This is a genomic window from Natronosalvus vescus, assembly GCF_023973145.1.
In the GTDB taxonomy this organism is placed as follows: domain Archaea; phylum Halobacteriota; class Halobacteria; order Halobacteriales; family Natrialbaceae; genus Natronosalvus; species Natronosalvus vescus.
Genome location: NZ_CP099546.1, coordinates 2,220,722 through 2,277,214 on the forward strand (window position 1 = coordinate 2,220,722; position 56,493 = coordinate 2,277,214).

Annotated in this window: 55 protein-coding genes and 1 riboswitch; of the genes, 30 read left to right on the forward strand and 25 right to left on the reverse strand. The window is 63.7% G+C overall.

The window, feature by feature from the left end:
• Nucleotides 1-9 precede the first annotated feature (9 nt).
• Both NGM68_RS10585 and NGM68_RS10590 read left to right on the forward strand, forming a co-directional pair.
• Nucleotides 10-804, forward strand: coding sequence for a YqcI/YcgG family protein (locus tag NGM68_RS10585; protein ID WP_252698095.1), 795 nt, complete (start codon nucleotides 10-12; stop codon nucleotides 802-804).
• Between the two features lie 142 nt (nucleotides 805-946).
• Complete coding sequence (locus NGM68_RS10590; RefSeq protein ID WP_252698096.1) at nucleotides 947-1,240, forward strand: hypothetical protein; 294 nt, start codon at nucleotides 947-949, stop codon at nucleotides 1,238-1,240.
• A 42-nt stretch (nucleotides 1,241-1,282) separates the two neighbouring features.
• Here the strand turns inward: NGM68_RS10590 and NGM68_RS10595 are convergent, their stop codons facing one another.
• From NGM68_RS10595 to NGM68_RS10605, 3 genes are read right to left on the reverse strand one after another with little or no spacing between them, the layout of a single operon-like run.
• A complete protein-coding gene (locus NGM68_RS10595; protein ID WP_252698097.1) occupies nucleotides 1,283-3,745 on the reverse strand; it encodes a heavy metal translocating P-type ATPase in 2,463 nt (820 codons plus the stop codon).
• Between the two features lie 21 nt (nucleotides 3,746-3,766).
• Nucleotides 3,767-4,585, reverse strand: coding sequence for a sulfite exporter TauE/SafE family protein (locus tag NGM68_RS10600; protein ID WP_252698098.1), 819 nt, complete (start codon nucleotides 4,583-4,585; stop codon nucleotides 3,767-3,769).
• A gap of 2 nt (nucleotides 4,586-4,587) precedes the next feature.
• Nucleotides 4,588-4,806: a DUF8131 family protein gene (locus NGM68_RS10605; protein WP_252698099.1), complete on the reverse strand. Its 219-nt coding sequence runs from the start codon at nucleotides 4,804-4,806 to the stop codon at nucleotides 4,588-4,590.
• A 99-nt stretch (nucleotides 4,807-4,905) separates the two neighbouring features.
• Between NGM68_RS10605 and NGM68_RS10610 the strand changes: the two genes are divergently transcribed.
• From NGM68_RS10610 to NGM68_RS10640, 7 genes are all read left to right on the forward strand, one after another.
• The gene (locus tag NGM68_RS10610; protein ID WP_252698100.1) at nucleotides 4,906-5,106 is read left to right on the forward strand and encodes a hypothetical protein; all 201 of its coding nucleotides are present in this window, start codon (nucleotides 4,906-4,908) and stop codon (nucleotides 5,104-5,106) included.
• Complete coding sequence (locus NGM68_RS10615) at nucleotides 5,103-5,987, forward strand: cytochrome c oxidase subunit II (protein ID WP_252698101.1); 885 nt, start codon at nucleotides 5,103-5,105, stop codon at nucleotides 5,985-5,987. The genes NGM68_RS10610 and NGM68_RS10615 overlap by 4 nt, the downstream gene beginning before the upstream one ends.
• Entirely contained in the window at nucleotides 5,984-7,714 is a 1,731-nt protein-coding gene (locus tag NGM68_RS10620; protein ID WP_252698102.1) for a b(o/a)3-type cytochrome-c oxidase subunit 1, read from the forward strand. Before NGM68_RS10615 ends, NGM68_RS10620 begins: the two co-directional genes overlap by 4 nt.
• Nucleotides 7,715-7,921: 207 nt before the next feature.
• Nucleotides 7,922-8,119, forward strand: coding sequence for a CbaC protein (locus tag NGM68_RS10625; protein ID WP_252698103.1), 198 nt, complete (start codon nucleotides 7,922-7,924; stop codon nucleotides 8,117-8,119).
• Between the two features lie 139 nt (nucleotides 8,120-8,258).
• Nucleotides 8,259-8,522, forward strand: coding sequence for a hypothetical protein (locus NGM68_RS10630; protein ID WP_252698104.1), 264 nt, complete (start codon nucleotides 8,259-8,261; stop codon nucleotides 8,520-8,522).
• 112 nt (nucleotides 8,523-8,634) lie between these two features.
• Entirely contained in the window at nucleotides 8,635-11,847 is a 3,213-nt protein-coding gene (gene ileS / locus NGM68_RS10635; protein ID WP_252698105.1) for an isoleucine--tRNA ligase, read from the forward strand.
• A gap of 129 nt (nucleotides 11,848-11,976) precedes the next feature.
• Nucleotides 11,977-12,381, forward strand: a complete 405-nt coding sequence (locus NGM68_RS10640) for a hypothetical protein (RefSeq protein ID WP_252698106.1) — start codon at nucleotides 11,977-11,979, stop codon at nucleotides 12,379-12,381.
• 48 nt (nucleotides 12,382-12,429) lie between these two features.
• On the opposite strand, the gene citZ is transcribed toward NGM68_RS10640, so the two are convergent.
• The 7 genes from citZ to NGM68_RS10675 all read right to left on the reverse strand — a co-directional run bounded on the left by citZ (nucleotide 12,430) and on the right by NGM68_RS10675 (nucleotide 16,577).
• On the reverse strand, nucleotides 12,430-13,578 hold the full coding sequence (gene citZ / locus NGM68_RS10645; protein ID WP_252698107.1) for a citrate synthase: 1,149 nt from the start codon (nucleotides 13,576-13,578) through the stop codon (nucleotides 12,430-12,432).
• 183 nt (nucleotides 13,579-13,761) lie between these two features.
• Nucleotides 13,762-14,046, reverse strand: a complete 285-nt coding sequence (locus NGM68_RS10650; RefSeq protein WP_252698108.1) for a DUF7536 family protein — start codon at nucleotides 14,044-14,046, stop codon at nucleotides 13,762-13,764.
• Between the two features lie 76 nt (nucleotides 14,047-14,122).
• Complete coding sequence (locus NGM68_RS10655) at nucleotides 14,123-14,704, reverse strand: magnesium transporter (RefSeq protein ID WP_252698109.1); 582 nt, start codon at nucleotides 14,702-14,704, stop codon at nucleotides 14,123-14,125.
• Nucleotides 14,704-15,273 carry a magnesium transporter gene (locus NGM68_RS10660; protein WP_252698110.1) on the reverse strand — a complete coding sequence of 190 codons (570 nt, stop codon included), beginning with the start codon at nucleotides 15,271-15,273 and terminating at the stop codon, nucleotides 14,704-14,706. Before NGM68_RS10660 ends, NGM68_RS10655 begins: the two co-directional genes overlap by 1 nt.
• Before the next feature lie 201 nt (nucleotides 15,274-15,474).
• Nucleotides 15,475-15,639, reverse strand: a complete 165-nt coding sequence (locus NGM68_RS10665) for a hypothetical protein (protein WP_252698111.1) — start codon at nucleotides 15,637-15,639, stop codon at nucleotides 15,475-15,477.
• A gap of 159 nt (nucleotides 15,640-15,798) precedes the next feature.
• Complete coding sequence (locus NGM68_RS10670; RefSeq protein ID WP_252701416.1) at nucleotides 15,799-16,188, reverse strand: fluoride efflux transporter FluC; 390 nt, start codon at nucleotides 16,186-16,188, stop codon at nucleotides 15,799-15,801.
• Complete coding sequence (locus tag NGM68_RS10675; protein ID WP_252698112.1) at nucleotides 16,188-16,577, reverse strand: CrcB family protein; 390 nt, start codon at nucleotides 16,575-16,577, stop codon at nucleotides 16,188-16,190. The genes NGM68_RS10670 and NGM68_RS10675 overlap by 1 nt, the downstream gene beginning before the upstream one ends.
• Nucleotides 16,578-16,583: 6 nt before the next feature.
• Nucleotides 16,584-16,663: riboswitch (Fluoride riboswitch) on the reverse strand.
• A gap of 158 nt (nucleotides 16,664-16,821) precedes the next feature.
• Here NGM68_RS10675 and NGM68_RS10680 point away from each other — a divergent pair.
• A complete protein-coding gene (locus NGM68_RS10680) occupies nucleotides 16,822-17,721 on the forward strand; it encodes a cation diffusion facilitator family transporter (protein ID WP_252698113.1) in 900 nt (299 codons plus the stop codon).
• A 4-nt stretch (nucleotides 17,722-17,725) separates the two neighbouring features.
• Here NGM68_RS10680 and NGM68_RS10685 read toward each other — a convergent pair whose 3' ends face one another.
• Nucleotides 17,726-17,869 (reverse strand): rubrerythrin-like domain-containing protein, encoded by a 144-nt coding sequence (locus NGM68_RS10685; protein WP_252698114.1) that lies wholly within the window; start codon nucleotides 17,867-17,869, stop codon nucleotides 17,726-17,728.
• A 167-nt stretch (nucleotides 17,870-18,036) separates the two neighbouring features.
• On the opposite strand from NGM68_RS10685, the gene NGM68_RS10690 reads away from it, so the two are divergent.
• Nucleotides 18,037-18,963: an MBL fold metallo-hydrolase gene (locus tag NGM68_RS10690; protein WP_252698115.1), complete on the forward strand. Its 927-nt coding sequence runs from the start codon at nucleotides 18,037-18,039 to the stop codon at nucleotides 18,961-18,963.
• A gap of 4 nt (nucleotides 18,964-18,967) precedes the next feature.
• Here the strand turns inward: NGM68_RS10690 and minD are convergent, their stop codons facing one another.
• Nucleotides 18,968-19,849, reverse strand: a complete 882-nt coding sequence (gene minD / locus NGM68_RS10695; protein ID WP_252698116.1) for a MinD/ParA family ATP-binding protein — start codon at nucleotides 19,847-19,849, stop codon at nucleotides 18,968-18,970.
• Nucleotides 19,850-20,006: 157 nt separating this feature from the next.
• Nucleotides 20,007-21,269, reverse strand: coding sequence for a helix-turn-helix transcriptional regulator (locus NGM68_RS10700; protein ID WP_252698117.1), 1,263 nt, complete (start codon nucleotides 21,267-21,269; stop codon nucleotides 20,007-20,009).
• 181 nt (nucleotides 21,270-21,450) lie between these two features.
• Here NGM68_RS10700 and NGM68_RS10705 point away from each other — a divergent pair, with 181 nt between their 5' ends.
• Both NGM68_RS10705 and NGM68_RS10710 read left to right on the forward strand, forming a co-directional pair.
• Nucleotides 21,451-22,674: a DUF7096 domain-containing protein gene (locus tag NGM68_RS10705; RefSeq protein ID WP_252698118.1), complete on the forward strand. Its 1,224-nt coding sequence runs from the start codon at nucleotides 21,451-21,453 to the stop codon at nucleotides 22,672-22,674.
• A 91-nt stretch (nucleotides 22,675-22,765) separates the two neighbouring features.
• The gene (locus NGM68_RS10710; protein ID WP_252698119.1) at nucleotides 22,766-23,314 is read left to right on the forward strand and encodes a type IV pilin N-terminal domain-containing protein; all 549 of its coding nucleotides are present in this window, start codon (nucleotides 22,766-22,768) and stop codon (nucleotides 23,312-23,314) included.
• A gap of 39 nt (nucleotides 23,315-23,353) precedes the next feature.
• On the opposite strand, the gene NGM68_RS10715 is transcribed toward NGM68_RS10710, so the two are convergent.
• Complete coding sequence (locus NGM68_RS10715) at nucleotides 23,354-23,989, reverse strand: methyltransferase domain-containing protein (protein WP_252698120.1); 636 nt, start codon at nucleotides 23,987-23,989, stop codon at nucleotides 23,354-23,356.
• A gap of 137 nt (nucleotides 23,990-24,126) precedes the next feature.
• On the opposite strand from NGM68_RS10715, the gene ahaH reads away from it, so the two are divergent.
• From ahaH to NGM68_RS10755, 8 genes are read left to right on the forward strand one after another with little or no spacing between them, the layout of a single operon-like run.
• The gene (gene ahaH / locus NGM68_RS10720; RefSeq protein WP_252698121.1) at nucleotides 24,127-24,459 is read left to right on the forward strand and encodes an ATP synthase archaeal subunit H; all 333 of its coding nucleotides are present in this window, start codon (nucleotides 24,127-24,129) and stop codon (nucleotides 24,457-24,459) included.
• Between the two features lie 4 nt (nucleotides 24,460-24,463).
• On the forward strand, nucleotides 24,464-26,683 hold the full coding sequence (locus NGM68_RS10725) for a V-type ATP synthase subunit I (protein ID WP_252698122.1): 2,220 nt from the start codon (nucleotides 24,464-24,466) through the stop codon (nucleotides 26,681-26,683).
• 5 nt (nucleotides 26,684-26,688) lie between these two features.
• Nucleotides 26,689-26,943, forward strand: a complete 255-nt coding sequence (locus NGM68_RS10730) for a hypothetical protein (protein ID WP_252698123.1) — start codon at nucleotides 26,689-26,691, stop codon at nucleotides 26,941-26,943.
• A 19-nt stretch (nucleotides 26,944-26,962) separates the two neighbouring features.
• Nucleotides 26,963-27,544 carry a V-type ATP synthase subunit E gene (locus tag NGM68_RS10735; RefSeq protein WP_252698124.1) on the forward strand — a complete coding sequence of 194 codons (582 nt, stop codon included), beginning with the start codon at nucleotides 26,963-26,965 and terminating at the stop codon, nucleotides 27,542-27,544.
• Entirely contained in the window at nucleotides 27,541-28,593 is a 1,053-nt protein-coding gene (locus NGM68_RS10740) for a V-type ATP synthase subunit C (RefSeq protein ID WP_252698125.1), read from the forward strand. The genes NGM68_RS10735 and NGM68_RS10740 overlap by 4 nt, the downstream gene beginning before the upstream one ends.
• Entirely contained in the window at nucleotides 28,590-28,934 is a 345-nt protein-coding gene (locus tag NGM68_RS10745; RefSeq protein ID WP_252698126.1) for a V-type ATP synthase subunit F, read from the forward strand. The genes NGM68_RS10740 and NGM68_RS10745 overlap by 4 nt, the downstream gene beginning before the upstream one ends.
• 3 nt (nucleotides 28,935-28,937) lie before the next feature.
• The gene (locus NGM68_RS10750; protein WP_252698127.1) at nucleotides 28,938-30,695 is read left to right on the forward strand and encodes an ATP synthase subunit A; all 1,758 of its coding nucleotides are present in this window, start codon (nucleotides 28,938-28,940) and stop codon (nucleotides 30,693-30,695) included.
• An 11-nt stretch (nucleotides 30,696-30,706) separates the two neighbouring features.
• On the forward strand, nucleotides 30,707-32,125 hold the full coding sequence (locus tag NGM68_RS10755; RefSeq protein WP_252698128.1) for an ATP synthase subunit B: 1,419 nt from the start codon (nucleotides 30,707-30,709) through the stop codon (nucleotides 32,123-32,125).
• Between the two features lie 227 nt (nucleotides 32,126-32,352).
• Here NGM68_RS10755 and NGM68_RS10760 read toward each other — a convergent pair whose 3' ends face one another.
• From NGM68_RS10760 to NGM68_RS10770, 3 genes are all read right to left on the reverse strand, one after another.
• On the reverse strand, nucleotides 32,353-33,150 hold the full coding sequence (locus tag NGM68_RS10760; RefSeq protein ID WP_252698129.1) for a hypothetical protein: 798 nt from the start codon (nucleotides 33,148-33,150) through the stop codon (nucleotides 32,353-32,355).
• 184 nt (nucleotides 33,151-33,334) lie between these two features.
• Nucleotides 33,335-34,246, reverse strand: a complete 912-nt coding sequence (gene pdxS / locus NGM68_RS10765; RefSeq protein ID WP_252698130.1) for a pyridoxal 5'-phosphate synthase lyase subunit PdxS — start codon at nucleotides 34,244-34,246, stop codon at nucleotides 33,335-33,337.
• A gap of 70 nt (nucleotides 34,247-34,316) precedes the next feature.
• A complete protein-coding gene (locus NGM68_RS10770; RefSeq protein ID WP_252698131.1) occupies nucleotides 34,317-35,006 on the reverse strand; it encodes a DUF6517 family protein in 690 nt (229 codons plus the stop codon).
• A gap of 154 nt (nucleotides 35,007-35,160) precedes the next feature.
• Between NGM68_RS10770 and NGM68_RS10775 the strand changes: the two genes are divergently transcribed.
• Nucleotides 35,161-36,690: an outer membrane protein assembly factor BamB family protein gene (locus tag NGM68_RS10775; RefSeq protein ID WP_252698132.1), complete on the forward strand. Its 1,530-nt coding sequence runs from the start codon at nucleotides 35,161-35,163 to the stop codon at nucleotides 36,688-36,690.
• A 206-nt stretch (nucleotides 36,691-36,896) separates the two neighbouring features.
• Here NGM68_RS10775 and NGM68_RS10780 read toward each other — a convergent pair whose 3' ends face one another.
• Nucleotides 36,897-37,475: a cupin domain-containing protein gene (locus NGM68_RS10780; RefSeq protein WP_252698133.1), complete on the reverse strand. Its 579-nt coding sequence runs from the start codon at nucleotides 37,473-37,475 to the stop codon at nucleotides 36,897-36,899.
• Between the two features lie 476 nt (nucleotides 37,476-37,951).
• Here NGM68_RS10780 and NGM68_RS10785 point away from each other — a divergent pair, with 476 nt between their 5' ends.
• Nucleotides 37,952-38,830, forward strand: a complete 879-nt coding sequence (locus tag NGM68_RS10785) for a hypothetical protein (protein WP_252698134.1) — start codon at nucleotides 37,952-37,954, stop codon at nucleotides 38,828-38,830.
• A gap of 37 nt (nucleotides 38,831-38,867) precedes the next feature.
• On the opposite strand, the gene NGM68_RS10790 is transcribed toward NGM68_RS10785, so the two are convergent.
• On the reverse strand, nucleotides 38,868-40,352 hold the full coding sequence (locus tag NGM68_RS10790; protein ID WP_252698135.1) for a sodium:solute symporter family protein: 1,485 nt from the start codon (nucleotides 40,350-40,352) through the stop codon (nucleotides 38,868-38,870).
• Entirely contained in the window at nucleotides 40,349-40,633 is a 285-nt protein-coding gene (locus NGM68_RS10795; RefSeq protein ID WP_252698136.1) for a DUF3311 domain-containing protein, read from the reverse strand. Before NGM68_RS10795 ends, NGM68_RS10790 begins: the two co-directional genes overlap by 4 nt.
• Before the next feature lie 174 nt (nucleotides 40,634-40,807).
• Here NGM68_RS10795 and NGM68_RS10800 point away from each other — a divergent pair, with 174 nt between their 5' ends.
• A complete protein-coding gene (locus NGM68_RS10800) occupies nucleotides 40,808-41,788 on the forward strand; it encodes a helix-turn-helix domain-containing protein (protein WP_252698137.1) in 981 nt (326 codons plus the stop codon).
• A 179-nt stretch (nucleotides 41,789-41,967) separates the two neighbouring features.
• Here NGM68_RS10800 and NGM68_RS10805 read toward each other — a convergent pair whose 3' ends face one another.
• Together NGM68_RS10805 and NGM68_RS10810 are read right to left on the reverse strand one after the other, a co-directional pair.
• Nucleotides 41,968-43,077, reverse strand: coding sequence for a CPBP family intramembrane glutamic endopeptidase (locus NGM68_RS10805; RefSeq protein WP_252698138.1), 1,110 nt, complete (start codon nucleotides 43,075-43,077; stop codon nucleotides 41,968-41,970).
• Between the two features lie 79 nt (nucleotides 43,078-43,156).
• Nucleotides 43,157-44,458 carry a glucose-6-phosphate isomerase gene (locus tag NGM68_RS10810; protein WP_252698139.1) on the reverse strand — a complete coding sequence of 434 codons (1,302 nt, stop codon included), beginning with the start codon at nucleotides 44,456-44,458 and terminating at the stop codon, nucleotides 43,157-43,159.
• Between the two features lie 204 nt (nucleotides 44,459-44,662).
• Here NGM68_RS10810 and NGM68_RS10815 point away from each other — a divergent pair, with 204 nt between their 5' ends.
• From NGM68_RS10815 to NGM68_RS10825, 3 genes are all read left to right on the forward strand, one after another.
• The gene (locus tag NGM68_RS10815; protein WP_252698140.1) at nucleotides 44,663-45,238 is read left to right on the forward strand and encodes a DUF8056 family protein; all 576 of its coding nucleotides are present in this window, start codon (nucleotides 44,663-44,665) and stop codon (nucleotides 45,236-45,238) included.
• Nucleotides 45,239-45,352: 114 nt separating this feature from the next.
• Nucleotides 45,353-45,832, forward strand: a complete 480-nt coding sequence (locus tag NGM68_RS10820; protein WP_252698141.1) for a DUF5812 family protein — start codon at nucleotides 45,353-45,355, stop codon at nucleotides 45,830-45,832.
• Nucleotides 45,833-45,968: 136 nt separating this feature from the next.
• Nucleotides 45,969-46,940: an HFX_2341 family transcriptional regulator gene (locus NGM68_RS10825; protein WP_252698142.1), complete on the forward strand. Its 972-nt coding sequence runs from the start codon at nucleotides 45,969-45,971 to the stop codon at nucleotides 46,938-46,940.
• Between the two features lie 36 nt (nucleotides 46,941-46,976).
• Here NGM68_RS10825 and NGM68_RS10830 read toward each other — a convergent pair whose 3' ends face one another.
• A complete protein-coding gene (locus NGM68_RS10830; RefSeq protein ID WP_252698143.1) occupies nucleotides 46,977-47,558 on the reverse strand; it encodes a hypothetical protein in 582 nt (193 codons plus the stop codon).
• Between the two features lie 188 nt (nucleotides 47,559-47,746).
• Nucleotides 47,747-50,368 (reverse strand): efflux RND transporter permease subunit, encoded by a 2,622-nt coding sequence (locus NGM68_RS10835; RefSeq protein WP_252698144.1) that lies wholly within the window; start codon nucleotides 50,366-50,368, stop codon nucleotides 47,747-47,749.
• 155 nt (nucleotides 50,369-50,523) lie between these two features.
• On the opposite strand from NGM68_RS10835, the gene NGM68_RS10840 reads away from it, so the two are divergent.
• Both NGM68_RS10840 and NGM68_RS10845 read left to right on the forward strand, forming a co-directional pair.
• A complete protein-coding gene (locus tag NGM68_RS10840; protein WP_252698145.1) occupies nucleotides 50,524-51,207 on the forward strand; it encodes a DUF8102 family protein in 684 nt (227 codons plus the stop codon).
• Nucleotides 51,208-51,387: 180 nt separating this feature from the next.
• Complete coding sequence (locus NGM68_RS10845; RefSeq protein ID WP_252698146.1) at nucleotides 51,388-54,213, forward strand: valine--tRNA ligase; 2,826 nt, start codon at nucleotides 51,388-51,390, stop codon at nucleotides 54,211-54,213.
• 171 nt (nucleotides 54,214-54,384) lie between these two features.
• Here NGM68_RS10845 and NGM68_RS10850 read toward each other — a convergent pair whose 3' ends face one another.
• Complete coding sequence (locus tag NGM68_RS10850) at nucleotides 54,385-55,218, reverse strand: hypothetical protein (RefSeq protein ID WP_252698147.1); 834 nt, start codon at nucleotides 55,216-55,218, stop codon at nucleotides 54,385-54,387.
• Between the two features lie 388 nt (nucleotides 55,219-55,606).
• Between NGM68_RS10850 and NGM68_RS10855 the strand changes: the two genes are divergently transcribed.
• On the forward strand, nucleotides 55,607-56,389 hold the full coding sequence (locus NGM68_RS10855; RefSeq protein ID WP_252698148.1) for a hypothetical protein: 783 nt from the start codon (nucleotides 55,607-55,609) through the stop codon (nucleotides 56,387-56,389).
• The last annotated feature ends 104 nt before the right edge of the window (nucleotides 56,390-56,493 follow it).

Sequence of the window (56,493 nt, forward strand, 5' to 3'; positions counted from 1 at the left end):
CTCTCGCGTATGAACGAGCCAGGCGTGCAGGTGCTCATGGATCAGTCGACGCTCGAGGCTCGCGTCGAGGCGAGCGAGGTACCCGACTGGGTTCGGGCGCACTACGAAAGCTTCACCGAGGGGTTGCTCGGGACGCGAAACGACAGTCCATTTCCCTGTCACTTTGGCGTCGAGTCAGTTCGAAAGGGGTGGCCGCTGTACACCGCCGTCGAGTCGATGACCGACAAGGATGCGTTGTTCGCCCTCGGTGAAACCTTACTCGAGTACCTCGAGGTGTACGACGACCACAGCGAGCAGGCCTCCCTCGTCACCTTTTTCAAACCGCCCGAGCGCGAGCTTCGCGAGCGCGAGTATCACGAGGCGCTGTGGCACATTCTCCAGGTGCTCCACGCTCACGACCCCGAACCCTGGCCAGATGACATCCCGACCGATCCAGACACCAGTACGTGGGAGTTCTGTTTCGGCGGTGAAGCGCTCTTTCCCACCTGCCGGGCACCATTTTACGACACGCGGAAGAGTCGATACTGCCCGATCGGTCTCGAGATCACCTTCCAGCCGCGGACGCTGTTCGACGGGATCACCGCCGACACCGACGCCGGGCAACGCGCCCGCGAGATTATCCAGGGACGCCTCGAGGAGTACGACGGCGTCTGTCCTCACGCTGACCTCGGGGACTGGGGCGTCGAGGGCGACCGCGAGTGGCCGCAGTACATGCTCTCTTCGGACGAGTCACAGGCACCTTCGGAGTGCCCGATGCGAGTGACTCGTACGCACCCGAAGGGATCGGTCGTCATCGGCGACTGATCTCGCTCGACGGTTCGGGGCATCGCCACGGCAGGTGTATTCTGGACTCATGGTGGGTGTCTATCGGCCTCGAGACGGGCAGCATATCAGCGTTGAAGCTGTACAGGACGAGCTATTCATCCCCTTACTCGAGAGTGGGGATATGCCCTTCACGACATCTACGTCGGCTTCGCTCCCAACGCAAACGATCCACGAACCAAACGTGGGGCGATTCCTCGTCGTCGTCGACACCCTCCCGGCGACCCTCGATGACGTGTCCGTCGCCGTCGGCTCGCGAACGGTTCGCGTCGAGGTCGGCGGTTCGATAGGATGCGTACACGAAGTCGAACCGCCCTCACCCAAGATGATTTTCGGGGACGAGCGTCGGGCCTGGTATCATAACGGCGTCCTCACGGTAGCCGTCGAAACGGTGCACTGCGGACGAGCGCTCGAGTAGCGCGAAAGGCGAGCATCGGTCACCCGCTGACGTTCAACTCCGTTACAGCGACCGCGAAGAGTTGAGCACCACGAGCGTGCTGCTCGTCGCCATAGCAACCGCCGCGAGTAACGGGTTGAGGAACCCGGCGACGGCCAGCGGGATGGCGATCGCGTTGTAGACGAACGCCCAGGCGAGGTTCTGTCTGATCCGCCGGTGAGTGGCGCTCGCGACGGCGAACGTCTCGGCAACCGACTCGAGGTCGTCGGAGACGATCACCGCGTCGGCGGCGTCGGTGGCCAGTTGCGTCCCGCTCCCCATGGCGATCCCGACGTCGGCAGCCGCCAGGGCGGGGGCGTCGTTGCTGCCGTCGCCGACCATCGCCACCGTCCCGCGCGAGCGAAGTCGTCGGACGGTTTCGGCTTTGGCTTCCGGCGGGACGCCAGCAAACACCCGGTCGACGCCATCGACAGCCCTGAACCGATCGGCAGCGGCGCCCTCGTCGCCCGTGATGACGATGACCTCCCGGCCCGCCGACAGCGTTTCGACGGCCGACTCCCACTCCGCTCGCGGTGCGTCTCCGACGACGATCACGCCGCGAGCAGCCCCCTCCCAGCCGACGACGACCGGGACGTCGCCGTCAGCTCTGGCCCGTTCTATCGTCTTCTCGAAGTCCTCCGGGATCTCCCACTCGTTCTCGTCGAAGTGGTCGGGATGGCCGACGAGTACGCGGGTTCCATCGGGGAACTCGTCGTCGACGACCATGCCAGCGACGCTTCGGGCCGTCCGCTCGAAGGTCTCGGTCGCCGCTGCCGTTGTGCCCGGCATCGTGTCGCTGTGCGTGTCTCCTTCGAGCCCCTGTTTGCTCGCCTTGGCGATTGCCGCCGCGATCGGGTGCTCGGAGAGCCGTTCGACCGCGGCCGCGCGCTCGAGCACGGCGTCGGGATCGTCGCCGACGACCGCCTCGACCGACATCGAGCCTTCCGTGAGCGTGCCGGTTTTGTCGAAGGCGACGACATCGACGCCGGGGGCGTCTTCGAAGATGCTCTCGGCAGCGACGACGATGTTGCGCGCGGCCGCCGACTGCACACCTGACGCGATTGCCAGCGGCGTCGCCAGACCCAGTGCGCAGGGACAGGAGACGATCAACACGGTGAGGCCGACGAGGAGGGCTGCCGTCGGGCTCGAGCCGGTCGCGAGCATGACCGCCGTGGCGATGGCGGCGACCGCGATCACCAGCGGGACGAAGATCGTCGCGAGTTTGTCGGCGAGTCGCTGCACACCGGGGCGAGCACTCTGAATCCGCCAGAGCAGGTCGACGAGACGATCGAGGGTGCTCTCGGCGTCCGGCCCGACCTCGATTACGAGCGGGGCGTCCGTGACGACGGTTCCGCCGCGAACGGCGTCGTCGACGGCTTTCTCGACGGGGAGCGATTCTCCAGTCATCAGCGACTCGTCGACGGCGGCTTCCCCCTCGAGGACGGTGCCATCGAGCGGGACGCGCTCGCCGGGTTTGACGAGGAGCGACTCGCCAGATTCGACGTCGGAGACCGGGACGCGCTCGCCGGTGTCGTGGCGGCGCGCCTCCGCGACCTGTTGTTCGGTTAGGTCGGCGAGCAGGCCCGCTGCTCGGCGTTTGACCACGCCTTCGTAGTAGGTGCCGCCGGTGACGACGAGGATGATCGCCACGGAGACGTCGAAGTAGAGATCCGTCCGCCCCTCGAGCATCGCCAGGGTACTGTAGGCGTAGGCGGCCAGCGCAGCCAGGGAGACGAGCAGATCCATGTTCGGCATCCCCGCCCGCAGGCTCACGTACGCCCCCCGGAGTATCGGGAACCCGGTGTAAAACAGGACGAACGACGTCATCAGCCAGATGTTCGCGAAGATGTAGAGCTGGTCGAACCGACCGAACTCGACGACGGGATCGTAGCCGAAGTAGGTGGGGTACAGAAAGAGCACGTACCACATCATCACCATCATGCCGAACAGGCCGCCGCCGGCGAGGAACTTCGCGAGCGCCTGCTCCTCGCCGTCGCTGCCCCGCCCGACGCCGCGTTCGCGGGCGTTGTAGCCGGCACCGGTCAGCGTCTCACGGAGGTCGTCCTCCTCCAGCCGGTCGGGGTCGTAGACGAGCCTGACGGTGTCGCTCGCGTAGCTGGCCTCGGCGGCGTGGACACCCTCGACGCTGATCGCTCGCCCCTCGAGAAACGCCTCGCAGGTGGCGCAGTGCATCCCGTCGACGGTGAAGAAAGCGTCCTCGCCGTCAACAGTCTCGAGGTCGTCGCCCTCGGTCTCGCCGTCGATCGTCGCTCGGACGTCGCGCGCCGTCGACTCCTCGAGGTCGCCGAGTGCGTGATGTACCTGCAGGCAGCCCTGACAGCAAAATTGCCCGCTAACGTCGTCGCCGGTGACCGGGTCGGCCGGAAGCGGGAGGCCACAGAGGGAACAACCGTCCTCGTTCGTACTCGTGGAGTCGCCGCTGGAGGTCACGCTCGAACCGGCGTCCGCGGATGGTGGCGACGTCATGGGTCGATTACGGGGAGGCGGTTACAGCGGTTGATAGAACGGAATGTGCGGGTGGGGAAGATGGATCCCCAGAAGCATCAGTCCGTGCTGGAGCGGGACGTACCCGAGAACGAGAAAGCCGGCACCGAGTGCGCGATGAAGTCGAACGCGGGTCGTCATCGACAGCGAGCCCAGCAGTGTCCCGTAGGCGAACAACGTCGGAATCGTGCCGAGGCCGAGGGCCCCGAGCGAGAACGCTCCCCGGATCGGATCGCCGAGCGCGAAGGCGTACAGGTAGGCGGGATAGATGATGGGGCACGGGAGCAGGCCGTGAATCGCCCCAAGTCCGACGATTCCGGGGGAGTTCGCCAGCCGGTCGACGCGACTCACGAGGACGCTCGAGAGCCGGGCGAACAGCGGGCCGACGAGGGGGAGTCCGTGCGGGATTCCGGGTTGTCCGCGGAGGTAGTAGGCGCCGCTGGCGATAATCGCGATGCCGACGAGGATCCCGGCCACGCCCCGGATCGGGTCGCCGACGGTCGAGACGGCATCGGCAGAGGTGTACGCGAGCGCTCCGACGAGGCCGAACAGGCCACCGATCGCGGTGTAACTCGCCGCACGCCCCACGTTGAACAGCGCGTGCTGGCGCACCTCGGTCAGCGAGAGGGTGTCGGGTCTCGAGGTACTCGATTTGGTGATTCGGTCGGCGTAGGTAGTCACGAGCGGGCCACACATCCCCAGACAGTGTGCCCCGGCGAGAATGCCGACCAGGAAGAAGACCAGCAGGTCGACGTGGCCGCTCGCCACGGTGGTTCCATGATCGTGTGCTAGAACGACTGGTGGGAGCCAGAGACCACCCATCCCTACCGGGCACCGGAACCGTCATCGGTTGTCTGGTGACCGTGCTCATCACCTGCAATCGGTCCAGTTGCGACGTACAGCGCAGCGACGATAATAACGACGTTGATGACCGTCACGACACCGGCCAGACTCGCACCACCGAACCCGTACCAGAGGGCGGGAGCGATCGCCAGCAGTCCGAGTGCAGCTACCCAGCGAACCGGCAGTCCGTCGATACTCATGGCACAGTGTCGGTGCCTCGAGTGCATAAAGGTCGATCCAGTTCCCAGGTCGTGGGAACGGGTAGAATGTTGAGTAGGCAACCGTCGCTAGCACCAGGTATGTCATCGGACGCTGTGGAACTAGAGCCCCAGATTAGTCACGACGACGAACTGGAACGCCAGATTGGTCACGACGAGTTCGATCCCGTCGGAACGCTCGCGTTAATCGGACTGTACTTTCTGATTCTGGTCTTAATGTGGTTGTTCATGTACTTCGTCGAATTCCTCGGTAACGATCCGACAGTGGTGGGGATGGTATGAACATTCACGCCTACGAGAAACTCTGGTTGATCGCGGCGTTGCTCTTGATCGTGGGCTTCGTCGCGACGATCACGTACGGGGCCGTCGGGTTGGGCATCGCGATGGTGGACGACTCCGAAGAGACGCTCGATCCGAACGCGCTCGACGAACACGAACGCTTCGGTGACCTCGGCGTCCACCAGACGGGTGAAAACCAGTACGACGTCAACGTTCGAGCCTACCAGTTCAACTACGACCCCGGGACGACGGCCGTCCACGACCCGATCGTCCTTCCCGAAAATAGCGAAGTGACCTTCTACGTCACCAGCTCCGACGTCATTCACAGCTTCAGCCTCGTCGGAACGAACGTGAACTCGATGGTCATCCCCGGTGAGGTATCCGCGATGACCGTCGAGTTCGGTGACCCCGACGAGTACGGGATCCTCTGTAACGAGTACTGTGGCTCCGGCCACCACGCCATGGAGGGAATCGTTCAGGTCGTCCCCGAAGAAGACTTCCACCTCTTCTCGATCGAGTCCGTCGACGCTCACGAATCCGTCGAACCCGGAGACGACCTCGAGCTGACGGCCACCGTGGCCAACGATGCGCTCGCGGAAGAGACGGCGGCGGTCGACCTCGAGATCGGCGACGAGACCTACGAGAACGAGGTCACGGTCGACGCCGAGTCGACGGGCACGGTCACGTTCACCGTCGACACGGGCAGCCTCGACACCGACGATCTGGAGGCACTCGACTGGACGGTTACCGTCGAATCGGGTTCGCCGGCAACGTTCGATGACGGCACCGAAAGCGGCAGCGTCGACCTCGAGGGACAGGGCGAGGATGAGACTGGAACGGACGATGATGGAACCGCAACCGAAGACGAGGAGGGAGACGAATGAGTGCCTACATCGATAGATTCCCGGCAGAAGCAAAAGTAATTAGATCGGCGTTTTACGCTTCGTTCATCGCGCTCGCATTGGGGGCGGCGTTCGGGCTGATCCAGACGCTCCACCGGACGGACTTCGTCCGGATCATTCCGTCGGATATGTACTACACCGTGCTGACAGCCCACGGGGTGTTCATGGTCGTGACGTTCACGATCTTCTTCCTCGTCGCCGTGTTCACCTGGGCGGTGACGACCAGCCTCGATCGAGAGGTCGAGGACATTCGATTTACCTGGTCGTGGTACGGCCTGATGTCACTCGGGACGCTGTTCGCCGGCGTCGCGATCCTGGCCGGGTTCACCGACGCCGTCGACATGAGTGCGGACGTTCTGTTTACGTTCTACGCACCCCTGCAGGCCCATCCGCTGTTTTACATCGGACTGGTACTATTCGTCATCGGGACGTGGCTCGCCGGGGCCGACTGGTTCCGCTCGTGGTGGGCCTGGAAACAGGAGAACCCCGACGAACGAATTCCGCTGCCGACGTTCATGGTCTTGACGACGATGATCATGTGGTACCTCGCGACCATCGGCGTCGCGATTTCGATCATCGTCTTCCTGCTGCCGTGGTCGCTCGGCCTCATCGACACGGTCAACCCGACGCTCACGCGGACGCTCTTCTGGTTCTGGGGCCACCCAGTCGTCTACTTCTGGCTGATGCCTGCGTACATGATGTGGTACCTGTTGTTACCGACGGTGTCCGGCGGTCGCCTGTTCAGCGACCCGCTCGCCCGCGTCGTGTTCGTCCTCTTCTTGCTGCTGTCGACGCCCGTCGGCATCCACCACCAGTACCTCGATCCCGGGATCGCTGAAGGGTTCAAGTTCATCGCGATGACGAACACCATGTTCCTGCTCTTGCCAAGCCTGCTGACGGCGTTTACCGTCGTCGCGAGCATGGAACACGGAGCTCGCCAGCGCGGCGGCGAAGGGTATTTCGGCTGGCTCGGCGCACTGCCGTGGCGTGACCCGGTCTTTACGGGCATGGCGCTCGCCGGGCTGATGTTCGCCGCCGGCGGGTTCTCCGGGATGATCAACGCCGGGATGAACATCAACTACCTCGTCCACAACTCGCTGTGGGTGCCCGGCCACTTCCACCTCACCGTCGGCACCGCCGTCGCCCTGACGTTCATGGCCGTCTCCTACTGGTTCATCCCGCAGGTGACCGGCCGGGAACTCGTGAGCAAACCGATCGCACTCGTCCAGGTCGTCCTGTGGTTCGTCGGGATGACCTTCATGTCGAACGCAATGCACCGGGGCGGCCTCCTCGGCATTCCGCGACGGACTGCTGAACCGGAGTACACCGGCTTCGAGTTCGAAACTGCCGTCGGCACCATCGGCGAACTCAACGCTCAGATCGCTCTCGGTGGCGTCTTGCTCACCCTCTCGACCGTGTTGTTCCTCGGGAACATGCTGATCACCGCGTTCAACGACGAGGCGGTCACCCTCGAGGACAACACCATCCCGAAACCGCTCTCGGGGCCGGAGGATGCACCGCTCGTCCTCGACAACATCAAGCTCTGGACGGCGATCGCTGTCGTACTCGTTATCCTCGCGTACACGCTGCCCCTCGCAGCCATCGTCGAACGAGGCGGTCTGTTCGGGCCCGGTGGTGACGCCTTCCCGATGATGATCGACCTCGTTCGAACGGGGCTGCTCGAGAGCCTGTCCGCGGTGACCGGCTGATCGTCTCCTTTCGCGTCTTTCCTGTCGCTTCGCCTCTTTGTCGGCCGGACTCGTCCCTCGAGTGTCGATTTTCCAACCCCGGATTCCCACGGCGTGGGAATCGGCGCGAGCGTACTTGGTCGGCCGCCTCGTCTCTGTCACCATGAACCGACAGTCGTCATCCGGCGTTGGCATTTCCACGGCCGCTCGAACGGAGGTGAGCGGCTGATGCGGATCTCGAGGGGAGCCCTGCTCGTGTTGTTGGCGTTCACCGTTCCAGTTCTCGTCGAACTCAGAACAGTACTCGGCTTCTTCGACATCGAGCTCTCGCTTACGGGCGTGCTGATCATCGGTGTCCTCGTCGTCGGTGGCATCCTCTTCTGGGCGACGTTCCCGGAGCGTGACCAGAGCACCGCCACGGCGTAAACTGTCTCGGAGGTGCCTGGTACCTCGAGATTCTGTGTCTTCATCAGGTAACAGTCGTTTTTCGCGTCCTCGTTCCCACCGACTGGGAACCGGGTTCCGTCCTTTTTGAGACCAACTGCGTACGAATATTCGAGACACCATGCCAGAGAACACACACGACATCGGGAACACCCGCTGGTTCCGTGCGATAACGGGGACGCTCTGGGCGCTGGTCGTCGCGCTCACCGCAGTCGGACTCTACACGGTTGCCCCGGAGCAAATTGCGATGCTGTACACCTCCGAATACGTCATCAGTACGGCGCTGTTCGGAACCTTCATGCTCGGTGTCGCCTTCTTCGTCTTCAGGCACTACCCAATTCGAACGCCGAGCGGGCGACGCGACCGACGGGTACACTCGCGGTAGTGCGGTTCTCGTCTGCTGATGACCGTTCGCCATAGCTCACTGCACCGCCCGGTCTGACAGCTGCGTTTGCGCAACCGATTCCTCTTTACAGCCGGAGTGATTCACCACGGGTATGAGCAGGTTCGACGAGGTCGACGACCAGTACGATCCACACGCCCTTGAGGAGCGCGTGTTCGCCTACTGGGACGAGGTCGACGCCTACGAACGGACGAAGCAGCATCGCGCCGACGGCGAGTCGTTTTTCTTCGTCGACGGCCCGCCGTACACCTCCGGGGCGGCCCACATGGGGACGACCTGGAACAAGAGCCTGAAGGATCTTTACATTCGCTACAAGCGAATGTGCGGTTACGACGTCACCGATCGACCCGGCTACGACATGCACGGCCTGCCGATCGAGACCAAAGTCGAGGAACAACTCGGCTTCGAGAACAAGAAGGACATCGAGGAGTTCGGCGAGGAGAACTTCATCGAGGCCTGCAAGGAGTACGCCGACGAGCAACTCGAGGGCCTCCAGTCGGACTTCAAGTCCTTCGGCGTCTGGATGGACTGGGACGACCCCTACAAGACGGTGAATCCGGAGTACATGGAAGCCGCCTGGTGGGGCTTCTCGAAGGCCGCCGAACGCGGCCTCGTCGAGCAGGGACAGCGCTCGATCAGCCAGTGTCCCCGGTGTGAGACCGGCCTGGCGAACAACGAAGTGGAGTACGAGGACGTCGAGGATCCCTCAATCTACGTAAAATTCGACCTCGCCGATCGGGACGGGAGCCTCGTCATCTGGACGACGACCCCCTGGACGATCCCCGCGAATACCTTTACGGCGGTCGACGAGGACGGCGACTACGTCGGCGTTCGCGCCGAGAAAGACGGCACCGAAGAACTGCTCTACGTCGCCGAGGCGAAACACGAAGACGTCCTGAAAGCCGGCCGCTACGAGGAGTACGAGGTCGTCGAAGAACTCACCGGGGCCGGTCTGATCGGCTGGCGGTACGAACACCCACTGGCCGAGGAGGTGCCCGACCACGCGAGCCACGACGGTGCCCTCGAGGTGTACGCGGCGGACTACGTCGAGACGGATGGCGACGGGACGGGCCTGGTTCACTCCGCGCCCGGCCACGGTGAGGAGGACTTCCTCCGCGGCCGCGAACTCGGCTTCCCCATCTTCTGTCCCGTCGGCGGCGACGGCGTCTACACCGAGGCCGGCGGCAAGTACGAGGGCCAGTTCGTCAAGGAAGCCGACGCGGAGATCACCGCCGACCTCGAGGAACGCGGCGCGCTCCTCGCGTCGGAAACCATCACCCACAGCTACGGTCATTGCTGGCGGTGTGACACGGGGGTCATCCAGATCGTCACCGACCAGTGGTTCATCACGATCACGGACGTCAAAGACGAACTGCTCGCGAACATCGAGGACAGCGAGTGGTACCCCGGCTGGGCCCGGGACAGCCGCTTCCGGGATTTCGTCGAGGACGCCCCCGACTGGAACGTCTCCCGCCAGCGCTACTGGGGCATCCCGATCCCGATCTGGACGCCCGAGGATCGCGACGACAACGAGCAGATGATCGTCATCAGCACTCGCGAGGAACTCGCCAAGCGAGTCGATCAGGACGTCGATCCCGAGACGGTCGACATCCACAAGGACGTCGTCGACGACCTCACGATCACCGAAGACGGGACGACCTACACCCGCGTCCCGGACGTCTTCGACGTCTGGCTCGACTCCTCGGTGGCGTCGTGGGGAACCCTCAACTTCCCCGCCGAGAACGACCAGTTCGACGAACGCTGGCCCGCGGACTTCATCCTTGAGGCCCACGACCAGACCCGCGGCTGGTTCTGGTCGCAACTGGGTATGGGAACGGCCGCGATGGGCGAAGTGCCCTACGACACGGTGCTGATGCACGGGCACGCACTGGACGAGGACGGTCGTAAGATGTCGAAGTCGGTCGGCAACGTCGTCGAACCCCACGAGGCCATCGAGCGCCACGGGTCGGACGCCATGCGAATGTTCCTGCTCTCGGCGAACCCCCAGGGCGACGACATGCGCTTCTCGTGGGACGGGATGCGGACGATGGAGAACCACCTTCGCACCCTCTGGAACGTGTTCCGGTTCCCGCTGCCGTACATGCGTCTCGACGGGTTCGATCCGAGCGAGACGACTCTTAAGGACGTCGACGACGACCTCGAGTTGGTCGACGAGTGGGTACTCGCCCGTCTCCAGTCGACGAAAGCCGAGATGACCGAGCACCTCGAGGAATTCCGCCAGGATCGCGCGCTCGAGGCGCTCGTCGAGTTCCTCGTCGAGGACGTCTCGCGGTTTTACGTTCAGGCGGTTCGCGAGCGGATGTGGGACGAATCCGACAGCCCCTCGAAGTCGGCCGCGTACGCGACGATCTACCACGTCCTCCACGAGACCGTGGTACTGCTCGCACCCTACGCACCGTTCGTCACCGAGGAGATCTACGGTACGCTCACCGACGAGGACGGCCACCCGACGGTGCACATGCACGACTGGCCCGAACCCGACGAGTACTGGGCCGATCCCGAACTCGAGATCGACGTCGCCTACGTTCGCGCCATCGAGGAGGCCGGGGCGAACGCCCGCCAGCAGGCCGGTCGGAAGCTCCGCTGGCCCGTCCAGCGGGTCGTCGTCGCCGCTGACGACGACCGCGTCGTCGAGGCGGTTTCCCGTCACGAGTCGCTGGTCGCCGACCGACTGAACGCTCGCGAGATCGAACTGATCGCGCCCGACCAGCAGTGGGGCGAACTCGCCTACAGCGCCGAGGCCGACATGAGCGAACTCGGCCCCGCCTTCGGCGGCCGCGCTGGCGAGGTCATGAACGCGCTCAACGAGGCCCGCATCGAGGAGCCGACCCTCGAGTCGCTCGAGGCCGCCGTTGTGGACGTGCTCGAGGACGACGACGAACTCACCACTGAGATGGTCTCCTTCGTCACCCAGACGCCGGACACCATCGCGGGGACGGCCTTCGGCCTCGACGGCAACGACAAAGGCGTCGTCTACGTCGACGCCTCGCTCACCGACGACATCGAGAGCGAGGGCTACGCTCGGGAGGTCATCCGCCGCGTCCAGGAGATGCGCAAGGAACTCGACCTGAACGTCGAGGAGCGCATCGCCCTCGAACTCGAGATCGAGGACGATCGCGTCACTGACCTCGTCGCCCAGCGAGAGGACTTGATCCGCGAGGAGGTTCGCGCCGACGAACTTCGATCGGTCGACGTCGAGCACGGCCAGCGGAAAGCGTGGGACGTCGAAGGCGTAACGATGGAACTGGCGCTCGAGCCCCTGGCTGCTGCGGAAGCGTCGGATTGACGGCGACGTCGGTGCCACAACGGCTCGTGGAGGGCGGATTTCTCGAGTGATCGGCAGCCGACCGTCTCACTCGAGCCAGCACGCCGATCACACGAACCCTTTTCATTTTGACCGTCCAACAGGTCGGCTATGGTCTCTCGCGATACGGTCGTTCACGTGTTCGTCGCCAGCCTCGCAATCGTCCTCCTGGTGCTCGCCGACGTAGCGGGACTCGGTCTCCTCGAGGGGGCGACGGCAGCCGTCGTCTTCATCGCCTTCTACGGCGTGATCCTTGGCGGGGCCCACCTCGTGCTCGCCATCCTCGGCGAGGACGGCATGATCCCCGTCGAGGCGCGCTGGCGCTACGTCGCCGCACTCGCCGTCGTCCTCGTCGGCACGGCGATGGTCGCCTACGGCGGCTCGTCCTCGATCGGCCCGCTCGAGATCAGCACGCTCGGTTACGCGCTCGTGGGGATCACGGCTGTCGCGTACGTCGTCGTCGAAGGCCTCGCGGGCTATCGTGATACGCGTCCGCAGGCTGAAAACAGGTCGTAGTCGTCGTAGTCGGTGTCGTTGGAATCGTCGGAGCCGTCGTTATCGTCGTTATCGCTCCTCGAGCGGAACGAACTCCTGATCCTCAGGGCCGGTGTAGCGGGCTCGCGGACGGATCAGGCGGTTGTCGCGCTGGTACTCGAGGACGTGCGCGATCCAGCCGCCGGCGCGGCTCATCGCGAAGATAGGGGTGTAGGTGTCGATCGGGATGCCGAGCTGGTAGTACACCGAGCCGGAGTAGAAGTCGACGTTGGGGGCGATTCCCTTCTCGGGGAGTTTCTTCTCGTCGGTGAGATAGGCCTCGAGGGTGGTGGTGATGTCGTACCACTTGCTGTCGCCGGTTTCGGCGAGTTCGGCGCTGCGCTGTTGTAGGATCTTCGCGCGCGGATCCTTGACGTTGTAGACGCGGTGGCCGAAGCCGGGGATGCGTCGCCCTTCGTCGGTCGCTTGCTCGACCCAGTCACGCGGGTCGAGGTCGCTATCGTCGATTTCGAACAGGACTTCCATGACGTCCTGGTTGGCGCCACCGTGCAGCGAACCCGAGAGCGCACCGATGCCGCCGGTGAGCGCGCTGTAGACGTCCGCCATCGTCGATCCGATTACCATCGACGTGAACGTCGAGGCGTTCAGACCGTGATCGGCGTGGAGGATGAGCGCCTGATCGAACGTCTCGGCGGCCACCTCGTCGGGCTCCTCGCCCGTGAACATGTAGAGGAAATTGGCGGCGAGCCCGAGCTCTGGATTCGGGTCGAGTGGCTCTTCGCCCTGGCGGAATCGCTCGAATGCGGCGAGGACGGTCGGCATTTTGGCGGTGATCCGTCGACCCTTGCGGAGGGATGCCTCGAAGTCGGCGGGATCGGAGTCACCCTCTGGCTCGGTCGCCGACAACATCGAGGTCGCGGTTCGAAGCGCGGCCATCGGCTTCTCGCCGGCGTCGGCCAGGCTGCGAACGGTCTCGAGGATAGCGTCGTCGACTTCGCGTTCGGCGGCCATCGCGTCGGTGAACTCGTCGTACTCCGCCTCGGTAGGGAGGTGGCCGTACCAGAGCAAGTAGAGTACCTCCTCGAACTGGGCCCGTTCGGCGAGATCTTCGATCGAGTAGCCGCGGTAGATGAGTCGACCAGCGTCTCCATCGATGGAACTGAGTTCGGATTCGGCGACCAACACACCCTCTAGCCCTTTCTTCAGATCGTCAGCCATAGCTAGGACTTTTGTGGGGGATTGGAAAAGTATTGCCGTTTGGCTGTTGCCAGCACGGCTCTTCCGGCCGATTTTCTGTTTCGACTCACGGGGCTGGATTGTACGATGAACGATAATGAATATATCCGCCGCGAGAGGCGTACACAGACTGTATTCGCCGCATTGACGGAACCGACTCGACGATCACATTTCCTCGCCGTCCTCGAGGGTTCGCGAGAGTACGATCGTCTGGTACACCGTGAGCACGATCAGGACGGTGCCAGCGGTCGTCGTCGCGAGGACGAATCCGAGTGCGATCAGGTACGTCAGCTGTTGATCCACCCCCGGAATAACGACGAAGAAGAGGAAGACGGCGACGGTAAACGCGATCCCAACGACGAGCGAGATGACCGCGTTCCGTTTGACCTCGAGCGCCTCGAGGAGTCGGGTGACGGGCGGCCGTCCTGGTCGATCCGATGACGATGACACGGGTGACATTTCCGACCGAGGGATCAAAATCGCGTCGGTCGCAGTTTCACGCGGGAAACCGCGCGGTCGTGGACGGTTAGAACAGCACCAGCCACGAGACGCCGATGAAGATGATCATCCCGAAGACGTCGACGACGTTCGTGACGATCGGGATCGTCGCGTCGTCGGGATCGATCCCCAGCCGATAGGAGGCGATTGTGGCGGCGAAACTGAACACGACGGCGATGATGGTGACCGCCATCCCGCTGACGAGCGAGATGGTGAGCAACGTCGTCAACGGCAGCCCGATGCCGAGGACGACTCCCAGGGCGTACGCGCCGACCGCCAGCGAGGCGAAGATCGTCGCCCCCAGCGCGAAGATGGCGAGGACGTTCGCAATCAGCCCCGTATCTCGAACGTAGAACGACGTCGTCCCCAGGTGGAGTCGACTCGAGAGGCGCGAACTCAGGATGGCGCCGAGGTTGCCGCCCATATCGACCATCGTCGGCACCATGATTGCGAGGAGCGCGTACTGCTCGATCATCTCCTCGGCGCTCTCTAAGGTGATCCCGGCGGCCAGGACGATGACACAGAGCACGACGAGCAGGGGAAACATCGTGGTGACGATGGCTTTCGCGTCCCACGTTCCCAGGGATCCGCCAGGCGTCGAGACGACCATCAGGCGATCACCTCGACGATGCCGACGGCGAAGAGCAAGAACAGCATGCCGAAGATGTCACCGAGCGTCGTCACGATGGGGCCGACGAGGTTGTCCGGGTCGTAGCCGTACGTGTAGCCCGCGAAGATCACGGCGAGCAGGCCGAAGATCAGGACGATCGAGGTGAGGACGCCGGCGATGAGCATGATGCCGATGAACTCGTAGAGTGCGGCGGCTTCCCAGCCGATGATGCCGAGGGCACCCCACGTGATGATCCCGATGACGATCGAGATGCCGATACCGTTGACGAAGGAGGCGACGACCGCGTTGACCAGTCGCTCGTCCCACTGAAATTTCGGCTCGATCAACCCCTGGTGGAGTCCGCTGGCGATCCGTCCGCCGAGGGCCCCGTAGACGTTGCCGCGAGTGGCGAGAAAGACCGGTACCATCACGAGCAGGCCAGGAAATCGCTCGACGCTCTCGACGAGACCCTCGAGGACGATGCCCGCGAAGAGGCCGCCCCCGAGAGCGATTAGCAGGACGGGGAGCGCCTGGCGGTAGATCGACCAGAACTCCTGTCGGACGGTCATGTCGATCTCTCCAGGGTACCCGTTGGCCGTTCCTGGTAGTGGATCAGTTGTCGTCCGAACGATCCTCGACGCTCGAGCGTCGGGCCCGTGCTGACGGAGGCCGTCGAGACTGTGCTGACGGAGGCCGTCGAGACTGTGCTGACGGAGGCCGTCGAGACTGTGCTGACGGAGGCCGCCGAGCGAGTGACGGCTACCGACCGTTTAGCGTCCTCCATAGACCTCACCACGGACGTGCGAGCGGATGATGCCGGCGAACTCCCCCTGTAGTAGATCGAGGATCAGTTCCTCGAGCGAGCGGCCGTGCTCGCGTGCCGTGGTGGCGCGCGTTTCGATTCGATTGCGGGGGTGATGATTCGTATTCAGCATACTACTTGGGTTTTTAGACGAGCCAAATAGTCGTTTTCCTCCGCCACCTACTGTGTCATAAAATAGCACGCATTCTCGTCGACGGATTCCGCATCCGGTATCGGGCGGAGGCGTTACACGAGTGGCAGGAGAACGTCCCCGACTTCGGTCGGGGAGTAGTCACATCGCGAGCAGCAACCACGCCACTCCGATCCCCGCGAGTGCGCCGAGGAGGTTGGCGATGGCGTTCAAAACAGCGACTCCACGCTGGCCGCGTTCCCACCGCTGTACCGTCTCGACGGAGAACGTCGAGAACGTCGTGAACGCACCGCAGGCGCCGATGCCGAGCAGTTGGACGGTCGATTCACCCGCGCCGCCGAACACCAGGAGGGCAAAGAGGGTACTTCCCAGGACGTTCACGAGCAGCGTCGCCAGTGGAAACGAGTCCGTCGAGAGCCGTGTGTACACGATGTGACGAGCGATTGCGCCAATTGCGCCGCCCGTCCCGACGAGGTGGGCCGGCTCGAGAGCCAACCCGGCTGCGATCGAAAGGAAGTCGAGACCCGCGATCACGTTCGATCACCCCTGAGGCGGCGAGCGACGGTTCGACCGACGAGGACGCCACCGAAACCGAGCGCGTAGGTGCCGAGAACGATGGCGCCGAATCCGGCGATACCGCCGGCAGTCGCAGATTGCAGTGCGAACCCGCTGTACGTCGTCAACGAGGAGAGAAAGCCCGTCGTGAACACGACCCGGGATTTTCGGTCGACGAGGCCGGTGTACTGGGCTTCGTAGACGAGAAAGCCGAGGACGGCACTCCCGAGGACGTTGACGACGAGCAGGGCGAGTTCGTCCGGGAGCAACCCGAGCGTGAAAAAGCGCAGGTTCGCCCCGGCGAACCCGCCGATTCCGATCAGGGCGAGCGTCTCGAGTCGGGGAACGATGGCTGTGTCGGACATGGCTGACTGGTGGCAGGGACCGTCAGCCGGATCGAACCTCGACACACCGGCGGTTGGGTCAGGCGGGCCCCATCGCCCGAATACACCCAGCTTTCGACTCGAGACCTATGAGAATTCCGACTGCGCCGTTTCACGTGGCAATGGATTACTACCGTGATGGACGTGCATGCGTACTGCTGGCCGAGGGCAGGCATGCGCCGCCTCGAGTAACAAGACTGAAGTTTAGACTCTATCTAAATCAGGTATGGCAAACGGCGAGCACCGGGGCGGGTTTCGGCGAGCCACCTGGGTCAACTTGCTCGGAAACGCCGCCAAAATCGTCGTCGAGGGAACCGCCGGAATCGTATTCGGCAGTTTTTCACTCCTGGCGGACGCCGCTCACTCCGTCGCAGATCTGGTCGCCAGCATCGTCGTGCTCGTCTGGGGAACCAGCAGTTACGAGGAACCCGACGACACCCACCCACACGGCCACGATCGAATCGAGCCGTTGACGGCACTGTTCGTTGGTGCAGTCATCGCGTTGCTCGGCCTCATGCTCCTGTACGAATCCACCCAGGGGATCGTCCGCGGTACTGACGTCACGTTCAGCCCACTCTTGCTCGGGGCGCTCGCCTTCGCGATCGTCGATATGTATCTCGTCTACCGCTACACCACCGCCGTCAACAGCGACATCGGCTCGACGGCGCTCGAGGCGCTGGCGATCGACTGTCTGAACGACATCTACACCTCCCTCGCTGCCGTCGTCGGGATCGTCGGCGTCTTCTTCGGTATCTCCGTGCTCGACGCCGTCGCTGGTGGTCTCGTCAGTCTCCTCGTCGTTTCGCAAGGGGTCTCGATCGGTCGTGAGAACGTCGGCTATCTCGTTGGTGCTGCACCACCGGCCGAGAAACGCGAGGCGATTGCCCGAACGCTGCGAAGCCACCCTGGCGTCGAAGGGATCCACGACCTCACCGTCTACTACGACGGGACGGTTCTCGAGGTCGAGGTACACGTCGAAGTCGATGGCGACATGCCGCTTCGGGACGCCCACGACCTCGAGACGTCACTCATGAATGTACTTCGGGAGGAAGACGACGTCGGCGACGCACACGTTCACCTCGATCCCTCGGGAATCGGGGAGTGGAAAGATCACGTCGAGGGGTGACCGACTACTCGATTGGCATCGCCGTGTTCCGGTAGGCGACCTCGCAGTTCGGACAGGTTCCCGGGTTCGACACCGATGTCTCCGTCCGTCCGCACTCGAGGCACTCGTAGGTCGATTCCGATGTCGGATCGTAGGGGGCGTCTTTCATGGGTTCCGGTGGCCAGCCGTGTGAGTGGTGGCTATATGTCGCAATATTTGCCCAGGCTGATGGCTATTACGGTTCCTGTCAATACCCCTACTGCGACACAAACTACCAACCACCTTTCTCGAGGCCACGAGGACAGGTTTTATCGCCTCGCCGGACGCCCACCCTGTATGGACATCGGAGCCGTTCGCGAAGTGACCGTCGGCGACTGTGCCGACCTCTTCTCCGTCGACACCGGCATGTACGGAACGAGCGAGTACGGTGCAGCCTACATCCTCGACGCCGAGCGCCCCGCCATCGTCGAAACAGGCATCGGCACCAACCACGAGTACATTCTGGATGCGCTCGAGACGGTCGGAATCGACCGACCAGACCTCGAGGCCATCGTCGTCACTCACATCCACCTCGATCACGCTGGCGGGGCTGGCTTCCTCGCGGAGGCCTGTCCGAACGCCGACGTTTACGTCCACCACGTTGGTGCACCCCATCTCGTCGAACCGGAACGGCTCGTCGCCAGCACGAAAGCGGCCGTCGGCGATCAGTGGGAGTTCTACACTGATCCTCTTCCGATTCCCGAGGGGCGCGTCGTCGAACTCGAGGACGGCGACGTAATCGACCTCGGGAACTACACCCTTCGCACACACGAGGCACCGGGACACGCCCCCCACCAGGTCGTCTTCGAGGTGCCCGAGATGGACGCGCTCTTCACCGGCGACGCCGCCGGCATCTGGATCCCCTCGATCGAGCGGATCCGAGAAACCTCGCCGCCCGCCCAGTTCAACCTCGAAGGCTGTCTCGCCGACCTCGGGACGATCCGGGAACTCGATCCTTCGGTGCTCCTCTACACGCACTTCGGCCCTCGAGAAATCGACGACGTCGACACTGCCCTCGAGACCTACGGCGACGTCCTCAGCGAGTGGGTCGACAAGGTCGAAACTGCACGAGCAGAGCGCGATGACGATGTTGCCGTCGTCGAGGCACTTTCACGGGACGTCGACCCGGACATCGTCGAGACGTGGGGCGAGCGTAAGGCCCGAGCGGAGACGGCGATGAACGTTCGTGGCGTCCTCGGGTACCTCGACTGGAAAGAACAGTGAAAACTCAGCTCGAGTCCGATTCGGCTTCCGTGATCGCACTCGACACGTCGTCGTGGGAGGCAACACCGCTCTGGTCGTCGCCGTCCCCGTCCTCGTCGACGTTCGCCGAGTTGTTGGCAGCCGTCTCCTTAGTGGATTCACCAGCGTTCGCTTCGGCAGCGACTGCTGTCGGTGGCTCGACATCGGCCATCTCGGCTGCCAGCCGACAGTACGCGGCCGACGCGGGACTATCCGGTTTGAAAACGACGAGCGGCTTCCCGGCGTAGACGCTCTCGCGAACGGCCGGATCTTCCGGAATCGTCGCGAGCAGCGGCACCTCGAGACGGTCGGCGATTTCCGGGTAGGAGACGTCGCCAGTCGGGCGCGTGCACGTGACGATCAATCCCGCGATCTCGCCACCCGCGCGATCGGTGAGCTCGAGGGTCTTTTTGGCGTCGTGGACGGACGCGGGTTCGGGCGTCGAGATGAGTAAAACCGCGTCGGCAAGCCCGAGCGGTAAGACGGTTTCGTGGCTCACGCCGGCACCGACGTCGAGGAAGACGTAGTCGAATCGCTCTCGAAGCGTTTCGATGACGTCGCGAAGGCCCTCCGGGGAGGTCGCTGCGTAGTCGTCGAGTCCGGTTCCACTGGGGATCGCGACGATATTTTCGGCGAGTCGATACGTGGCGTCGTCGAGGGGAGCGTTGGTGGCCAACACGTCGTGGAGGGTGGTCGAGTCGGGGCTCAGGCTGACGAACCCCGCCAGATTTGCCATTCCGAGATCGACGTCGACGATTGCGACGCGCTTGCCCGCCTGGGCGAGCGCCGTTCCGAGATTCACCGTCGTCGTCGTCTTGCCGACACCGCCCTTTCCACTCGCGATAGCGTACACCGTCTCTTGGGACATACTCGATTACTAGCCGGACAGTGTGGCGGGAAGACCTTAAATCGTGAGCACCTGTACCCCTGTCCTGTCAGCGGAAAATACAGATGTGGCTCGGAGCTACCTGAACAGTGGGTGGGCGGTTCGCAGGTATCTCGAGCGGACGCCGAAGATCGAGAGACTACTCGATCTCCGTCAGATCGACGTGTGGGAGGGTGATGAGGTTCTCCCGACCGATTCGAAGCTTCTCGATCTCGTCGTCTTCGTCCATCTTCGAGAGCAGTTGGGAGACCTTCGCGTTCGACCAGCCGGTCTCTTTGACGATCGACGCCTGTTTCATCCGGCCACCGCTCCCCCGAAGCAGTCGCAACACCCGCTCTTCGTCGCTCAACAGCTCGGGGTCGATGTCGTCGGCGGCTGCCCCGGTCGCGCCCGCGGCCGGTGACGGCTCCATCGGTGGTGGATCTCGGGGCGCGTCGCTCGGGTCGGCTCGTCCACCGACTGGTTGATCGCCCGCCGGTGGTTCGTCAGTCTCGAGGCGCGAGCGAACGCTCGCGGGGAGCCACGCCGGCGGTGACGACCGGGTAAGTACGTAGGCGGCGACGAGCGCGACAGCCACCAGCAACGCGCCGAGCGCGCCGAGCAGCGGAAGCATTGACGTTTCCGGATCGTCGACGCCAGGAGGTGGTGTATCATCGCCGTTTTCGGGTGGGCTGGCTCCGCGAAGCAACTCCAGTTCCCGTTCGCCCTCGCGGAACTCGTGTGGGCCGTCCCAGACGAGCGCCCCGTCGCGGGTCGCGACGGGCGAGGACTGGAACGCGTAGTTCTCCGGCGTATCGATCACGAGCTGTTGGCCGTGGGCCAGTTCAGGGAACCAGGTACCGTCTGTCGACTGGAACGCGTCGCCGACGAAGATCTGATTGTTACCGCTCGTCGTGAAGTTCTCCCAGGTGAACGAGTAAGCGATGACGCCGACGGCGGTACCTTCGTCGACGCCGAACTCGGCCGTCTCGTTGTCGCTTTCTATTCGTTCGATTCGGGGGTCGTCGTAGCCGGCGTCGGCCATCGACATCTCGCGGTCGGTTGCTGCCGACGCTTCCTCGACGAAGTGCGCGTACATCTCGGGGTCGTGACCGGCATCTCGCTCGCCGTTGACGACGGACTCCGCGAAGGCCTCGAACGCTTCCTCGTCGTCCTCGTCCTCGTCCTCGAGGATGAATCGACTCTCGATCGTCCACGTCGCGTTGTCGTCCGCCGAAAGGGTGATGCGTATCACCTGTGCGGGATCGGCGGGCTCCAGATCTGTGGGTTCGGCGGACTGGAGGGTCGATTGCTCGGCCGTCCGATCGGTGATCGCCGACGGAGAGGCCATCGCGGCCGCACCGGCAGTCGCGGCGATGAGGAGGATGATGAGGGCGACGGAGATCGCGCGGGGAAACCGCATACGTCTCAACGGGTATCTCCGAGGGCAAAAAACCCTTTCCATCCGAAAATAAAACGTTACTTCGGCTTGTAAACGGTCTGCGCGCCTCTCAGCGGGTTTGAGGGCGTGGTTTTACCGCTAATGACGTGTTGCCGTGGAGTAACGACCGCTTTTTGTACCATGGGTACAATAGAATTGGCTGATGAACACCGCGGCCCCCGCCCTCCTCGCGTTGGTGCTGCTCTGTTCGCTCCCGGCGATGACGCTCGTCGCCGCCAGTCCGGGCGCGAACGCCGGCACGGAAACGCACTCTTCGACGACCGCCTTCGAGACGACTCCCCACGGAAACGGCTCGTTCCTCGAAGTCGATGGAACGACGAATCGACTGTTGATCAGCGGTGACAACGAGCGAACCCACGTCTCACCCACGCAGGACTTCAGCACGATGGTCGCGTCGGCTGACGACGAACTTCGCGTCGATGCCAACCGTTTTGCCTTCGAACAGGCGTTCGAGGAAACGGCGAACCATCAGGCACGTGGGGAACTGATCGACTCTCAGCTCGAGTGGATTCACGATCGGGTCGAGACGCTCAACGAGCGTGAACAGGCCGCTGTTCGCGCGCACGCGAATGGCGAGATCACCGACGGGGAGTTGACGCGGGCGCTGGTACGAAACTACTACGAAGCCAACGAACTTGTGCGGTTCCATGGCGAACTCTCCACGTACACGGATCGTGTCTCCGGATACAGCATCGGTTTCGAAATGCCGCGTAAAATTGCCACCCACCAGAGCGATGCGCGGGCGGAAATGGTTGTCGCTGCAACGTATGGTCACGACCTCTCCGTGACGGTCGAGACCCACGTTGACGGCTACCGCCTTTCGATGGTTGCGGGTGACACGTACCTGCAGGAAGTAACACGCTTTGACCTCCGTGATCCGGACGGTGAATCGCAGTTCGATTCCTTTGGCGCCGCCGAGGAACACGCGACCGAGCGCTACCCGTGGGCGCTTGGCACAGCAAACTCCTATCGGTTCCACGCCGCGGCCGGTAATCATCTCTTCCTGACGGAGATCACCCACAACCACGGCGAGCTGTACGCCTACATCGACGGCGCTACCGAGGAAGTCACCCGCGAGCACCAGTCGCTGTTCGTCTCGCGACTCCCCACCGAGCCAGCCAACGGTACCTGGAACGACGAATCCCTCCAAATCTCGTTGAACCGGACGCCAGCCCACGGCCCGGCGGAAGTGACCGTCACCGATAGGGAAACCGGCGACCCCGTCCAGGCGACGATCTCGATCGACGGGCACGTCGTCGGCGAAACCGACGAGGACGGCATCCTCTGGATCGCGCCACCGATCGGCAGCTACGAACTCACCGCCGAAACGGACGACCAGCGGGTCGTCGCAACCCCCTCGAGATAGCGATTTCGCGCTTCTCGCTTTTTCTCCACTCGCTGTTGCTCGTCCCTCGAGCTGCTCGAGTTTATATACGAAAGCGTCCCCAGAACGGGTCGTGCCGTCTTCCCGCCTTCACCGATCACGACACCGGGCCGAGCGATGCCGGGCAGCACGTCACCGCCACGAACGGCTTTCGAGCCCGTCCACTCGAGCGATCAGTCCCGCTCTTGGAACGGTTCTTCTGATCGCGATAACGGTCGTCCTCGCCGGGACGATCGCCGTGATGGCCGGCTCGCTGTCGTTCGCGGCTACTGAGCCGTCGGCGGCGCTCGATATCGAGGCCGACGCCGACCGAAACGAACTCGTCTTCGACCATGCGGGCGGTGACGACCTCGATGTTCGCGACCTCGAGGTACGAATCACGGTCGGTGACGAACCGCTCGACCACCAGCCACCGGTGCCGTTCGTGGGTGCGCCGGGCTTTCGTGGATCCCCCTCGGGGCCGTTCAACGCCGAGAGTTCACCAGAATGGCGCACGGGAGAACGAGCGACGCTGCGCCTCGCGGGAACGAACGAGCCACGGCTCGAGGTTGGCGACGTCGTTCGCGTCACGGTCTCGAGCGACGGGCAGACGGTCGCTCGGCTCGTGACGGTGGCGTGTTGAAGGAGCGTTCGTGATTCCTGGCGAAACGGGCGTCAGCAATCACTCGGATTCGAACTCGGGCGCTCGAGCGATCGTCGTAATCGCGACTTCGGGTTCGTAGGTCGGCCCCTGGAACAGGTGTCTGACCTCCTCGAAACCGGCTTCTTTGAACATCCGGTCGGCCTCGTACTCGTCGTAAAACAGCATCATCGCGTCGGCGAGCACCTGGGCGATTCGGTTGTCGGGGTAGTTCGGGCCGACGACCAGCACCTGCCCGCCGGGTTTGAGAACTCGGTTGAACTCCCGGAGTGCGAGCACGGGTTCGGGCCAGTACTCGATCGAGCCGGACGACCAGACGATGTCGAACGTATCGGTCTGAAACGGGAGCCGTTCGGCGTCGCCGCGATGGAAGTGAACCGGGCCGTCGGTCTTGCCGAGCTTCGTGTACGCCTTCTCGAGCTGGTGTTCGCTCTGATCGAGGGCGTAGACGGTGTCGACGTGTTCGAGGAGTCCTTCGGTGGCGAAGCCGGTGCCACAGCCGACGTCGAGTACCATCTCCGCGTCCTCGAAGTCGAGCAGGGAGAGGGCCTCCGTTCGCATCTCCTCGTTCCAGATGAACGGGTTGATCTGGTCGTAGACCTGCGAGAGGTACTTGTAGAACAGCCGTGCCCGAGCCTTGTTCTCGAGGATACCCATTGCCGGAAACTTACCAGTCGTGAGTGATAGGTCTGTCCATCAGCCGTGAAGCGCTGTGTCGGTGTCACACCCGGATTCGCTGAGACACTATCGCAACTACCTTATACGCGCTAGGGCAAACCTCGCTTGCTTAGAGTATGCCGAGGCCACAGGTTCTCAAAGAGATCACGTCGGCGGAAGAAGAGGCCGACAAAATCGTCGCATTGGCGAAGAACGACCGCGACGAGCGAATAGCCGAGGCCCGGGAACGCGCTGAGGAGATTCGCACGGAAGCGGAACAGGAGGCGCGAGACCTCAAAGAGCGTCGTCTCGAGGACGCTCGCGAGGAGATCGACGCCGAGTGTGAACGCGTGCTCCGGGAAGGAAAGCAAGACCGGGAGGCGCTGGCAGACAGCGCCCGGACGAAAGTCGGCGAGGTGACAGACCACGTCGTCGAGCTGTTCCAGGAGGACGTCAATGCTCAGACCTGAGCAGATGAGTAAGGTCTCGGTGACCGGCTCCAAATCCGTCCTGGAGCCGGTCATCGAGGCCGTCCACGACCTGCATCTGCTCCACCTGAGCGACTACGACGGCTCCTGGGAGGGGTTCGACAACGGCAACCCGATCGAGGGTGCCGACGACACCTCCGAGAAGCTCGTCACCGTCCGCTCGCTCGAGAGCATTCTCGACATTAGCGAGGACGACGCCGGCCCCGGCCGGCTCGATGACGACTGGGAGGCGCGTCTCGAGGAGGTGCGGACGAAGGTCAACCGACTCGACGACGAGCGCAGCGAGGTTCGCGAAGAGCTTCGCCAGGTGCAAGAACGAATCGACCGCGTCGCGCCCTTTGCGGAGCTCGGGATCGACCTCGACCTGCTGTCGGGGTACTCCTCGGTCGACGTCCTCGTCGGCGAGGGGAACCACGCAGAGGTCGAAGCGGCACTCGCTGGTTCCGAGGATATCCGCGCCTTCGAGACGTTCACCGGCGGCAACGTCGTGGCGATCGTCGCCGCACCCGCCGAGGACGTCGACGACGGCGCGACCATCATCGACGACGCCCTCGTCGGGCTCGAGTTCTCGCGCTATCCCGTCCCCGAGACGGACGAGAGCCCGCAGGCGTACGTCGACGACCTCGAGCACCGCAAACGCCAGCTCGAGGCCGACATCGAGGAGATCGACTCCCAGCTCGGGCGGATCAAACTCGACGAGGCGGGCTTCCTGCTTCGCCTCGAAGAGGAGCTGACCATCGAAGCACAGAAGGCCGATGCGCCGTTGCAGTTCGCGACGACCAATCGGGCGTTTGTCGCCGAAGGCTGGATTCCCACGGACGAGTACGACGCGCTCGTCGCCCGGCTGAACGACGCCGTCGGCGACAGCGTGGAAGTCGAAGAGCTCGAACGGGCGAGCTACGACCGCCACGGGGCACACAGCCACACCGAGGAGGTAGAGGACGAGGCGTCCGACGACGACGACGGGGACGCGACGGAGTACGAGTCGCCGCCACCGAAACAGCCGGCGACCGACGGTGGCTACGTGACGATGGACGACGAGCCGCCCACTCGACAGAGCAATCCCAAGGCCGCGAACCCGTTCGAGGAACTGGTACAGGTCATCTCCCGGCCAAAGTACAGCGAACTCGATCCGACGCTCATCCTCTGGTTGACGTTCCCGTTCTTTTTCGGGTTCATGATCAGTGACGTTGGCTACGGTGCGCTGTACGTGCTAATCGGATACTATCTGTACAAGAATCTCGACGGAATGCTCGGAAGCCTGGGTGCGGTCGCGATCTGGTGTGGTACCTTTACGATACTCTTCGGGTTCTTCTTCGGGGAGTTCTTCGGGTTCCACTTCCTGGGCGATATGATTCCGGGTGACACTGGCGGCTGGTACAAGGGACTAGACCCGTACTCGTCTGACTTCGCCCTCGCGTGGCTCGTGGTGAGCGTCCTCTTCGGGGTGTTCCACCTCAACATCGGCTACGTGATGGACTTCGTCGACAACCTCAGCCACGGGCTGTGGGACGCGATCACCCACAGCGTCTCCTGGATCCTGTTGCTCAACGGCATCTGGATCTGGGTGTTCACCCACCAGGCGAGTGCCGACAAGCCGGACTTCCTGTTCACCGTCTTCGACGGTCAGCCGTTCAGCCTCGGCTTCAACGGCTTCGGCGACGGGAGCATCTGGATGCTCGGTGCGACGATTCCGGTTCCCGGTGGCGGTGAATTTCTGTTCACTCTGCCGCTGGCGATGATCCTGCTGGGGGCAATCCTGCTGGGCATCGGCGATGCGCTCGAATTGGTCGAGATTCTCATCCCATTTGCCCACGTGCTCTCGTACACCCGGATGACCGCCGTCTTGCTCGCGAAGGGTGGGATGGCGTTCGTCGTCAACCTGCTCACCTTCGGTGCGTGGGAGACCCAGGAAGGGGCTCGGATGTTCGACGCCTCGTGGGAGGCAGCGATTCCCTACGAGAACTCGGAGATGATGTTCGAGGGCCTGTTCCACATGGGCGACGGTGTATCGGCGATCGTCTTCATTCTGCTCGGGATCATCGTGTTGATCTTCGGGCACATCCTGGTCTTGCTACTTGGTATCACAAGTGCCGGATTACAGGGTATCAGGCTCGAATACGTCGAGTTCTTTGGGAAGTTTTATGAAGGCGGTGGAAAGAACTACGAACCGTTCGGATACGATCGAAACCACAGTGAGGACTAAACACAATGTTCGAAATTACACCTGAAATTGCGGCGACGGTACTGCAGGGAGCAACGCTCGAGAACTTCACGGACAGCGGTGCGGCGGCGCTCGCCGTCGGTCTGGCAGCGCTCGCGACCGGGTACGCACAGCGCGGCATCGGCAGCGCAGCAGTCGGCGCGATGGCCGAGGACGACTCGACGTTCGGTAAGGGCCTCATCCTGACGGTGCTTCCCGAGACGCTCGTGATCCTCGCGCTGGTCGTCGTGTTCCTGGTCTAACCACCCCTTTCTCTCACCAATGAGTTTGGACACAGTCGTTGAAGACATTCGGGAGGAGGCCCACGCGCGTGCGGAGGACATCCGCGCCGAGGGCGAAGCCCGCGCCGAGGAGATCGAGTCGGCAGCCGAAGCTGACGCCGAGGATATCCTCGAGGCCGCCGACGAGGAGGTCGAGCGCGAGATCGCCCAACTCCGCGAACAGCGTCTCTCCAGTGCTAAGCTGGAGGCGAAACAGGAGCGCCTGGAGGCTCGACGTGACGTCCTCGAGGACGTCCGCGAGGCGGTCGAGGACGAACTCGTCGACCTTCCGGCCGACACCCGAGAGGAACTGACCCGCACGCTCCTCGACGCCGCGAGCGTCGAGTTCGACGAGGGCGACGACGTGTACGTCTACGGCCGTGCCGAAGACGCCGACCTGTTGTCGTCGATCCTCGAGGACTACGACGGCTACGAGTACGCCGGCGAGTACGATTGCCTCGGTGGCGTCGTCGTCGAGAGCGAGCAGTCCCGGCTCCGCGTCAACAACACGTTCGACTCGGTGCTCGAGGACGTCTGGGAATCGAACCTTCGGGAGATCAGCAATCGACTCTTCGAGCAATGAGTATCGGAGCCTCAAATCCGGAGTACGTGAACGCTCGCGTTCGGGCCCGCCGAGCTGCATTGTTCACTGACGAAGATTACCGCAAGCTGATCCGGATGGGGCCGAGCGGGATCGCACGGTTCATGGAGGAGACGGAGTACGAGCGAGAGATCAACGCGCTCGGGGCGCGCTTTTCGGGTGTCGACCTGATCGAGTACGCCCTCAACCGCAACCTCGCAAAGCACTTCCACGACCTTCTCGACTGGTCTGAGGGTCGACTGTACGACCTGATTGCCCGGTACCTCCGGAAGTTCGACGTCTGGAACGTCAAGACGATCATTCGGGGCGTCTACACCGACACGCCGGGCGAAGAGATCGAGACCGACCTTATCCGGGCCGGTGAAATCGACGATTCGACGATCGACCGCCTGCTCGAGGTCGACACCATCGAGGACGCGATCGAGACGCTGAACCGGACGATGTTTTACGAGCCACTCTCGGACGCCTCCGAGGTGTACGAAGATACCGGTGCGCTCGTTCCCCTCGAGAACGCCCTCGACCGGGCGTTCTACGAGAACCTGCTCGCCGACCTCGGTCGGCCACAGGAAGGCCCCGAAGCGCTGTACGTCGAGTTCCTCGAGGCCGAAATCGACTTCCGGAACGCCCGAAACGCGCTTCGCCTCGCTCGTTCGGGTGCCGACCTCGATCCCGCGTCGTACTACATCGATGGCGGCGTCCTGTTCACTCAGGCGGAGCTGAGTCGACTCGTCACCGATTACGACGAACTCGTGGGTCACATCGCTGACAGCAGCCGGTACGGCGACTCCCTCTCGCAGGCGCTCTCGCGACTGCGCGAGGCCGAGAGCCTCATCCAGTTCGAACACGCCCTCGATGCGGCGTTGCTCGAGTACGCGGACACGCTCTCGAGCAGTTATCCGGTGTCAGTATCGGCCGTGCTGTCGTACATCCTCGCGAAAGAGCGCGAGGTCGAGAATATCCGTGCGATCGCTCGCGGTCGAGAAGTCGGTCTCTCCGAAACCGAGATCGAAGAGGAACTGGTGATCCTATGAGCCAGGAGATAGCCGTCGTCGGCAGTCCGGAGTTCACAACTGGTTTCCGGCTGGCCGGCGTGAGACGGTTCGAGAACGTTCCGGACGACGAAAAGGACGAGTCCCTCGACGAGGCCGCGTTGGCCGTCCTCGAGGACGACGGTGTCGGCATCGTCGTCATGCACGAGGGCGACCTCGAGCACCTCTCGCGGAACGTTCGATCGAACGTGGAAACGAGCGTCGAACCGGTCGTGGTCACCATCGGTAGCGGTGCGAGCAGCGGTGGCGGCCTTCGCGACCAGATCAAACGCGCCATCGGGATCGACCTGATGGACGCTGACGAAGCCGAAGACAGTGAGTAACCTATGAGCCAGGCAGTAGAATCCGTCGACGAAGACGGTGTGATAGAAAGCGTGAGCGGTCCCGTCGTGACCGCCGCGGACCTCGACGCCCGAATGAACGACGTCGTCTACGTCGGCGACGAAGGGCTGATGGGCGAGGTCATCGAAATCGAAGGGAACCTGACCACGATTCAGGTGTACGAGGAGACCTCCGGCGTCGGGCCGGGCGAACCCGTCGAGAACACGGGCGAGCCACTGAGCGTCGACCTCGGACCGGGCCTGCTCGACACCATCTACGACGGTGTCCAGCGTCCGCTCGACGAACTCGAGTCGAAGATGAACTCGGCGTTCCTCGACCGCGGGGTCGACGCGCCGGGGATTGACTTAGAGCGCACGTGGGAGTTCACCCCCACCGTCGAGGACGGTGACGCCGTCGAACCCGGCGACGTCATCGGCGAAGTGCCCGAGACCGAGAGCATCACCCACAAGGTGATGGTGCCGCCGACCTCCGAGGGCGGCGAGATCGACTCGATCGAAGCGGGATCGTTCACGGTCGACGAGACCGTGGCTACCCTCGACTCGGGCGAGGAGATCACGATGCACCAGGAGTGGCCCGTTCGGTCGGCCCGGCCGGCCGCCGAAAAACAGACGCCGACGGTGCCGCTCGTCTCCGGACAGCGCGTCCAGGACGGCCTGTTCCCCATCGCGAAAGGCGGGACGGCCGCGATTCCCGGCCCGTTCGGCTCCGGCAAGACGGTCACCCAGCACCAGCTCGCGAAGTGGTCTGACGCGGACATCGTCGTCTACGTCGGCTGTGGCGAGCGTGGCAACGAGATGACCGAAGTGATCGAGGACTTCCCGGAACTCGAGGATCCCAAGACGGGGAAACCGCTGATGTCCCGGACGTGCCTCATTGCGAACACCTCGAACATGCCCGTCGCCGCCCGTGAATCCTGCATTTACACCGGAATCACCATCGCGGAGTACTTCCGTGACATGGGCTACGACGTCGCGCTGATGGCCGACTCCACCTCGCGGTGGGCAGAGGCCATGCGCGAAATCTCCTCGCGGCTGGAAGAGATGCCGGGCGAGGAAGGCTACCCTGCCTACCTCTCTGCGGCACTGTCGGAGTTCTACGAGCGTGCCGGCCTGTTCGAGAACATCAACGGCACGGAGGGATCGGTGTCGGTCATCGGGGCCGTCTCGCCACCGGGCGGGGACTTCTCCGAGCCGGTCACCCAGAACACGCTGCGTATCGTGAAGACGTTCTGGGCGCTGGACGCTGACCTCGCCGAGCGTCGGCACTTCCCGTCGATCAACTGGAACGAGTCGTACTCGCTGTACCGCCAGCAACTCGACCCCTGGTTCCGCGAGAACGTCGCCGAAGACTATCCGGAGGTTCGCCAGTGGGGCGTCGACGTCCTCGACGAGGAGGACGAACTCCAGGAGATCGTTCAGCTCGTCGGGAAGGACGCGCTGCCGGAAGACCAGCAGTTGACGCTGGAGGTCGCTCGCTACCTGCGTGAGGCGTGGCTCCAGCAGAACGCGTTCCACGACGTGGATACGTTCTGTCCGCCCGAGAAGACCTACCGAATGCTTCAGGCTATCAAGACGTTCAACGACGAAGCGTTCACCGCCCTCGACGCTGGCGTCCCGGTCGACGAGATCCAGGACGTCGACGCTGCCCCACGGCTCAACCGGATGGGAACCGCCGAGGACTGGAACGAGTTCATCGACGAGATCGAAGCGGATCTCGAATCCCAGATCAGGGAGCTCTACTAGCGAGACCAACCATGAAAGAATACCAAACGATTACGGAAATCAGCGGTCCGCTGGTGTTTGCCGAGGTCGACGAACCCGTCGGGTACGACGAGATCGTCGAGATCGAAACCGAAGCCGGCGAGACCCTGCGCGGACAGGTACTAGAATCGAGCGACGGACTCGTCTCGATCCAGGTGTTCGAGGGGACGGGCGGTATCGACCGCAACGCCTCCGTTCGCTTCCTGGGCGAGACCATGAAGATGCCCGTAACCGAGGATCTCCTCGGGCGGGTGCTCGACGGCTCCGGGAACCCGATCGACGGCGGCCCGGAGATCGTTCCCGACGAGCGTCGGGACATCGTCGGTGCGGCGATCAACCCCTACTCGCGTGAGTACCCCGAGGAGTTCATCCAGACGGGTGTCAGCTCCATCGACGGGATGAACACGCTCGTGCGTGGCCAGAAGCTGCCGATCTTCTCCGGATCGGGGCTGCCCCACAACGACCTGGCGCTGCAGATTGCTCGCCAGGCGACCGTGCCGGAAGAGGAAGGAGAAAGCGACGACGAAGAATCGGAGTTCGCCGTCATCTTCGGCGCCATGGGGATCACCCAGGAGGAGGCGAACGAGTTCATGGCTGACTTCGAGCGCACCGGCGCGCTCGAGCGCTCGGTCGTCTTCATGAACCTCGCGGACGACCCCGCCGTCGAGCGGACGGTCACGCCGCGACTCGCGTTGACGACGGCGGAGTACCTCGCCTTCGACAAGGGCTACCACGTGCTGGTCATCCTGACGGACATCACGAACTACTGTGAGGCGCTGCGCGAGATCGGTGCCGCCCGTGAGGAGGTACCCGGCCGGCGTGGCTACCCCGGTTACATGTACACCGACCTGGCTCAGCTCTACGAGCGGGCGGGTCGTATTCAGGGTCGCGACGGGTCGGTCACCCAGATCCCGATCCTGACGATGCCCTCCGACGACATCACCCACCCGATCCCCGACCTGACGGGGTATATCACGGAGGGTCAGATCATCGTCGACCGATCCCTGAACAGCCAGGGTATCGAGCCGCCGATCAACGTCCTCCCATCGCTGTCGCGGCTGATGGACGACGGAATCGGCGAGGGACTCACCCGCGCCGACCACGCCGACGTCTCCGACCAGCTGTACGCCGCGTACGCGGAGGGTGAAGACCTGCGCGACCTCGTGAACATCGTCGGTCGCGAAGCGTTGACCGAGCGGGACAACAAGTTCCTCGACTTCGCCGACCGCTTCGAGAACGAGTTCGTCCAGCAGGGCTACGACACCAACCGATCGATCGAGGACACCCTCGATATCGGCTGGGAACTGCTCTCGATGCTCCCGAAAGAGGAGCTCAACCGGATCGACGAGGACTTCATCGCGGAGTACTACCTCGAGACCGACGAGAGCGCGGAAGCCGTTCAGGCGGACTGAGCGTTTCCTGATCGCTATTTTTCGTTTGTGAACGTCTCGACCTGTATACTCGAGTACCTTCGTCAGGGATCACTCGGAATCTCACGATCTTACGATCTCACGGTCTTGCGATCTCGTGACAGAGAACGCGTCGGTTTGTGAGCGTCACCGAGCGCGTTATCATCTGGTACGAGAGGCGTGTTTGCTAGTACGAGAGGCGTGCCTGGCTCCGCCGTCGTATCCCGGTGTCAGGACGAACCGCGCATTTTGGCCCAGCGACGACCGTACACTCGCGGCAACGGATCGATCTCCGCACCGCGGACGACCGGAGGAACGGACGAGTACCGAGTGGAGGCACTGTCCGGAAGCGGACCGGTCGGGTGCAGCGAGACGGCCGTCGGGTTTCGGGGGAGTCCTCGCCGACTGCCGGCGGTTGGTGACCGGCGGTTCTCGGCATACATCTCCTCGAGGGCTGCGTGCCCCTCGAGAACGCCGCGACGAGCCAACTTCATCCGCTTTTTCGCCTGCTGCTGGAGCGCCACGTTCGGTGCCTCGGCCTGGATCTCGTCGCCGAACGCCTCGAGGTCGGCCGCCGCCTCGGAGTCACTGTCAACGGCTCCGGACAGCCGATCTGTACCGATAACGTCCTCGATTTCGGCCGCGAGTCGACGACTGGCCGTCCGAAACTCGAGGAGATCCACCGCGTTCCACAGTTCCCGTAATTCGACGGCGCGACGAATGTCACGCAGATCGAACGCCGCGTCGGCGTCTCGATCCCGGATCGCCCTCGGGATGCCGTCGATTTTGACCAGATCTGAGAGGGCGTCGGTGTGGACGCTGTCCGCAAGTTGTCCGAGGTTCACCGTCTCCAGTAGATCGTCCGCAGCGTCGGTGATTTCCCACAGTTCTCTCGCCAGATCCGAAACCCGCTCGTCGGGGGCGTCTCGTTCGATCGCCCGAAGCAGGTTGGTGGCTCCGACGAGGGCGCGGTCGGAGAGGTGACCGAGTTCGTCCGCTGTGCGCGCCCTGCTCGTATCAGTGTTCATACAACAGGGGAGGTGCCGAGCGGAGAAAACGGGACGCCTTACCAGAGAAAGGTGGCGTAAATGGAGTCGTCGGTTCTGGTCGAACGCATAGGAAATGTTGTAACAATGTACCACCGACCGCCGACCCTGTGACGGGCAATCGGCGCTGTGACGGGCAATCGGCGGTACGTGATTACATTGATCCCTATTTGACGCCGCGATCCTGCAACCGCTCTTCCTCGGGGAGGTCGACGTTTGCGTCGCCTTTCATGCTCTTGCCGAGGTTCTTCGAAATTTCGGCGAGGGTCTCGGGATCGTCCCAGTGGTTGACGGCCTCGACGATCGCTTCGGCCATCTCCGGCGGGTTTTCCGCACCGAAGATGCCGCTGCCGACGAAGATGCCGTCACACTCGTGGTGCATCATGAGGGCTGCGTCGGCGGGGGTCGCGATGCCACCGGCGGCGAAGTTTACGACTGGGAGTCGGCCCATCTCGGCCGCCTCGTGGACGAGGTCGGCGTTGGCTTCGATCTCGCGGGCGTAGGCCTCGCGCTCGTCGTGGGCCATCCCCTCGAGTTTGCGGATCTCGCCTTTGATCGTCCGCTGGTGGTAGACGGCCTGGTTAACGTCGCCGGTGCCGGCCTCGCCCTTGGTACGGATCATGGCTGCGCCCTCGTCGATTCGGCGCAGGGCCTCCCCGAGGTTGCGTGCGCCACAGACGAACGGCGCGGTGAACTCGCGCTTGTCGATGTGGTAGTCGTTGTCCGCCGGGGTGAGCACCTCGCTCTCGTCGATCATGTCGACGCCGACGGCCTCGAGGATCTGGGCCTCAGTCTGATGACCGATACGCGCTTTCCCCATCACGGGGATCGAGACCGAGTCGACGATCTCTTCGACGTCGGCAGGATCGGCCATTCGGGCGACGCCCCCGCGCTTGCGGATGTCTGCGGGGACTGCCTCGAGGGACATGACGGCGACCGCACCGGCGTCTTCGGCGATTTTGGCCTGTTCGGGATTGACGACGTCCATGATGACGCCACCTTTTTGCATGCGGGCGAAGCCGCGCTTGACGAGGTCGGTACCACGTCGAAGTTCTTCGAGATCGGTTTCCTCGGGCATAGACGTGGGTTCGGAGCCCCAGCACTTACGCGTGTTCATGTTGTCCCCCCGGGACTCCGCTCGAGCGGGCTCACGCTCTGTCGCGAGTGGCCTCGTCCTCGACATCGAGTGTGTCCGCTGCCCGTGCCCGAACGAACGTCGCAATGGTCTCTCGATCCCGTTCGGGATCGACTTCGATGGTCGTGTCGCTCGACGTCCCTTTCTTCGGCGGTCGCTCGAGCGGGAGCGTCCCACCCGCCATGGCGAAACTCGCGTCGGTCGGCCAGACGGCGACGTGGGTTTCGGTGGCGAGGCGTGTGTGATCCTGACCGTCCATCGCCGTCGCTGTCGATTCGTCACCCCTCTTAGCCCCGTCGTCGGGCGACAACGCGATCGGGTGCGCCGTCTCGAAGACGTACCAGTTCCCGGCGGTGCCGTCCCCGCGATCGAATTCGACGGTCTTGCGCTCGCCGAGGACGGCAACCCCGGCGTCCTCGAGGCGTTCGACGAACCGATCGGTAGCGTTGCTGGTCACGAGCGAGCGGAGGCGTTCCGGGCCCGCACCGAGGATCGACAGTGGTGGTGAGAACGCGAGGTCGACCGCGAGCAGTGAGCGAACAGCGAGGTCACTCGTGGTCACCTCGAGAATCTCGGCCGTCTTGCGGTGTTCGAACACCGTCGTTTCGGCGGTGATCGTGACGAAAGCGACGGTGTCTCGGTCGGTTCGCGTCCCGACGACGCGCCACCCCGGTCGAAACGATTCCGGCAACGCTGCTGTCATTGGGTTGACTTCGGCCGGGAGCCATTTGGGCGTGGTGATCTGACTCACATATAGGCCGTTGAACCGCACCCGAAAACGCGTCGAGACAGTTGCTCAGTCCGCAATCGACCTTAACGGATAGATAGCAATGGGTTCGTGTTGAGATGGCTCCTCTATGGAAGGTTGGCATCGCCGAACCGTACTCGCGACTGGTGTTGGTCTCGCGGTTGGCAGTGGGGCCGCGTCGGTCGGGGCTGGGCAGGACGACTCCGAGGGGGAAGACGACACCACGGGAGCCGGGGATCCGGACTTCGAACGACCGACAGAAGTCGCCTGGCGGTACGATGGGTCGTTCATCATCAGTCGTACCGTCGCCACCGACGGCCGGGTCTACACGCAGGCGGCCGGCGGCGTTACCGCAATCGAGGCAGCCGATGGCGAGTTCGCGTGGGAAACCGGGGACATCGGCGCGTTCGGAACGCTCTCGCTCGAGGACGACACGCTCTACGTTGCTGGCGATCCGATCCAGGCGGTCGATGCGGATAAGGGCGACAGGCGCTGGGAGAGCGAGCTCAGCAGTACGGAGCTCGTCGTCGGCCACGAGACGGTATTTACCTCCGTCGACGGAACCGTCTACGCGCTGGACGCTACGGACGGGTCGATTCGCTGGGAACGCGAGTCCGTCACCGTAGATACCGACGACGGACAGGAAACCGTCGACGAACTGGCTATTGGCGACGTCGGTGGGGATGCAGTCTACGTCACTGGCTCGAATCACAGCGGTGGCGGATCGGCCATCATCGCGCTCGAGCCGGAGACGGGTGACGCCTTCGCCTGGGTGACCTACGGAATCGAGTTATCGAACCTCACCGTCGGGGCGGGCCACGTCGCTGGCTACGGCGTCGGTGACGAGACCGCAGTGGTCTTCGACGTCCTCGCTCGAGAGCTGGTCATCCAGACCGGGACGTTCAGTCACTCGATCAGCGGTGGCGCGTTCTTCGCGAACGGACGGAACGAGTTTGTGGTGTACGATCTCTCCGCGGGTGGCGAGCGAGCCTGGGAACGCGAGTCGTACTACGCTCATAGTCAGCCAGTCGTCGTCGGCAACACGGTTATCGCGGCTCATGGGTCTGCGGATGCGGGTTCCGGCGAGCGAATTATTGCCTACGATCTCGAGACCGGGAACGAACAGTGGCAATACGATCTCGACGGCGAGGAGTGGACGAGTGGCGCTATCGATACGTCGATCGTGGTCGACGAGAACACCGTCTACGTCCCACGCGGTGGGGAATTAGTGGCGCTTCGAACGACGAATGGTCAGGACGATACCGACGAGGTCGGTGCCGACGAATCCGACGATTCCGGCGACACTGACGAAACTGACGACACCGACGACGATTCCGGAACCGACGGAACCGACGACGATTCTGGGACCGACGACACTGGAGCTGACGATGACGGGGGAGCCGATGGCTCTGACAACGGTGGTGACGAAGACGGAGCTGACAGCGACACCGAAGATGACGGAACGGGGAACGAATCCGGTGACGATTCCGGGACACCTGCCCCGGCCACCGAGGAGAACGACCTCAGCATCGACACCGACAGCCTTCCGGGGTTCACGACCGTGACGGGGATCGTTGGTGGGGGTCTCGGCCTCGAGTGGCTGCGTCGACGGGCCGAGGCGGACGACCCGGCCGAGTAACGTGAGTTGAGGGATCCGATCGAGTTCAGTGGATCTCGAGCCGATATCTGTCCCGAGCTGGCACAGACTGCTCGTCGGGGGTAGTCTCCCGTTCGAGGCTGGCTGTTGGGCTCTGCGAAGGATTACCCATGACGTACCCCCTCGACGATCCAGTCTCGAGGTGTGTCTGGTTGCTCGTCGAAACGTCACAATTACGAGAGCTCCGCTCAGTGCCCACCGTCCAGTTCATCGAGTGAATACCGCGGCTGATATCCGGCGTACTGACCGATCGGTGCGAGTATCCTCACGAGTGCCTTCTGTACGCTCACGGGAACCGACGTCAGGTAGAGGTGATCGGGATGGGCCGCCTGCGTCACCGCGAACTGTAAGGGGTTCAACCGCCCCCGCTCGTCCATCCTTTCCAGTTGAGCGAGGACGTACAGTGTTTCCGTGAGCGACTGGGCCTCGAGGGCCGGATGAAACGCCAGTGTGACACGACTTGGTTCGTCCGACGGATTCCAGATTCGGTGGGGAACGCCCGCCGGAAGCCGAACGGTGTCGCCATCCTTTAGGACGTCTTCGACCTCGCCATGGGAAACGCCCAGTTCACCGGATAGCACTTGCCAGTGTTCCGCTTGCCGAGGATGGACGTGTTCGATCGGGAAATCGATCAACCACCGCTCGTGCGGGAGGGTATACTCGTCTCCGGTCGCCGACGCTCGTGGATAGAGCGTGAGTTCGAACTCGACGAACGCCCCGTCCGTCTCAGCCGCCGTTTCACGGACGACGATCGGATCCCCCGTCACTTGACCTCGTTCTTGATCTGTCATTTCTTCCTCGAGCCGATGGGGTAGACGATGGTCGAGGTGGACAAATAGCTATCATTCCGCGGGATCGGTGTCGTCGCTTGTACTCTCCCACGCGTCGACTGGTGAGCGAAATTGAACCTCACCACGTGATTTCGCTCACCAGTTCAGGCTTGGAAAAGCACTAGTGGCGTTTCACGCCTGAACTGATGAGTGAAACCCGATTGCGTCCATCCGGTTTCATCCATCAATCGACGGTTGGAAGGGAACTAACCCATTGCCCGACTCGAGCTCGGTTGGAGGTGACGAATCTGTGAATCGGTGCGAATCTGTGAACGGGTACACTTCGGATAGATCGGACGAACTCCCCGGAAATTCGTCCAGGCAATCCGGGCGAACGGCCACGTACTCGAGAGTGGGATCGAATTGGTTGAGCACTGTGATACAACTATTTCCTTGTACTGCCTATGCATTCCATGGGTTCGACCGACCGGTACCATGTTGACGAACGGGTTCCCAGCGAACGGGAGATCCGAGACGACCGAATACGTCGGGTCACTCGGTGGAGCGGATACGTCATCGCACCAGTGCTGTTTCTGGCGTTCGTCTCTCTCTACACGTTTCCGGGTGAGACGGGAACGTACTTCGCATGGGAGATCAGCCCGACCCTCACCCCTCTCCTGATGGGATCGGGATACGGTGCCGGCGCGTACTTTTTTTACCGCGTCGTGACGATCGACGAGTGGCACCGCGTTCACGTCCTGTTTCCGGGTATCGCGGTCTTCACGCTGGCGATGGCTGTCGCGACGTATATCCACTGGGACGCGTTCACTCACGGCCACGGCTCCACCTGGCTGTGGGTGTTCCTGTACGTGGTGACGCCGGTTCTAATTCCAGTGCTCTGGCTGTACAACGGTCGAACCGATCCCCGCGAACCGCCAGCCGACGCGCTGACGGTGCCGCCGATCATCCGTCGGGTGAGCGGCGTCATCGGCGTCGCGATGACGCTCGTCCTCGCCGCGCTCTTCGTCTCGCCGGAACGGATGATCGATACCTGGCCCTGGGCCGTCAGCCCGCTCACGTCTCGAGTCCTGCTGGGGTGGGCGGCCGTGTTCAGCGTCGTCAACGTGTTCTTCGCGTTCGAAACCCGCTGGAGCGCCGCCAGGATACCGATCCAGAGTCTCGTCATCTGGTTCGGATTGATGCTCGCTGGGTTCGCCCGATCGTGGAGCGACGTCGAACCGACGAATCCGATTCTGGGGGTCGTTCTCGGTGGAATCGTGGTTTACCTCGTCGGACTGTCCGCGCTGTACGTCCTCATGGAACGCAGACAACCCGGCTCGAGTGGACGCTGACACGGATCGCGTCCGTTGTCGGCGTAATTGAGACGTCTCAGTCCGCTCGGAGCCCTTCGAAGTAAATCGCTCGCTCCTCGTCTGGCGCGGGTGCTGTCAGCCAGGACACGCCGAGCGTTAGAACGAGACCGAGTCCCATTCCGACCAGCCCGGCCGACCAGCCGCCGTAGATCCCGGGAACGAACGGGAGGAAGACGCTCGAGAGGTAAAACAGCTGGCTCCCGAGGATCGCGGACGTCATTCCCGCTCGCGTCGTTCCCCGCCAGTAGAGCGCGACCATCACTGGCAAGGCGAGCTGGGCGAAGCCGCTGAACGCCGCGTCGCCGAGTTCGAACAGCGTGGCGGGGTTGTAGAGGCTCGCGACGAACGTCGCGACGGCGAAGACGACGACGCCTACGCGGGCGATCAGATCCTCCCGACGCTCGGAGAGTGTCGCGTCGACGAACGGCCGGTAGAGGTCGCGGGTGAAGTACGACGACCCCGAGAGCAACATCGAGTCCGAGGAGGACATCATCGCGGCCATCGCGCCGGCGATAACGAGCGCGGCGAACCACGTCGGAGTGAACTCCGCGAGGATCAGCGGGAGGACGTTCCCGCCGGCTTCGATTTCGGCGACCGAGATGCCGGTCTCGAGCCCGCGTGCCCAGGCACCGAGCAGGAACGCCGGGACGAACAGCAAGAGACAGAGGATCGGCCAGAGGGCGAACGATCGTTTGAGAACCTCTTTCGAGCCGGCGGCGAAGAACCGCTGGTTGACCTGCGGGAACATCGCCACCCCGAACCCGATCGTGATCGCCGTCGAGAGCATGAACTGCGGGGAGTAGTAGGCGCTGCCGAGGGAGAGGTGCTCGCTCGCAGTCGCCTCGAGTCCAGCCGTCGCGACGCCGGGGCCACCGACGACGGCGAGCACCCAGAGCAGGGCGACCCAGGTCGTGACGAGCATGAACGCGCCCTGGAGGGTGTCCGTCCAGGCGATTCCCCGGAACCCCGCGAGGACGACGTACAGAATCATGAAGAGGGTGATCAATCCGGCTCCGGCCGCGTAGGGGACGACCCCGTCGGTCAGTGCCGCCAGCGCAGTGCCTGCGCCGACCTGCTGGAGCATGACGTACGGGAAGAGCCAGATCAGGCTCACTCCGGCAACGAGTCCCCGAAGCCGTTTCGAGCCGAATCGGTCGCCGAGCATCTCGCCGAGGGTGACGTAGCCACGCTGTCGGCCGAGTAACCACTGCTTATACCCGATGACGTACCAGAGCACGGCGAAGATGAGGCCGTCCATCACGCCCATAACGAGGATCCACTCGGGGCCGTACAGGTACGCGAGGTTCGGCCCCGCGAAGAAGGTAAAGGCCGACAGCAGGGTCGCGAACGTCGTAAACAGCAGGACGACGGTTCCGAGCGTTCGGCTGGCGAGATAGAAGTCCTCGGCCGTCCGTTCGGTCAGGCGGTAGGCGACGAGACCGATCGCCAGCGCCAGCAGCAAGTAGCCGACGATGATCCCGAGTTGGATAGTCAGGCTCACCGGCGATCACCTCTGGCTTCGCCACCGGTTCCGCCTTCACCGTCGGCTCGAGGTGAATTTTTGGCCGACATCCCACCGGCAGGTTCGATCCCGACGCCCCAGTAGCGCTGGGCGAACACCCAGAACAGCGCCGACGCCAGCAGGAGCCAGCCGACATGCCACCAGAGCCACAGCGGCAGTCCCAGCACTATCGTCGAGTCCCCCCAGAGGAACCAGGGGATGCCGAGCAGACAGATGATTGTAGCGATGATCCCCCATCCTGCTCGCTCGACCCAGTCCATAGGTGCGCTCGTCACTGCCACTGTGTAACCGTTTCCATCTGTCCCTCCTTTCGAAGAACTTCTCTATTCAAGCGGTTTTATCGGGCTCTCGAGCCGATATTCGCAAGGTAAAATCGCTCTTTCAGGTAGGGAAAGGAGTATAAGTGTTGGTGAGGGAACCTAAACAGAGACCGAATGGCCCGTCTGTTCCCCCTTCGATCTGAGACGCCCACCCGGGAGGGCCAGCCACGAGTCGTCGACCTCGAGGACGAAGACGCCGACGCGGTGTTCAGTGCACTGTCGTCGACGACCGCTCGGCGAATCTACAGTCGGTTGAACGAGGAGCCGGGAACGCCGAGCGATGTCGCCGACGCAATCGACTCCTCGATCCAGAACGTCCGCTATCACCTCGAGAAACTCGAGGAAGCGGGACTCGTCGAGGTCGTCGACACCTGGTACTCCTCGCGAGGCAACGAGATGAGCGTCTACTCGACCGCGGACGGCCCGTTGATCGTCACGAGCGACCGATCGACGGCCGATCAACTCAAGACGGCGCTCTCCCGGTTCATCGGCGGCGTTGCTGCACTGGCCGGTGGAAGTCTGCTCGTCCAGTACGGACTGAGCCAGTACTTCTCGCCGGCAGCGACCGAGTCGACGAGGTCTGGAAACGGTGACGGGGCCGCTGCCGGGAACGGGGCAGCCGCGACTGACGGAAACGGAGACGCACCCCCCGAGACCGAAGACGAAGCCGAAACCGGAGACGACGCCGACGCTGATTCGGCTGACTCCGATGAGCCGACGACAGAAGAAGACGAGGGGGACATCGGTGCCGCCCAGACCGACGACGCCGATAGCGAGGACGAGGAACCTGGCGACGACGCAGAAACCGATGACGAGGACGCCGCTCACGACGAAGCGGACGAACCCGACAGTACCGAAGACAGCGAGTCGGTCGAGAGCGACGATACAGCGGAGTCGTTCGACAGTACCGACGGTGGGAACGAGACCGCCTACACGGACGGGGGAGTCGACGACGGGAACGCGACCGTCGACGGTGCCGTCGAGGGTGCCGAGGCCATTTTCGCGACGGTTCCACCGGGCCTACTCTTTTTCCTCGGTGGCCTGGTCGTGTTGATCGCCGTCACCGTCTACTGGTACTGGTCGGCGACGTACTGATCGCGACTGGATCGTTCCTCGAGGGTGACACTGATTCCCCGTCCAGTCTCGAGTCCCTCCTTCGGTTTGCTCACGTCGCCCGTGCTCGAGATTCGCCCTCAAAGGAAGGACGTGACAACGTACCGTTGACTGTTCGCTCTGGGGTCGCAAACGTCGATACGTGACGACACCGATCCCTCTCAGAGCACTAGGGAAGCGAAAATAATCGCGTTGTAGATGCCGTGGATGATCGCCGGTACGACGAGGTTCTCGGTGAGCAGGTAGACCGTCCCGAGCACCAGCGAGAGACCGAAGACGACGGCGAGCGAAGCCATGATGGCTCCGAAACCAGCCGTCGCGTACGCGGCGACGTGGATCACCGCGAAGATGACGCTCGAGACGAGGAGTGCACCCCACCGCGAGAAGATGTCGTACATCGACTTCTGGATCACGTTCCGGTAGAGCAGTTCCTCGAACGGCCCGACGATCAGGATCGAGGCCGGAATCATCACGTACAGTAGTTCCGGGTTTTGCTGGGCGGCCTGGGTCGCGCTGTGTTCGGCCCCTTCGACGCCGCTCGAGCTGAACAGAATCGAGAGAGCGATGTTCACGAGGAAGATGAGGCCAATACCGCCGGCGATCCAGCCCATCTGTCGAAGGGTTGGCCACCGGAGATCGAAAAACGACCAGTCGCGGTCGGTCGTGTAGACGTAGCCGACGGCGATCGCCGCGGTGCCGATGGCGAAGCCGACCTGACTGATCGCGATGAACTGGTTTTCGGTCAGGCCGCCGAGGGCGGCGGCGAACGGAACGGCGAGTAACTGGCCGGCGAACAGGGCCACCAGCCAGGCAACGAGCGCGAGCAGCGAGAGGTGGACGGTCAGTGCAACGCGCCGTGAGAGGCCGACGATGGAGACTGAGCCGTACTCCGCCAGTGCAATGCCGATCGCAATTGCCGCAGCGAGAAACGCGACGAACACGGCCGGAATCGTCCCACCGACGACCGGAATCGTCGTCGTTCCGTTGATTCCCTGGTTGAGCGCGTAGCCAGCGAGGAGGACGACGCCGAAGCTACATAGGGCGCTGACCGGGCTGTACCGACGTTCGAGGACGTCGTACCGTCTGGCTCCGAACACCAGGAGGGCGCCGACGGCGAGCAGGAGTCCACTCACCACGACGGGGTCGTCGACCCCCTGCTGGACGGGGACGGCCATGCCAGCCATCGCGACGGCGGCGAACCCAAGGCCGAGACCGGTCATTGCACCGGTCTCTGACGACCGCGTGTGATCGTCCCGTGCGGTCTCGTTCATACGTAGGTGTTCGGGTCGACGGGCATAGGCGCTCTGTTCTGTCCTGCGCTGGGCCGTACTCGAGTTCGAGTCCGGCGCACTAGCGTTCGATCCGTAGCGTCGTCTTCTCGGCGACTGCTCGAGCCTCTTCGAAGTCGCCCCCACCGAGCAGGCCGCGGGTGGCCTTCTTCGCCCACTCGACGGCCGGCTGGTTGAACGCGTTCACGCCGTAGAGTTCGCCCGCGAGGACGCAGGCGGCTTCCATTCCGTACAGGAGCCCGCCCAGTTCGTAGGCGTCGACGCGCTCGAGTTCGATGCGGACGTTAGGGCGGCCGGCCGCCGCGAGACTGGCCTCGGTGGCCTCGAACTCGGCGGTGAGCAACTCGCCGAGTGTGGCGTCCCCGAGATAGGCGAGGTCGTCCACGTCGGTGGCCGGAATCCGCCGATACGCGGTTTCCCGCGGGGTGACGAACGTGACCAGCTTGTTCCTGGGGCCAGCCCGGTAGAGCTGGAGCTGTGAGTGCTGGTCGGTGACGCCGAGTGCGCGAACCGGTGTCTGCCCGAGGTCGTCCTTGCCGAGGCTCTCCGCCCAGAGCTGGGCGAACCACTCGGCGTAGGTCTCGAGCGATTCCGCGTAGGGAACCATCGCGTTCATCGACGCGCCGCGGGCGTCGAGCGCGTAGGCCGTCGCGCCGTAGGCGTAGGCGGGGCACTCGAACAGGGAGCCGGTCAGCGTGGCCGCTTCGGCTCGAGCACCGTCGAGCAGCGCCTCGAGGTCGTTGCCGCAGACGGCGGCGGCGACCATCCCTACGGCCGAGAGGGCCGAAAAGCGACCTGGGACGCCGTCAGGTACCGACACCGCGGGCAGGTCGTGTCGATCCGCGAGGTCGCGAAGCGGCCCCGAGTCGCCGGTCGTGACGACCGTTCGCTCCGTCCAGTCGACGCCGGCGGCCTCGAACGCCTCGCGGACGACCAGGAAGTTCGCCAGCGTCTCGGCGGTCGTCCCGGAGCGGGAGACGACGTTGATCGCCGTCTCCTCGAGCGGGAGGCCCTCGAGTCGGCGGCTGACCCACGCGGGGTCGACGTTGTCGAGGAAGACGGTTTCGCAGTCCCCGTCGTCGGCGAGGGCGTCCGTGATGGTCGCCGCGCCCAGCGCGCTCCCGCCGATGCCGACGGTGACGAGCGCCTCGGCGTCGGCGACCGGCTCGACGGCCGCTCGGATCGCCTCCGGATCGGTTCGCTCGGGGAGGTTCAGGGCGGCGTAGCCGTGTTCGTCGTTCGCTCGCCCGGCTTCGATCCGTTCGTGTGCCGTGGCGACCTGCTCGTCCAGTCGCTCGAGGGCGTCCCGAGAGAGGCCCGGCGAGGCGACCGTTGCCAGCGCGTTTCCGAGGTCGACGTCCATATCGGAGAGGTGACAGCGACCCCTAAAGGCGTTGCGTCACGCTGTGGGGTGGCTTCGTAGCTGTCGTCGTCCCGACGTTCGATGCTCGATACCCGATGCCCGATACCCGATGCCCGATATCCGATACCTATGCACGCAGTTGCTCGATGGGCCGCTCCCGCCGGCATCGGTTCCCTTATTCCCTCGCGTTTCCAACCTCGAGCAATGACCGAGTCGGACGACATCGTGGGCTCGAGTCCGGCCGGGGAGCACGACTCGAGCCCGTCAGCGGCCGACGAGAACACCTACGGCGGACTGTTCGGCGCGTTCCCGTACGCGTTCCGACAGAGTTCGTCGCTGCTGTTCAAGAGCTACGTCGTCGCCGGTGGGGTCGTCACGCTCTTCGTCGCCCTGTTGTTCGTGCTGGGCGTGATCGAAATCATCAGCGTAACGGCCGGAACGACGGCGACGCTGGCGCTGTCGCGCTCGTTTGTCGCCCTGCTCGGCCTGTTAATCGTCATCCCACTGGTGGCACCCGTCCTACTCGTCGCCCGCCGCCACCGTCGGCGCATCGGCACCGATACCCGCTACGACCGTCGTCTCGCTGCGGCCGGCTTTCTCTTCGTTGGCTCGCTGTACCTCGGCCTGATCCCGACCGTCCCGCCCGAGCACCAGACGGCAACCGACGGTCTTCTCGCTCCACTCGTCGAGGGGCTGTACGCGCTCCCCGCGGCCGTCGGCCTCTCGTTTCCGGTCGTGGCCGCCGTCACCATTTACCTCGTCCACCGGGCGTCGCGTTGATCGGGTACCCGGATCTCGGGTCGAGAGTTGAGAGCCGAGTGCCGAGCGCCGTGAGCCGAGAATCGAGCGTCGGAAGTCGAAACCCCGAAACCCGTCGCGTTCCTCTCCTCGAGTATGACCGAGAAGACGGGTACCTTCGTCGTCACCCACGCCGAAGACGAGTCGGTCGTCCTTCGGGACGTCGACTCCGCGCAGGTACACACCCTCGCCGCGAACGACGGCCTCGCCGTGCACGACGTGCTCGAGGCCACTATTGCCCCCGAACCACCGCTCGAGGTCGCCTGGACGCTGATCGACGTCGACGAACGCCGGACGGTCGACCTCGTCGACAGCGACCTCGAGCCGACCCAGCACTCGCGGGAACTCGTCGCCGACTGCGAGGTCGGTGATTTACAACAACACGAGCGCGCCGGCCGCGGCGAAATTCACGTCGTTCGCGTCCCCGAAGAGCGCGTCGAGGACGCCGCCCGTGACGTCCTCGAGGACGAGGAGACCATCGCGCGAGCGGCGCGACTCGAGGCGGTGCGCGTGGAAGTCCGCCGCTCGGTCGAGGACGGCGACGGCGTGTTGAGCGTGCGGTATCTCCCTGACTGATCGCCGTTCGAACCATAACTCTACAATTCAAAGCTACTATTGGACTTATATCAATTTACTTTGGATAGTGTAGCATAGGCGTTCGTCACCTGCTCGGATCAACACCATTACGGCTTCCACCTGCGAACCCGTCCGTATGCAAACGCACATCGTCCCGGTCGGCTTCGACTACGACCGGCTGATCGCCCCGCTCGTGCGCGATCAGTACACCGTCGACCGCGTCATCCTGCTCGAGGGGGCCGTCGGCAGCGAGGCTAACGTCGAGTACTCCCGGCACCTCTCGACGAAGCTCGAGACCGACTTCCAGAACCTGCTAGGGGCGACCACCGAGCGTTTCGTCCTCGAGGACGTCTACGACTACGACGAGGCGTTCGAGCAGGCGTACGACCTGATCAACGACGAACTCGACCGGGGCAACGAGGTCTGGGTCAACATCGCCGCGATGCCGCGAACGGTGAGTTTCGCGTTCGCGACGGCAGCCCACTCGCTGATGGTCGAGCGCCAGGACGACCGCGAGCACATCCACACCTACTACACCGCCCCGGAGAAGTACCTCGAGACCGAACTCGCCGAGGAACTGCGCGAACAGTCGGCGTTGCTCGAGGAACTGCTCGAGGCTGGTGCCAATGATCCTGCACCCAGTGAGTCTGGCGCGGCCGGGAACAGCGCCACGCAGCCGCTCCAGGCGGGCGAGGACGTCGACGCCGACCGCATCACGGCTCGCCTCGAGAGCGCCCGGCAACTCCTCGCGGAGTTCGACGAGCGGGGGACGACCATCGGGGCGAAGGAGATCGACGGCGAGCACATCGTCGAACTCCCCGTGGCGTCGTTTTCGAACGTCAAACCGTTCGAGGAGCTCATTTTGTACAAACTGGGCGAGGACGGCGAGTTCGAGTCGGTTTCGGAGCTGGCCGAGGCGCTCGCTCGAGAGCTCAACGAGGAGTACACCGACAGCTTCCGCTCGAAGGTTATTTACAACGTCGACCGCCTCGGCCCCGGCGGCAAGGGCTACATCGAGCGGGAGGAACACGGGAAGTCCTATCGGACGCGCCTCTCGCGGATCGGCGAACTGTGGGTTCGGGCGCATTCGGAGCCCGCGTCGCAGTAACGGTTTTTCGACCTCCGTCGCTGGTGTGACGCAGCATCAGTCGCCGGTGCCGTCGCCGCCGTCCGTTCCACCAGCGTTCGACGGGCCGGCGTGATCCGGCGGCCCTGCGTCGTCGGGCGCTCCCGCGTGGTCGGGTGGCCCGGCGTGATCCGGTGGGCCGCGCTCGTCTCGAGCCTCGTCGGCCCCGTCAGCCTGGTCGCTCGAGGACGGGCCACCCGCCTCACCGCGTTCGCCACCTCGGTCGTCGCCACCCTCGTCGACGGTGGCGGGGTCGCTCGCATCACTCACGCTAGCGTCGTCGGTCGCCAACGACCCGTCGTCGAGAACGGCTCCGTTCGGCAGGCCGATGGCCGCCGAGTCGTTCGACGAATCCGACGTCGAGGCGGAGCCGGTACCGTCGTCGACGAGCGGCGAGTCGCTCCAGGTCACCGAGAACGGTGAGTCGCTCCCGTCTTCGTCGTTGTCGCTCGAGGGAAAGAGCTGCGGGCCGACGTCGGGCGCCACGAGGAGGGTACCCCCGGCGAGCGTCACCGCGACAATGGCGATGACCGCGAGCAGGCCGGCCGTCGAGAGCTCCTCGGCACCCTCGTCCCCCGCCGAATCGGTTGGCGTTCCCATCTGTTCGGCCGAATGGTCACTCGGCGCGGCCTTTGTTAAGCACCGTCCACCGGAACGCCGAAATCGTTCGATATCATCGTCTGGCGTCCGGACACCGTGATCAGTCGTCGGTCGACCCGACCGATGGTGTAAGCCAACCCTACTGCTGTTCGAGCACGATCAACGACGCACAGCTTTCGAAACGACGCTCAGGCCCCTGCCCGCCCCAGGCGCTCGAGCAGTCGTTCGCGAACCACGAGCAGACACGGCAGTACCGTCAGACAGGCGAGGAAGGCGAAGACGATCGCCAGGCCAGTCACCAGCCCGAACCGCTGGAGCGGCGGTGCGAGCGCCAGTGCGAGTACACCGAATCCGGCGGCCGTCGTCGCCGCACTGCCGAGCAGGGCGCCGCCGGTGCCGGTCATCGTCGCCTCGAGGGCGGTCTCGAGGGTCGGCTGGCGCTCCCGTTCGGCGACGAATCGCTCGCCGACGTGGATGCTGTAGTCGACGCCCAGCCCGATAGCGAGGCTCGTGATGACGGCCGTTTCGCTGTTGAACGGCAGGTCGAGCAGCGCCATCGCCCCCAGCAGCCAGGCGAGGGCGGCCACGACGGGTGCCAGCGTGACGATGCCGAGCGAGAGCGTCCGGTGGCGCACCCAGTAGAGCAGCGTCAGGAAGACCAGGATCACGACCAGGGTCACGGCGAAGGCCTGCACCAGCGTCTCGAGGAGGGCGTCCTGAATAACGGCGGTGGTGACGGGACCGCCGGTTGCGACCGCCGTGACCGGCGCGCCGTCGGCGGCCGACCCGCGTTCGACCTCGCCCGCGAACGCCCGGGTGTCGTCGGCGACCGACTGGGCGGCGGCGTCGCCACGAACGGAGACGAGCAGGCGGGCCGACTCGTAGCTGCCGTCGTCTGTTCGCTCGAGGACGGTCGCCGCCGTGTCGGGATCGGCCGCGAAGAGGACGTCGTAGAGACCGGCGAGATCCTCCGTGGGAACCGCCTCGCCGTCAGCCCGGCGTTCCTCGAGGGCGTTCGCGACCGTTTCGTTCTCGCTGGCGACGTCCTCGATGACGGTCAGGGGCCCCTCGACAGCGGCGCTGCCGTCGGCCTGCGTGGTGATCGTTCCGTCGCCGTCGACGGCCCCTCGGGCGTCTTCGATCGCCCGGAGGACGGCGGGATCGGTCACATCCCCGCGTATCAGCACCTGCGCCTGGGCGTCCTCACCTCGCTCCTGGAAGTTGTCACCGAGGTAGGCGGCGTCGTCGGCGATGGTGTAGGTGTCCGGCGCGAGCGGCCCCGGTAGCGACTTCGCCCACTCGGGGGCATCCTGGGGGAGGAAATCGGCCTGGTTGAACTCCGTGTCGATCCCCGTCGCACCGTAGGCACCCCCGGCGGCCACCAGGAACGCCACCAGCACGACCGCGACCGGGGCGCGTTTGGCGAGCGTGACGCCGCTCGAGAGCGCACGGTTGACGCGACCCGGCGTCACGCCGAAGGGCGGTTTCGCCCGGTTCCATCCGAGGCGGTTCTCGAGGAGCGAATCGACCTCGACCTTCAACGCGGGGACGAACAGGCCGAAGGCGACGAACGTGGCGAGGATGCCTCCCGCGCTGAGGACGGCGAAATCCTGGATTGCCGGCAGCGGGCTGACGACGTTCGAGAGGAAGCCGACCCCGGTCGAGAACGTCGCCGCCGCGAGTGCGAGCACGACGCCGCCGAGACCGAGGGCCATGCCGCTGCGGACGCCCCGACGCTCGGTCGTGCCGGCGCTATCCGCCTCGAGTTCGCCGGCACGCGCCTCGCGATAGCGCATCACCACGTGCAGGGAGTAGTCGATCGAGAGCCCGATCAGGAGGAAGGGGACGGCGATCAGGAGCTGGCTGGTCGGAATCCCGAGCCAGCCGATGAGGCCGGCGAGCCAGGCCATCACGACGGCGATCCCGACGATGCCGATCAGCACGTCGACGACGTCCCGGTAGGTGACGCCGAGGACGAACAACACCAGGACGAACGCGACGGGGGTGATGATCGCGAAGCTGTCGCCGACGGCGCTTGCGGACGTGGCGTCGGTGATCCCCTGGCCGAAGACGAAGCCGTCGTCGAAGCGCTCCTCGAACAGCGACTCGATCTCGACCTGGGCGTCGTAGGCCGCCTGTGGCTCCTCGTCGTCCCCGCTCTCGTCGACCTGGAACAGGAAGACGATCCGGGATTCGGCGCTCGTCGACCCGGGTTCGTACGAGTCGGGGAGGAACTGGTAGGGGTCGCCCTGGACGTCCGCCTCGGGGTCGAGGACGTCTGCCAGCAACGCCTCCACCTCCTCGTCCGAACGAGACTCGAGTGCTGCGATCTGTTCCTCGAGCGTCGGCGCGCTGGTGTCGGGCGGGCCGTCAGCCTCGGCCGCCCGATCCTCGAAGACCGCGCCGGTGGCGACGACGTTCTCGAGGCCGACGAACCCCTCCTCGGCGAGGGTCTCGTTCAGGGAGGCGTTCTCGCGGACGTCCTGCTGGAGCCGGAGCCCCTCAAGGAGGGAGTCGCGGGTGAGGACGTCGCCGGTTGGGGTCTCACCCCCGTTCGCATCGTCACCGCCGCGGTCGCGGACGACTAGCTGGGTAACGACCCGATCGTCCGTCTCGTACCGTTCGTCGATGTACTCGAGGGCCGCCGTCTCGTCGGAGTCGGTCTCGAACTCGCCGATGCCGGCGTCTTCGGTGTCAGCGATGACGAACCCGACGAGCATCACCGCTGTCAGGGCGAGCACCACCAGTACGACGAGTCGGCTGTGGGCGACGACGATCTCGGCGTACCGACTCGAGCGATCGGTCGCCACGGTTCAGGGCCCCCGCAAGAATATCGTTGCTCCGCTCGTCGACCAACCTAGCGCCCAACCAGTCGCTCCCCCGAAGTCGCTCATTGGTCGCTCTCGAACTTGAGCGGGTAAAGCGATTTGGATAGAACTAAGCTACGTATAATCCATTTCTGATTATGAACACTGACGTCGACCGCGATCGGGGCTTTTTGACGCCCGCCGACCGGGCGTTCCTGCTCGGCGAGCGCGAAATGAGCCACGACCAGTCCCGACGCAACGCCGAGGCGCGCATCCGACAGCGGGTGATCGACGGGATCCTCGACTTCGACCTCCTGTTGCACACGTTGTCCGAAAAGGATCGAAAGCAGGTGTTCGCCGACGTCCACACCGACGGCGCGTTCCTCGACGCGTTACGGGCGATGGTCGCGTTCACCTATGTCGGTGCCCGTGAGCAGGGATTCGCGTTCGAGGACGTCCTCGTCCCCGCCGTTCGGGCGTCCGAGGAGGCCATCGCGGCGAAACAGGACGGGGCGAACGTCTCCGTGGACGTCACCTTCGACGTCGAGACGACCGTTGAGGACTCACTCGAGGGAATCGCCGGTCGTCTCGAGGCGGGCGATCCCGTTACCCCCCGTCAACTCTTTGCGCTCGTCATGCAGGGCGATCACGATCCGACCCAGCACGAGGAAATCGTCCTGGTTCGAACCGACGCGGCCGACGGCGTGGACGATCAGTTCCTCGAGCGACTGGCGACCTATCTCGAGGCGGATCTAGATCACGAAACCGAGACGAGGGTCGTGCTTCGACCACTGGCGCGATCGACCGGCGTGTCTCCGGATGAACCTATGACTGGGAACTGATACCCAGACGAACCTATAACTGGGAACTGACACGAAACACCTAACACGATCGATCCCTCATCTGCTGGTATGGCACCGTCAGTTTCCGTTTCGCTTGCCACTCCCACTGACGGCCCTCGTGCGGCCGTGTTCGTAGGGGCCGCCTAGGCCCACCTCCCTTTCGACGTTTCGACGGATGTATTGTCTCCGACCGGAATACAGCGAACAACGACCAGTATCACCAATGTCCACGTCAGACCACCGTTTGCGACCCGACCGACGAACCAGTCGACGCCCGCCACGGGCGGTGAGAGCATGAGCGCCGAGACAGGCGACGGCGACCTCGAGGAAGAACAGCCGACGCTCGAGGGCGGCTACGACCCCGAGCGAATCGAATCGCGCTGGCAGGAAGCCTGGGTCGACGCCGAGACCTACGCTTACCGAGGCGAACCGGGTACCGACCCGAACACGACCTACGCCATCGACACGCCACCACCGACGGTGTCGGGCAGCCTCCACATGGGCCACCTGTACGGCCACACCCTCCAGGACTTCGCGGCCCGCTTCCAGCGAATGGCCAACGGAGACGTCCTCTTCCCGTTCGGTTACGACGACAACGGCATCGCGAGCGAGCGCCTGACCGAACAGGATCTCGACATTCGCCACCAGGACTACGAGCGCCGGGAGTTCCAGCAGCTCTGCCGGGAGGTCTGTGCGGAGTACGAAGCCGAGTTCACCGAGAAGATGCAGCATCTCGGCACCTCGATCGACTGGAACCACACCTACAAGACGATCGAACCGCGCGTCCAGCGGATCTCGCAGCTCTCCTTCCTCGATCTCTACGAACAGGGTCGGGAGTACCGCAAGAAGGCGCCGGCGATCTGGTGTCCCGAGTGCGAGACGGCCATCTCGCAGGTCGAAACCGAGGACGCCGAGCGTCACTCCCACTTCAACGACATCGCGTTCGAGGTCGTTAGAGACGACGCCCCTCGTGATGAGTTCGTCATCTCGACGACCCGTCCGGAACTGATCCCGGCCTGCGTGTCGGTGTTCGTCCACCCCGAGGACGACGACAACCAAGATCTCGTCGGCGAGACGGCCAGGATTCCGATCTTCGAACACGAAGTGCCGATCATCGCGGACGACCGCGTCGACATGGAAAAGGGGTCGGGAATCGTCATGTGCTGTACCTTCGGCGACCAGAACGACATCGAGTGGTACCAGGCCCACGACCTCCCCCTGCGGGTGGCCATCAACGAGACCGCGACGATGACCGACCTCGCCGGCGACTACGAGGGGATGCACACCGAGGAGGCCCGCGAGGCCATCGTCGAGGATCTCGACGCAGCCGGCTTCCTCCGTGATCGCCGAGAAATCGTCCACGACGTCGGCGTCCACGAGCGCTGTGACACGCCCGTCGAGTACCGCGTCTCCAAACAGTGGTACATCGAGGTGCTCGACCACAAGGACGAGTACCTCGAGGCCGGCGAGGCGATGGACTGGTACCCCGAGAAGATGTTTACTCGCTATCGCCACTGGATCGAGGGCCTCGAGTGGGACTGGCTGATCTCGCGCCAGCGCGACTCGGGGATTCCGTTCCCGGTCTGGTACTGCAGCGAGTGTGATCACGAGATCCTGGCGGAGAAGGCGGATCTCCCCGTGGATCCGCTCTCCGACGAGCCGCCGGTCGACGCCTGTCCCGAGTGCGGCCACGACGAGTTCGACCCGGAGGAGGACGTCTTCGACACCTGGGCGACCTCGTCGCTGACGCCCCTGATAAACGCGGGCTGGGACTGGAACGAGGAGACCGAGTCCTTCGAGATGGCCAACCCCGAACTCTACCCGTTCGACCTCCGGCCACAGGGCCACGACATCATCTCGTTCTGGCTGTTCCACACCATCGTCAAGTGCTACGAGCACACCGGCGAGGTGCCGTTCGACGCGACGCTGATCAACGGCCACGTGCTCGACGAGAACCGCGAGAAGATGTCGAAATCGCGGGGCAACGTCGTCGAACCCGCCGCAGTGCTCGCGGAGTACCCCGTCGACGCCGTTCGATTCTGGGCCGCCAGCGCCGCCGTCGGCGACGACTTCCCGTTCCAGGAACAGGACATCGTCGCGGGCGAGAAGCTCCTGCGCAAGCTCTGGAACGCCTCGAGGCTCGTCGACACGCTCGCTCCCGTCGATCCCGACGAACCCGACGACCTCGAGCCGATCGACCGCTGGCTGCTCGCGGAACTCGACGCCACGGTCGAGACGCTGACCGACCACCTCGAGGCCTACGAGTTCGCGAAAGCCAGGAACCACCTCAGAACGTTCTTCTGGAACACGTTCTGTGACGACTACCTCGAGATCGCCAAGACGCGCGAGGACAGCCCCTCGACGCAGTATACGTTGCGAACGGCCCATCGGGCCTTCCTCCTGCTGTGGGCACCGATCATCCCGCACGCGACGGAGGAAATCTGGCAGGCGGTCTACGCGGAGGGCGAGGCGCCACGCACCTCGCACGAGTCAGGAGGCGAGAACTTCGACAGTATCCACACCGAAGCCTGGCCCGAACCCCGGGGCTACGAGGCCGACCTCGAGGCCGGCGAGACGGCCATGGAGGTCATCTCCGCGCTCCGGCGGTACAAGAGCGAGCGCCAGTTGCCGCTGAACGCCTCGATCGACGCCGTCTCCGTCCACGGATCCATCGCTGGCTTCGAAGACGCCATCCAGCAGGTGACCCACGTCGACCACCTCGAGTCCCTCGAAGAGCCACCCGAGATCACCACCGAGGTGGCCTCGATCGACCTCGATTACGCGACCCTCGGCCCAAAATTCGGGGCGAAAGTCGGCGAGATCGACGCCGGGATCGACAGCGGCGAGTACGAGATCGACGACGAAGCCGACGTCCTCCGCGTGGCCGGCGAGGAACTCGAGGGCGACCTGTTCGAGGTCGAACTCGAGCGAACCTACTCCGGTGCGGGCGAGATGATCGAGACGGAGACGGCCGTCGTGATCGTCGAGGACGAGCGAGCGGACTGACGACTTCGGTTCCGTTTTCTGCCTCTCTTGAAATCCTCTATAGCAGATAAGAACGATCTGTTGAATATAGAGAACGAGTTCACCACGAGCCCGGTTCTTCGTTGACTCTCCCTGAACGACTCGTGATCTGACCGACAGCTAGCGGGATAGCCGTGTACATGTGACGAACCGCTACTCGTCGTCCGTCGATGCCCCGTTTTGCTCGTCAAAATACTCCCTGGCCTCGGAAACCCACTCCGGACGCTCAACCGTTATCTCCTCATCGACACGGTCGATCGTCACCTCCATCACGACCGTCATCATCTCGCTGTCGACTAATTCCTCGTATGCAAAGCGATAGGACTCGACGTACCCCTCCTCGTTGACGACCATGTGCAGCGAGGCGTTTTCGTACTGGTACGGCGACGACTCTGCCGACTCGAGAATGTATCGCGTCTTTCCCTCGGCCTTGGTGGAAATCGAGATATTGTCCATCGCGCTCATCCCTCGTTCCACCGATTCAAATGCGGTGAAGTGATATTTGGTACGAGCCTGCCGGTAGAAGGTGGGCGGCTCCTCATCGCTTCTATTGACCGCGAAGTTGGTCAGCACTTCCTCCTCAGTTCCCCAGCCCTCACCGAAGCGATGTTCTACGAGGGCAGTGTCGTCGGCTTCGTCAGCCATCCCCTCCGTGAGTTCTACACGGGCGGTACCGTCGGCTTCGACAGCCATTGTTTCCGTAAGTGTATACGAAACAGTCCCGTTGGGATACGTTCGCGTGGTTGTCTGTTCGAGCATGTACGATCGATTCGACAGCGTCTCGGCGTGATTCTCGAGAAGTGCCCGATGGTTGGTCACTTCGTTTTCGGTGAGCCCCGGGAGCAGTTCCGGTGAGGTCGTGTTGTCGACGCCGTACGGATCACGATCGGAGTCGTCTCCGGCCGATCCGAACGCGCCACAACCTGCGAGGAGGACGACGAGGGCGAGGATTCCACAGATCTGGACTACGTGAGACCTGCTATTCATTGTGACTAGGGATAACGTACACTCCACTGGTATTAATCCCAGTGCTGACATACGATCCCAGAGATTGGCCTGCCTTCTCGTGGCAAGAGATACGTGAGTTTGATTGAGCAGTTGCCGTTCCGGTCGAGCTAAACCGTACTCCATTCGCGCTGTGAGTTCAGCACCAGCTCAGCAGACTATCGTGACACTGTCAGTTCGGAGCTGTTGCATACAGAGGATGATTTTCAGTGCCTACTAAAGCGCTGGATCGGCGTGCGCGACCTCACTCAGTAGCACCACCCGCCCCCTCGAGTGGGGATCTCGTTTGCTATCAGATGTCCCGAGTAGGGATAGCGATCATCTGAATGGTCTCGATATATTTATAATTCAAGAATATCAACAATACCTAATGCGCCGCAGAACCCTCGTTCGCGTTCTGGCCGGAAGCCTTCCGGTGGCTATCGCCGGCTGTACTGGTAGTGCTGACGACGACACTGGCAGTACAGATTCAAATGGAGAACCGGGTACTGATGATTCGAACGGTGCGTCGGATGCGTCTGACGACGACTCAACAGACCCAGGCGAACCAGAACTTACGACGCTCGAATCCATCACGGCAGCCGCGGATCGATACGACGATGATTCACAGACGTTCACCGGAAGCGGTTCGGAACAGACCTCCGAGTTCGAACTCCGAGATTCGATCACCGTCTTCATCGCAGAACACGACGGGGATGGACAATTTGAACCGGAACTGCGCAACGAATCCAGGCTGCGGGCATTCCTGCCGATAAGTGAATTTGGGTCGTACGCCGGGACTGCAGCCGTCGGGGTTCAGGCGGACACCTATCACCTCGATGTCGTCGCTGCGGGTGACTGGTCGGTTGAAATCGCCCAGCCGGTATCGCCTGACGAGGTGATTCACCAACTCCCCGTCGAGGTTTCCGGTGACGGTCAGGACGTCGTTGGGCCCGTCGAACTGACCGGCGAGGCGACCGTGACGGGAACACACGACGGTGAGGGTGGTTTCGGCGTAGAGGTTCTCGACGAATCTGGGCGGGGCGAGCATGGCCAGGTCGCACGAGTGTTTAACGAAGTCGATGAGTTCGACGGACAGGAAGCTATCGAGATGAACGCTGTCTGTTGGATTCATGTCCACGCAGAGGCGTCGTGGACGATCGAAATCGAGTAGAGGCAGATCCACGAGTAACGGTTCTGCCGTCGATCGCGGTCTGTCCCAGCCGCACATTTCACGGCGTATGCGTGTTTGACATGTCTCGCAGGGTAGGAACGAGT

Coding starts and splice junctions, on each gene's coding strand:
- NGM68_RS10795 (WP_252698136.1), bottom strand. CDS start 40,633: ATGGACTGGGTCGAGCGAGCAGGATGGGGGATCATCGCTACAATCATC.
- NGM68_RS10705 (WP_252698118.1), top strand. CDS start 21,451: ATGAACACCGCGGCCCCCGCCCTCCTCGCGTTGGTGCTGCTCTGTTCG.
- NGM68_RS10775 (WP_252698132.1), top strand. CDS start 35,161: ATGGAAGGTTGGCATCGCCGAACCGTACTCGCGACTGGTGTTGGTCTC.
- NGM68_RS10680 (WP_252698113.1), top strand. CDS start 16,822: ATGGCAAACGGCGAGCACCGGGGCGGGTTTCGGCGAGCCACCTGGGTC.
- NGM68_RS10615 (WP_252698101.1), top strand. CDS start 5,103: ATGAACATTCACGCCTACGAGAAACTCTGGTTGATCGCGGCGTTGCTC.
- NGM68_RS10850 (WP_252698147.1), bottom strand. CDS start 55,218: ATGAATAGCAGGTCTCACGTAGTCCAGATCTGTGGAATCCTCGCCCTC.
- NGM68_RS10600 (WP_252698098.1), bottom strand. CDS start 4,585: ATGGGTGGTCTCTGGCTCCCACCAGTCGTTCTAGCACACGATCATGGA.
- NGM68_RS10660 (WP_252698110.1), bottom strand. CDS start 15,273: ATGACCGTCCGACAGGAGTTCTGGTCGATCTACCGCCAGGCGCTCCCC.
- NGM68_RS10825 (WP_252698142.1), top strand. CDS start 45,969: ATGCAAACGCACATCGTCCCGGTCGGCTTCGACTACGACCGGCTGATC.
- NGM68_RS10620 (WP_252698102.1), top strand. CDS start 5,984: ATGAGTGCCTACATCGATAGATTCCCGGCAGAAGCAAAAGTAATTAGA.
- NGM68_RS10735 (WP_252698124.1), top strand. CDS start 26,963: ATGAGTTTGGACACAGTCGTTGAAGACATTCGGGAGGAGGCCCACGCG.
- NGM68_RS10740 (WP_252698125.1), top strand. CDS start 27,541: ATGAGTATCGGAGCCTCAAATCCGGAGTACGTGAACGCTCGCGTTCGG.
- NGM68_RS10755 (WP_252698128.1), top strand. CDS start 30,707: ATGAAAGAATACCAAACGATTACGGAAATCAGCGGTCCGCTGGTGTTT.
- NGM68_RS10810 (WP_252698139.1), bottom strand. CDS start 44,458: ATGGACGTCGACCTCGGAAACGCGCTGGCAACGGTCGCCTCGCCGGGC.
- NGM68_RS10770 (WP_252698131.1), bottom strand. CDS start 35,006: ATGACAGCAGCGTTGCCGGAATCGTTTCGACCGGGGTGGCGCGTCGTC.
- NGM68_RS10655 (WP_252698109.1), bottom strand. CDS start 14,704: ATGGTCGTCTCGACGCCTGGCGGATCCCTGGGAACGTGGGACGCGAAA.
- NGM68_RS10785 (WP_252698134.1), top strand. CDS start 37,952: ATGGGTTCGACCGACCGGTACCATGTTGACGAACGGGTTCCCAGCGAA.
- NGM68_RS10840 (WP_252698145.1), top strand. CDS start 50,524: ATGAACACTGACGTCGACCGCGATCGGGGCTTTTTGACGCCCGCCGAC.
- NGM68_RS10715 (WP_252698120.1), bottom strand. CDS start 23,989: ATGGGTATCCTCGAGAACAAGGCTCGGGCACGGCTGTTCTACAAGTAC.
- NGM68_RS10700 (WP_252698117.1), bottom strand. CDS start 21,269: ATGCGGTTTCCCCGCGCGATCTCCGTCGCCCTCATCATCCTCCTCATC.
- ileS (WP_252698105.1), top strand. CDS start 8,635: ATGAGCAGGTTCGACGAGGTCGACGACCAGTACGATCCACACGCCCTT.
- NGM68_RS10750 (WP_252698127.1), top strand. CDS start 28,938: ATGAGCCAGGCAGTAGAATCCGTCGACGAAGACGGTGTGATAGAAAGC.
- minD (WP_252698116.1), bottom strand. CDS start 19,849: ATGTCCCAAGAGACGGTGTACGCTATCGCGAGTGGAAAGGGCGGTGTC.
- citZ (WP_252698107.1), bottom strand. CDS start 13,578: ATGGCTGACGATCTGAAGAAAGGGCTAGAGGGTGTGTTGGTCGCCGAA.
- NGM68_RS10590 (WP_252698096.1), top strand. CDS start 947: ATGCCCTTCACGACATCTACGTCGGCTTCGCTCCCAACGCAAACGATC.
- pdxS (WP_252698130.1), bottom strand. CDS start 34,246: ATGCCCGAGGAAACCGATCTCGAAGAACTTCGACGTGGTACCGACCTC.
- NGM68_RS10815 (WP_252698140.1), top strand. CDS start 44,663: ATGACCGAGTCGGACGACATCGTGGGCTCGAGTCCGGCCGGGGAGCAC.
- NGM68_RS10605 (WP_252698099.1), bottom strand. CDS start 4,806: ATGAGTATCGACGGACTGCCGGTTCGCTGGGTAGCTGCACTCGGACTG.
- NGM68_RS10820 (WP_252698141.1), top strand. CDS start 45,353: ATGACCGAGAAGACGGGTACCTTCGTCGTCACCCACGCCGAAGACGAG.
- ahaH (WP_252698121.1), top strand. CDS start 24,127: ATGCCGAGGCCACAGGTTCTCAAAGAGATCACGTCGGCGGAAGAAGAG.
- NGM68_RS10685 (WP_252698114.1), bottom strand. CDS start 17,869: ATGAAAGACGCCCCCTACGATCCGACATCGGAATCGACCTACGAGTGC.
- NGM68_RS10760 (WP_252698129.1), bottom strand. CDS start 33,150: ATGAACACTGATACGAGCAGGGCGCGCACAGCGGACGAACTCGGTCAC.
- NGM68_RS10675 (WP_252698112.1), bottom strand. CDS start 16,577: ATGTCCGACACAGCCATCGTTCCCCGACTCGAGACGCTCGCCCTGATC.
- NGM68_RS10800 (WP_252698137.1), top strand. CDS start 40,808: ATGGCCCGTCTGTTCCCCCTTCGATCTGAGACGCCCACCCGGGAGGGC.
- NGM68_RS10855 (WP_252698148.1), top strand. CDS start 55,607: ATGCGCCGCAGAACCCTCGTTCGCGTTCTGGCCGGAAGCCTTCCGGTG.
- NGM68_RS10625 (WP_252698103.1), top strand. CDS start 7,922: ATGCGGATCTCGAGGGGAGCCCTGCTCGTGTTGTTGGCGTTCACCGTT.
- NGM68_RS10730 (WP_252698123.1), top strand. CDS start 26,689: ATGTTCGAAATTACACCTGAAATTGCGGCGACGGTACTGCAGGGAGCA.
- NGM68_RS10585 (WP_252698095.1), top strand. CDS start 10: ATGAACGAGCCAGGCGTGCAGGTGCTCATGGATCAGTCGACGCTCGAG.
- NGM68_RS10725 (WP_252698122.1), top strand. CDS start 24,464: ATGAGTAAGGTCTCGGTGACCGGCTCCAAATCCGTCCTGGAGCCGGTC.
- NGM68_RS10745 (WP_252698126.1), top strand. CDS start 28,590: ATGAGCCAGGAGATAGCCGTCGTCGGCAGTCCGGAGTTCACAACTGGT.
- NGM68_RS10610 (WP_252698100.1), top strand. CDS start 4,906: ATGTCATCGGACGCTGTGGAACTAGAGCCCCAGATTAGTCACGACGAC.
- NGM68_RS10630 (WP_252698104.1), top strand. CDS start 8,259: ATGCCAGAGAACACACACGACATCGGGAACACCCGCTGGTTCCGTGCG.
- NGM68_RS10640 (WP_252698106.1), top strand. CDS start 11,977: ATGGTCTCTCGCGATACGGTCGTTCACGTGTTCGTCGCCAGCCTCGCA.
- NGM68_RS10690 (WP_252698115.1), top strand. CDS start 18,037: ATGGACATCGGAGCCGTTCGCGAAGTGACCGTCGGCGACTGTGCCGAC.
- NGM68_RS10830 (WP_252698143.1), bottom strand. CDS start 47,558: ATGGGAACGCCAACCGATTCGGCGGGGGACGAGGGTGCCGAGGAGCTC.
- NGM68_RS10805 (WP_252698138.1), bottom strand. CDS start 43,077: ATGAACGAGACCGCACGGGACGATCACACGCGGTCGTCAGAGACCGGT.
- NGM68_RS10665 (WP_252698111.1), bottom strand. CDS start 15,639: ATGCTGAATACGAATCATCACCCCCGCAATCGAATCGAAACGCGCGCC.
- NGM68_RS10595 (WP_252698097.1), bottom strand. CDS start 3,745: ATGACGTCGCCACCATCCGCGGACGCCGGTTCGAGCGTGACCTCCAGC.